General features: G+C 72.6%; 57 protein-coding genes. 25 read left to right on the top strand and 32 right to left on the bottom strand.

Translation table 11 applies throughout. The features are described from left to right. The first annotated feature begins 173 nt into the window (after window positions 1–173). Window positions 174–1,142 carry a nitronate monooxygenase family protein gene (locus LQ222_RS16460; protein ID WP_230167921.1) on the top strand — a complete coding sequence of 323 codons (969 nt, stop codon included), beginning with the start codon at window positions 174–176 and terminating at the stop codon, window positions 1,140–1,142. A gap of 18 nt (window positions 1,143–1,160) precedes the next feature. On the opposite strand, the gene LQ222_RS16455 is transcribed toward LQ222_RS16460, so the two are convergent. Beyond that, window positions 1,161–1,514, bottom strand: coding sequence for a helix-turn-helix domain-containing protein (locus LQ222_RS16455; RefSeq protein WP_230167920.1), 354 nt, complete (start codon window positions 1,512–1,514; stop codon window positions 1,161–1,163). Window positions 1,515–1,642: 128 nt separating this feature from the next. On the opposite strand from LQ222_RS16455, the gene LQ222_RS16450 reads away from it, so the two are divergent. Both LQ222_RS16450 and LQ222_RS16445 read left to right on the top strand, forming a co-directional pair. Next, window positions 1,643–2,233 carry a flavodoxin family protein gene (locus LQ222_RS16450; RefSeq protein WP_230167919.1) on the top strand — a complete coding sequence of 197 codons (591 nt, stop codon included), beginning with the start codon at window positions 1,643–1,645 and terminating at the stop codon, window positions 2,231–2,233. Between the two features lie 4 nt (window positions 2,234–2,237). Then, on the top strand, window positions 2,238–2,630 hold the full coding sequence (locus LQ222_RS16445) for a nuclear transport factor 2 family protein (protein WP_230167918.1): 393 nt from the start codon (window positions 2,238–2,240) through the stop codon (window positions 2,628–2,630). A gap of 84 nt (window positions 2,631–2,714) precedes the next feature. Here the strand turns inward: LQ222_RS16445 and LQ222_RS16440 are convergent, their stop codons facing one another. Together LQ222_RS16440 and LQ222_RS16435 are read right to left on the bottom strand one after the other, a co-directional pair. Further along, window positions 2,715–3,770 carry a glycosyltransferase family 1 protein gene (locus tag LQ222_RS16440; RefSeq protein WP_230167917.1) on the bottom strand — a complete coding sequence of 352 codons (1,056 nt, stop codon included), beginning with the start codon at window positions 3,768–3,770 and terminating at the stop codon, window positions 2,715–2,717. Window positions 3,771–3,776: 6 nt separating this feature from the next. Then, the gene (locus tag LQ222_RS16435; RefSeq protein ID WP_230167916.1) at window positions 3,777–4,580 is read right to left on the bottom strand and encodes a UDP-2,3-diacylglucosamine diphosphatase; all 804 of its coding nucleotides are present in this window, start codon (window positions 4,578–4,580) and stop codon (window positions 3,777–3,779) included. A gap of 228 nt (window positions 4,581–4,808) precedes the next feature. Here LQ222_RS16435 and LQ222_RS16430 point away from each other — a divergent pair, with 228 nt between their 5' ends. The 3 genes from LQ222_RS16430 (at window position 4,809) to LQ222_RS16420 (ending at window position 7,394) form a co-directional block, all read left to right on the top strand. Then, complete coding sequence (locus LQ222_RS16430) at window positions 4,809–5,678, top strand: diacylglycerol kinase family protein (protein WP_230167915.1); 870 nt, start codon at window positions 4,809–4,811, stop codon at window positions 5,676–5,678. 71 nt (window positions 5,679–5,749) lie between these two features. Further along, window positions 5,750–6,424 carry an RraA family protein gene (locus tag LQ222_RS16425; RefSeq protein ID WP_230167914.1) on the top strand — a complete coding sequence of 225 codons (675 nt, stop codon included), beginning with the start codon at window positions 5,750–5,752 and terminating at the stop codon, window positions 6,422–6,424. A gap of 40 nt (window positions 6,425–6,464) precedes the next feature. Further along, the gene (locus LQ222_RS16420; RefSeq protein WP_230167913.1) at window positions 6,465–7,394 is read left to right on the top strand and encodes an alpha/beta fold hydrolase; all 930 of its coding nucleotides are present in this window, start codon (window positions 6,465–6,467) and stop codon (window positions 7,392–7,394) included. Between the two features lie 76 nt (window positions 7,395–7,470). On the opposite strand, the gene LQ222_RS16415 is transcribed toward LQ222_RS16420, so the two are convergent. Continuing rightward, entirely contained in the window at window positions 7,471–8,418 is a 948-nt protein-coding gene (locus LQ222_RS16415) for a TIM44-like domain-containing protein (RefSeq protein ID WP_230167912.1), read from the bottom strand. A 155-nt stretch (window positions 8,419–8,573) separates the two neighbouring features. Here LQ222_RS16415 and LQ222_RS16410 point away from each other — a divergent pair, with 155 nt between their 5' ends. The 4 genes from LQ222_RS16410 to LQ222_RS16395 all read left to right on the top strand — a co-directional run bounded on the left by LQ222_RS16410 (window position 8,574) and on the right by LQ222_RS16395 (window position 12,716). Further along, window positions 8,574–9,788, top strand: coding sequence for a hypothetical protein (locus tag LQ222_RS16410; protein ID WP_230167911.1), 1,215 nt, complete (start codon window positions 8,574–8,576; stop codon window positions 9,786–9,788). Beyond that, window positions 9,785–10,954, top strand: a complete 1,170-nt coding sequence (locus LQ222_RS16405) for a hypothetical protein (protein ID WP_230167910.1) — start codon at window positions 9,785–9,787, stop codon at window positions 10,952–10,954. Before LQ222_RS16410 ends, LQ222_RS16405 begins: the two co-directional genes overlap by 4 nt. 200 nt (window positions 10,955–11,154) lie before the next feature. Continuing rightward, window positions 11,155–11,910 carry an ABC transporter ATP-binding protein gene (locus LQ222_RS16400; protein WP_230167909.1) on the top strand — a complete coding sequence of 252 codons (756 nt, stop codon included), beginning with the start codon at window positions 11,155–11,157 and terminating at the stop codon, window positions 11,908–11,910. Next, window positions 11,907–12,716 (top strand): ABC transporter permease, encoded by an 810-nt coding sequence (locus LQ222_RS16395; RefSeq protein ID WP_230167908.1) that lies wholly within the window; start codon window positions 11,907–11,909, stop codon window positions 12,714–12,716. Before LQ222_RS16400 ends, LQ222_RS16395 begins: the two co-directional genes overlap by 4 nt. On the opposite strand, the gene LQ222_RS16390 is transcribed toward LQ222_RS16395, so the two are convergent. Together LQ222_RS16390 and LQ222_RS16385 are read right to left on the bottom strand one after the other, a co-directional pair. Then, complete coding sequence (locus LQ222_RS16390; RefSeq protein ID WP_230167907.1) at window positions 12,700–13,200, bottom strand: GNAT family N-acetyltransferase; 501 nt, start codon at window positions 13,198–13,200, stop codon at window positions 12,700–12,702. The two genes, LQ222_RS16395 and LQ222_RS16390, sit on opposite strands and share 17 nt — an antisense overlap. Further along, complete coding sequence (locus LQ222_RS16385) at window positions 13,169–13,726, bottom strand: GNAT family N-acetyltransferase (protein WP_230167906.1); 558 nt, start codon at window positions 13,724–13,726, stop codon at window positions 13,169–13,171. The genes LQ222_RS16390 and LQ222_RS16385 overlap by 32 nt, the downstream gene beginning before the upstream one ends. A gap of 67 nt (window positions 13,727–13,793) precedes the next feature. Here LQ222_RS16385 and LQ222_RS16380 point away from each other — a divergent pair, with 67 nt between their 5' ends. The 6 genes from LQ222_RS16380 (at window position 13,794) to LQ222_RS16355 (ending at window position 20,457) form a co-directional block, all read left to right on the top strand. Further along, window positions 13,794–14,432 (top strand): histidine phosphatase family protein, encoded by a 639-nt coding sequence (locus LQ222_RS16380; RefSeq protein ID WP_230167905.1) that lies wholly within the window; start codon window positions 13,794–13,796, stop codon window positions 14,430–14,432. Further along, window positions 14,432–15,010: a hypothetical protein gene (locus tag LQ222_RS16375; protein WP_230167904.1), complete on the top strand. Its 579-nt coding sequence runs from the start codon at window positions 14,432–14,434 to the stop codon at window positions 15,008–15,010. Before LQ222_RS16380 ends, LQ222_RS16375 begins: the two co-directional genes overlap by 1 nt. Window positions 15,011–15,197: 187 nt before the next feature. Beyond that, window positions 15,198–16,022, top strand: coding sequence for a lipid-binding SYLF domain-containing protein (locus LQ222_RS16370; RefSeq protein ID WP_230167903.1), 825 nt, complete (start codon window positions 15,198–15,200; stop codon window positions 16,020–16,022). Between the two features lie 125 nt (window positions 16,023–16,147). After that, complete coding sequence (locus tag LQ222_RS16365) at window positions 16,148–17,170, top strand: SMP-30/gluconolactonase/LRE family protein (protein WP_230167902.1); 1,023 nt, start codon at window positions 16,148–16,150, stop codon at window positions 17,168–17,170. Window positions 17,171–17,228: 58 nt separating this feature from the next. Next, window positions 17,229–18,179, top strand: coding sequence for an SMP-30/gluconolactonase/LRE family protein (locus LQ222_RS16360; RefSeq protein ID WP_230167901.1), 951 nt, complete (start codon window positions 17,229–17,231; stop codon window positions 18,177–18,179). A 76-nt stretch (window positions 18,180–18,255) separates the two neighbouring features. Next, window positions 18,256–20,457 carry a DNA/RNA non-specific endonuclease gene (locus LQ222_RS16355; RefSeq protein WP_230167900.1) on the top strand — a complete coding sequence of 734 codons (2,202 nt, stop codon included), beginning with the start codon at window positions 18,256–18,258 and terminating at the stop codon, window positions 20,455–20,457. A 73-nt stretch (window positions 20,458–20,530) separates the two neighbouring features. On the opposite strand, the gene LQ222_RS16350 is transcribed toward LQ222_RS16355, so the two are convergent. Both LQ222_RS16350 and glpK read right to left on the bottom strand, forming a co-directional pair. After that, on the bottom strand, window positions 20,531–21,682 hold the full coding sequence (locus LQ222_RS16350; protein WP_230167899.1) for an aminotransferase class V-fold PLP-dependent enzyme: 1,152 nt from the start codon (window positions 21,680–21,682) through the stop codon (window positions 20,531–20,533). Beyond that, complete coding sequence (glpK, locus tag LQ222_RS16345) at window positions 21,679–23,172, bottom strand: glycerol kinase GlpK (RefSeq protein WP_230167898.1); 1,494 nt, start codon at window positions 23,170–23,172, stop codon at window positions 21,679–21,681. The genes LQ222_RS16350 and glpK overlap by 4 nt, the downstream gene beginning before the upstream one ends. 118 nt (window positions 23,173–23,290) lie before the next feature. Here glpK and LQ222_RS16340 point away from each other — a divergent pair, with 118 nt between their 5' ends. Next, window positions 23,291–23,839 carry a cytochrome P460 family protein gene (locus LQ222_RS16340; protein ID WP_230167897.1) on the top strand — a complete coding sequence of 183 codons (549 nt, stop codon included), beginning with the start codon at window positions 23,291–23,293 and terminating at the stop codon, window positions 23,837–23,839. A 13-nt stretch (window positions 23,840–23,852) separates the two neighbouring features. Continuing rightward, on the top strand, window positions 23,853–25,301 hold the full coding sequence (locus LQ222_RS16335) for an amidohydrolase family protein (protein WP_230167896.1): 1,449 nt from the start codon (window positions 23,853–23,855) through the stop codon (window positions 25,299–25,301). A 4-nt stretch (window positions 25,302–25,305) separates the two neighbouring features. Here LQ222_RS16335 and LQ222_RS16330 read toward each other — a convergent pair whose 3' ends face one another. From LQ222_RS16330 to LQ222_RS16320, 3 genes are read right to left on the bottom strand one after another with little or no spacing between them, the layout of a single operon-like run. Then, window positions 25,306–26,376 carry an ABC transporter ATP-binding protein gene (locus LQ222_RS16330; RefSeq protein ID WP_230167895.1) on the bottom strand — a complete coding sequence of 357 codons (1,071 nt, stop codon included), beginning with the start codon at window positions 26,374–26,376 and terminating at the stop codon, window positions 25,306–25,308. Between the two features lies 1 nt (window position 26,377). Beyond that, complete coding sequence (locus tag LQ222_RS16325; RefSeq protein ID WP_230167894.1) at window positions 26,378–28,099, bottom strand: iron ABC transporter permease; 1,722 nt, start codon at window positions 28,097–28,099, stop codon at window positions 26,378–26,380. 1 nt (window position 28,100) lies between these two features. Continuing rightward, window positions 28,101–29,150: an ABC transporter substrate-binding protein gene (locus tag LQ222_RS16320; RefSeq protein WP_230167893.1), complete on the bottom strand. Its 1,050-nt coding sequence runs from the start codon at window positions 29,148–29,150 to the stop codon at window positions 28,101–28,103. Between the two features lie 132 nt (window positions 29,151–29,282). Between LQ222_RS16320 and LQ222_RS16315 the strand changes: the two genes are divergently transcribed. Next, window positions 29,283–30,116 (top strand): sugar phosphate isomerase/epimerase, encoded by an 834-nt coding sequence (locus tag LQ222_RS16315; RefSeq protein WP_230167892.1) that lies wholly within the window; start codon window positions 29,283–29,285, stop codon window positions 30,114–30,116. Here the strand turns inward: LQ222_RS16315 and LQ222_RS16310 are convergent. From LQ222_RS16310 to LQ222_RS16295, 4 genes are read right to left on the bottom strand one after another with little or no spacing between them, the layout of a single operon-like run. Continuing rightward, complete coding sequence (locus tag LQ222_RS16310; RefSeq protein WP_230167891.1) at window positions 30,113–30,484, bottom strand: hypothetical protein; 372 nt, start codon at window positions 30,482–30,484, stop codon at window positions 30,113–30,115. The two genes, LQ222_RS16315 and LQ222_RS16310, sit on opposite strands and share 4 nt — an antisense overlap. 3 nt (window positions 30,485–30,487) lie before the next feature. Beyond that, window positions 30,488–31,390, bottom strand: coding sequence for an alpha/beta hydrolase (locus tag LQ222_RS16305; protein ID WP_230167890.1), 903 nt, complete (start codon window positions 31,388–31,390; stop codon window positions 30,488–30,490). Between the two features lie 46 nt (window positions 31,391–31,436). Further along, window positions 31,437–32,447, bottom strand: coding sequence for a zinc-binding alcohol dehydrogenase family protein (locus LQ222_RS16300; protein ID WP_230167889.1), 1,011 nt, complete (start codon window positions 32,445–32,447; stop codon window positions 31,437–31,439). Between the two features lie 37 nt (window positions 32,448–32,484). Then, the gene (locus LQ222_RS16295) at window positions 32,485–33,204 is read right to left on the bottom strand and encodes a M48 family metallopeptidase (protein ID WP_230167888.1); all 720 of its coding nucleotides are present in this window, start codon (window positions 33,202–33,204) and stop codon (window positions 32,485–32,487) included. Window positions 33,205–33,279: 75 nt separating this feature from the next. Between LQ222_RS16295 and LQ222_RS16290 the strand changes: the two genes are divergently transcribed. Next, window positions 33,280–34,164: a DMT family transporter gene (locus LQ222_RS16290; RefSeq protein ID WP_230167887.1), complete on the top strand. Its 885-nt coding sequence runs from the start codon at window positions 33,280–33,282 to the stop codon at window positions 34,162–34,164. Here LQ222_RS16290 and LQ222_RS16285 read toward each other — a convergent pair. From LQ222_RS16285 to LQ222_RS16260, 6 genes are all read right to left on the bottom strand, one after another. Continuing rightward, window positions 34,145–34,519 carry a cupin domain-containing protein gene (locus LQ222_RS16285; RefSeq protein ID WP_230167886.1) on the bottom strand — a complete coding sequence of 125 codons (375 nt, stop codon included), beginning with the start codon at window positions 34,517–34,519 and terminating at the stop codon, window positions 34,145–34,147. The two genes, LQ222_RS16290 and LQ222_RS16285, sit on opposite strands and share 20 nt — an antisense overlap. Continuing rightward, window positions 34,516–35,457 (bottom strand): dihydrodipicolinate synthase family protein, encoded by a 942-nt coding sequence (locus LQ222_RS16280; RefSeq protein WP_230167885.1) that lies wholly within the window; start codon window positions 35,455–35,457, stop codon window positions 34,516–34,518. The genes LQ222_RS16285 and LQ222_RS16280 overlap by 4 nt, the downstream gene beginning before the upstream one ends. After that, entirely contained in the window at window positions 35,454–35,942 is a 489-nt protein-coding gene (locus LQ222_RS16275) for a YcgN family cysteine cluster protein (RefSeq protein WP_230167884.1), read from the bottom strand. The genes LQ222_RS16280 and LQ222_RS16275 overlap by 4 nt, the downstream gene beginning before the upstream one ends. A 198-nt stretch (window positions 35,943–36,140) precedes the next feature. Beyond that, entirely contained in the window at window positions 36,141–37,763 is a 1,623-nt protein-coding gene (locus LQ222_RS16270; RefSeq protein ID WP_230167883.1) for a mechanosensitive ion channel family protein, read from the bottom strand. A gap of 65 nt (window positions 37,764–37,828) precedes the next feature. Beyond that, the gene (locus LQ222_RS16265; protein WP_230167882.1) at window positions 37,829–39,178 is read right to left on the bottom strand and encodes an MATE family efflux transporter; all 1,350 of its coding nucleotides are present in this window, start codon (window positions 39,176–39,178) and stop codon (window positions 37,829–37,831) included. Then, a complete protein-coding gene (locus LQ222_RS16260) occupies window positions 39,171–39,656 on the bottom strand; it encodes a helix-turn-helix domain-containing protein (protein WP_230167881.1) in 486 nt (161 codons plus the stop codon). The genes LQ222_RS16265 and LQ222_RS16260 overlap by 8 nt, the downstream gene beginning before the upstream one ends. 185 nt (window positions 39,657–39,841) lie before the next feature. Between LQ222_RS16260 and LQ222_RS16255 the strand changes: the two genes are divergently transcribed. Next, the gene (locus LQ222_RS16255) at window positions 39,842–40,324 is read left to right on the top strand and encodes a GcrA family cell cycle regulator (RefSeq protein WP_230167880.1); all 483 of its coding nucleotides are present in this window, start codon (window positions 39,842–39,844) and stop codon (window positions 40,322–40,324) included. A 198-nt stretch (window positions 40,325–40,522) separates the two neighbouring features. On the opposite strand, the gene LQ222_RS16250 is transcribed toward LQ222_RS16255, so the two are convergent. Genes LQ222_RS16250 through LQ222_RS16225 form a run of 6 tightly spaced genes read right to left on the bottom strand, consistent with a single transcriptional unit; the run spans window position 40,523 to window position 45,403 of the window. Beyond that, on the bottom strand, window positions 40,523–41,095 hold the full coding sequence (locus LQ222_RS16250) for a DUF2585 family protein (protein WP_230167879.1): 573 nt from the start codon (window positions 41,093–41,095) through the stop codon (window positions 40,523–40,525). Continuing rightward, window positions 41,092–42,225, bottom strand: coding sequence for a benzoate/H(+) symporter BenE family transporter (locus tag LQ222_RS16245; RefSeq protein WP_230167878.1), 1,134 nt, complete (start codon window positions 42,223–42,225; stop codon window positions 41,092–41,094). Before LQ222_RS16245 ends, LQ222_RS16250 begins: the two co-directional genes overlap by 4 nt. Beyond that, on the bottom strand, window positions 42,225–42,593 hold the full coding sequence (locus LQ222_RS16240; RefSeq protein ID WP_230167877.1) for a helix-turn-helix domain-containing protein: 369 nt from the start codon (window positions 42,591–42,593) through the stop codon (window positions 42,225–42,227). Before LQ222_RS16240 ends, LQ222_RS16245 begins: the two co-directional genes overlap by 1 nt. Continuing rightward, entirely contained in the window at window positions 42,590–43,120 is a 531-nt protein-coding gene (locus LQ222_RS16235) for a Smr/MutS family protein (protein WP_230167876.1), read from the bottom strand. The genes LQ222_RS16240 and LQ222_RS16235 overlap by 4 nt, the downstream gene beginning before the upstream one ends. Further along, window positions 43,117–43,974, bottom strand: a complete 858-nt coding sequence (locus LQ222_RS16230) for a lactate utilization protein (RefSeq protein WP_230167875.1) — start codon at window positions 43,972–43,974, stop codon at window positions 43,117–43,119. The genes LQ222_RS16235 and LQ222_RS16230 overlap by 4 nt, the downstream gene beginning before the upstream one ends. Window positions 43,975–43,978: 4 nt before the next feature. After that, complete coding sequence (locus LQ222_RS16225) at window positions 43,979–45,403, bottom strand: LutB/LldF family L-lactate oxidation iron-sulfur protein (protein WP_230167874.1); 1,425 nt, start codon at window positions 45,401–45,403, stop codon at window positions 43,979–43,981. A gap of 223 nt (window positions 45,404–45,626) precedes the next feature. Here LQ222_RS16225 and LQ222_RS16220 point away from each other — a divergent pair, with 223 nt between their 5' ends. After that, window positions 45,627–46,136, top strand: a complete 510-nt coding sequence (locus LQ222_RS16220) for a fasciclin domain-containing protein (RefSeq protein ID WP_230167873.1) — start codon at window positions 45,627–45,629, stop codon at window positions 46,134–46,136. A 213-nt stretch (window positions 46,137–46,349) separates the two neighbouring features. On the opposite strand, the gene LQ222_RS16215 is transcribed toward LQ222_RS16220, so the two are convergent. From LQ222_RS16215 to LQ222_RS16205, 3 genes are all read right to left on the bottom strand, one after another. Continuing rightward, complete coding sequence (locus LQ222_RS16215) at window positions 46,350–47,078, bottom strand: 2OG-Fe dioxygenase family protein (protein WP_230167872.1); 729 nt, start codon at window positions 47,076–47,078, stop codon at window positions 46,350–46,352. Then, complete coding sequence (locus LQ222_RS16210; protein WP_230167871.1) at window positions 47,075–47,929, bottom strand: (Fe-S)-binding protein; 855 nt, start codon at window positions 47,927–47,929, stop codon at window positions 47,075–47,077. Before LQ222_RS16210 ends, LQ222_RS16215 begins: the two co-directional genes overlap by 4 nt. Window positions 47,930–48,308: 379 nt before the next feature. Further along, window positions 48,309–49,160 (bottom strand): SirB1 family protein, encoded by an 852-nt coding sequence (locus tag LQ222_RS16205; protein WP_230167870.1) that lies wholly within the window; start codon window positions 49,158–49,160, stop codon window positions 48,309–48,311. Between the two features lie 185 nt (window positions 49,161–49,345). Between LQ222_RS16205 and LQ222_RS16200 the strand changes: the two genes are divergently transcribed. Next, the gene (locus LQ222_RS16200; protein ID WP_230167869.1) at window positions 49,346–50,044 is read left to right on the top strand and encodes a hypothetical protein; all 699 of its coding nucleotides are present in this window, start codon (window positions 49,346–49,348) and stop codon (window positions 50,042–50,044) included. A gap of 170 nt (window positions 50,045–50,214) precedes the next feature. Here the strand turns inward: LQ222_RS16200 and hemW are convergent, their stop codons facing one another. Next, window positions 50,215–51,378 (bottom strand): radical SAM family heme chaperone HemW, encoded by a 1,164-nt coding sequence (hemW, locus tag LQ222_RS16195; RefSeq protein ID WP_230167868.1) that lies wholly within the window; start codon window positions 51,376–51,378, stop codon window positions 50,215–50,217. Window positions 51,379–51,528: 150 nt separating this feature from the next. Here hemW and LQ222_RS16190 point away from each other — a divergent pair, with 150 nt between their 5' ends. Then, window positions 51,529–51,918 (top strand): MAPEG family protein, encoded by a 390-nt coding sequence (locus tag LQ222_RS16190; RefSeq protein ID WP_230167867.1) that lies wholly within the window; start codon window positions 51,529–51,531, stop codon window positions 51,916–51,918. 357 nt (window positions 51,919–52,275) lie between these two features. Here the strand turns inward: LQ222_RS16190 and LQ222_RS16185 are convergent, their stop codons facing one another. Further along, window positions 52,276–52,710 carry a DoxX family protein gene (locus LQ222_RS16185; protein ID WP_230167866.1) on the bottom strand — a complete coding sequence of 145 codons (435 nt, stop codon included), beginning with the start codon at window positions 52,708–52,710 and terminating at the stop codon, window positions 52,276–52,278. 110 nt (window positions 52,711–52,820) lie between these two features. On the opposite strand from LQ222_RS16185, the gene LQ222_RS16180 reads away from it, so the two are divergent. Further along, window positions 52,821–53,792: a LysR family transcriptional regulator gene (locus LQ222_RS16180; RefSeq protein WP_230167865.1), complete on the top strand. Its 972-nt coding sequence runs from the start codon at window positions 52,821–52,823 to the stop codon at window positions 53,790–53,792. Window positions 53,793–54,013: the final 221 nt, after the last annotated feature.

Genomic DNA, 54,013 nt, shown 5'->3' with positions numbered 1-54,013 from the left:
GCCCGCTCCGCACCCCGGGTTACCGGCGGGATACCGCATTTCGCCACGGGCGAACCGCGCGGGCGTTCAAGCGACGCCGCGCGGGTCGTAGGCTCGTCCCATCCGCATGACAGGATGGGAGAGAACTCCATGACACCAACCGAACCACGACACCTGCCCGGGGCACGCCGCTGATGGCCGCGCTCCTCGACACCGCGCTGACGCGGCTGCTCGGCATCACGCATCCGGTGCTGCTGGCGCCGATGGGCTCGGCGGCCGGCGGGCGGCTGGCCGCGGCGGTCACCCGCGCCGGCGGGCTCGGCCTGGTCGGGTCGGGCTATGCCGATGCCGCCGCCATCCGGCGCGAACGCGCCGAGGCCGGCAATACCCGTGTCGGCGTCGGCCTGGTGACCTGGGCGCTGCCGGACGGCCCCGATGCGCTGGACGAAGCCCTGGCCGGCCGCCCGGCCGTCGTCATGCTGTCCTTCGGTGACCCGGTGCCCTGGCTGCCGCAGGTGAAGGCGGCGGGGTGCCTGGCGATGTGCCAGGTGCAGTCGGTCGGCCAGGCGGTGGCTGCGGTGCAGGCCGGCGCCGACATCGTCATCGCGCAGGGCCGCGACGCCGGCGGGCATGGCGGTACGCTGCGCGGCACCATGTCGTTGGTCCCCGCCGTGGTGGACGCGGTGGGCAGCGTGCCGGTGGTCGCGGCCGGGGGCATCGCCGATGGGCGCGGGCTCGCGGCGGCGCTCAGCCTCGGGGCGGCGGGGGTGCTGATGGGCACGCGCTTCGCGGTCTCGGCCGAATCGCTCTGGACCGGTGCGATGAAGCAGCGCGTGGTCGGCGCCGGCGGCGACGAGACGCGCCAGACCCGCGTCTTCGACGTGGTGCGCGGGCTGGGCTGGCCCGCCGAATTCCCCGGCCGCGCGCTGCGCAACGGCTTCGCCGACCGCTGGCATGGGCGCGAGGCAGAACTCGCGGCGGCACGCCCGCAAGAGGAACCAGCCTATATGGGCACGCAGCCCGACGATTTCGCCACGCGCGTCATCTGGGCCGGCGAGGGCATCGACATGATCGCCGACATCCCGACCGCCGCCGAGATCATGGACCGCCTGGTCGCCGAGGCCGCCGCCACGCTGCGCCGCGGCGCCGCTCTGCTGCGCTGACACGGGGCGCGCGTCGCCTCACGCGGCGGCGGCGCGTGCCTTCAGCCGATGGCCGACGGCGACGATCGCCTCGATCGCCGGCAGCAATTCGCGACCCAATTCGCTCAGCGTGTATTCCACGCTGGGCGGCGATGTCGCCATGGCGTGACGCTGCACCACGCCGGCGTCTTCCAGCTCGCGCAGCCGGCGCGTCAGCACGCGCGCCGAGACCGGCGCGAGGTCGCCCTTCAACTCGCTGAAGCGCCGCGGCCCCGCGCCGAGATACCACACCACATTCGCCGTCCAGGCGCCGCCGATCACCGCCATGCAGGCACTCAGCGGGCAGGTGTCGGGCGGCTGCGGCGCGCGGTTCTTCCTGACCTTCAGCGGCATCGGACAATCTCCCCGGTATCCGGGCGGATACCGCATTGCGCGGGCGCGGGCTTCATCGCCGCGGCGCGCGCCATCATCTGCCTCCGCAGCACGCCGGCGCCGTCGCGCCGCGCAGAGAGGACATCCGGATGGCACGCATCGCAATCATCTACCACAGCGGCTTCGGCCACACGAAGGCGCAGGCGGAGGCCGTGCTGCACGGCGCGGCCGGCGTGCCCGGCACCGAGGCCACGCTGATCGAGGCCGAGCGCCACGCCGCCGCCTGGGCCACGCTCGACGCCGCCGATGCGATCATTTTCGGCACGCCGACCTACATGGCCGGGCCTTCCGCGCCCTTCAAGGCGTTCCTGGACGCCACCTCGGACCGCTGGGCCAGGCAGGCCTGGAAGGACAAGATCGCGGCGGGCTTCACCAATTCCGCCGGCATGAACGGCGACAAGCTCGCGACACTGCAGGCGCTGTCGTTGTTCGCCATGCAGCACGGCATGGTCTGGGTCGGCCTGGGGCTGCTGCCGGGCAACCACACCAGCACGGGATCGCCCGCCGACCTCAATCGCCTGGCGGGATTCCTCGGCGCCATGGCGCAGTCGCATGCGGACCTGCCGGCGGAGCTCGCGCCGCCGGAATCGGACCGTGCGACGGCGGCGCATCTGGGTCGCCGCGTCGCGGAAGCGGCATGCCGATGGCGCCAGGGCACTGGCATCCTGGCGGCGGCATAGCGCCATGACGCACGCCCATGACGCCGCCGCCATTGCCGCCATCGCGCAGGCGCTCGGCCTGTATTTCGACGGGCTGTACCACAGCGACACGCGCCGCCTCGCGCGCGTGTTCCACTCCGATGCGCGCTATGTCTGCGCGTCCGAAGCGCCGGTGGTGAATCTCGGCATGGCCGAATACTTCCCGATCGTCGACGCACGCCCCTCGCCCGCCAGCCGCGGGGAGGCGCGGCGCGACCGCATCGTCTCGATCGCGCTGGCCGGGCCGCACACGGCCATCGCGCGCGTGGAATGCGCGATCGGCGCGAAAGCCTTCACCGACCTGCTGAGCTTCATCCGCGCCGATGGCGAATGGCGCATCATCGCCAAGGTCTTCCACTTCGACCGGATCGACGCGTGACGCAGCAGGCCACGACCGGGCGACGACGCGCGCAGGACCAGGCAGCGCGAGGCGTCGAAGCGGCCAGGGCGAAGAGTCGCGGCGCTACGCCGCGACCGGCACCAGCGCGGCCCTGAACTGCGCCGCGCAGGCCTCCCACGACCACGCCTCGGCATGCGTCCGGCAGGCGGCCCGGTCGGCCTCCAGCGCCTTCAGGCAGGCGGCGCGCAAATCCTCGTCCAGCGCGCCGATCCGCGGGTCGGTCACCACATCCCGTGGCCCCGTCACCGGAAACGCCGCGACCGGCGTGCCCGACGCCAAGGCCTCCAGCAGCACCAGTCCGAAGGTGTCGGTGCGCGACGGAAACACGAACACATCCGCCCCGGCATAGGACCGCGCCAGCATCCCGTTGTCGCGATAGCCGGTGAAATGCACGCCGGGGAACTTCGCCATCAGCCCCGCCCGCGCCGGCCCATCCCCCACCACCACCTTGGTGCCCGGCAGGTCGAGCGACAGGAACGCGTCGATCCCCTTCTCGACCGCGACGCGCCCGGCATACAGGAAGACCGGCCGCGCCAGGCCCTCCCAAGGGTCCCGGGGTTCCGGGCGGAACCGCGCCAGGTCCACCCCGCGCGTCCAGGCGCGCACCTTGGTGAAGCCGCGCGCGGCCAGTTCCTCGCGCAGCGACCGCGTGGCGGCGAAGGTGCCCGCGCCGGCATTGTGGAAGCGCCGCATCACCGCCCAGGACCACGAAACCGGGATGCGCGTGCGCGCATGCAGGTAGTCCGGGAAGCGCGTGTGGAAGGCGGTGGTGAAGGGCCAGCCGCGCTTCACGCACAGCGCGCGCATCGCCCAGCCCAGCGGCCCTTCCGTCGCGATATGCACCACCTGCGGGGCGAAGGCATCGACCAGCCTGCGCAACCGCCGGCCGGGCGCGATCGCCAGCCTGATCTCCGCATAGCCGGGCGTCGGGATGTTCACGAAGCGGTCGGGGCCGATCACCTCCACCGTGTCGCCGCCCGCGCGCAGGTGGTCCACCACGATCGACATGGTTCGCACCACGCCATTCACCTGCGGGAACCAGGCGTCCGAGACCACCAGGATGCGCAGCGGCGCGACGCGCACGCCGATGCTGTCCGCCGCAACAGGCGCGTCGTCCATGCCGCGTCAGGCCGCCGGGATGGCGGCGCGCTTCGGCGCGCGCGCATAGGACAGCCGGTTCTCGGCCACCCAGTCCACCAGCGCGAACCGCCCATCGGCGTGTTCGACCAGCGCGGTGCAGCTCTCCACCCAGTCGCCGTCGTTCATGTAGAGCACGCCGGCCACCTCGCGCATCTCGGCATGGTGGATGTGGCCGCAGATCACGCCGTCCAGGCCGCGGCGCTTCGCCTCGGTGGCCAGCGCGGTCTCGAAGCGGTCGATCGCCTTCACCGCTTCCTTGACCTGGCGTTTCAGCCACTGCGACAGCGACCAATACGGGTAGCCCAGCCGCCGGCGCGCCGCGTTGAACCAGCGGTTCACGAACAGCGCCCAGTCGTACGCCCAGTCGCCCAGATGCGCGATCACCTTGGCGTAGCGGATCACGCCGTCGAACTCGTCGCCATGGATGACCAGGAAACGGCGGCCGTCGGCGGCGACGTGCTCGGCCTCGCGCACCAGCTTCACGCCGGCGAACTCCAGGCCGAGCCAGTCGCGGAAGATCTCGTCGTGGTTGCCGGGGATGTAGATGACCTCGGTGCCGTGGCGCGCCATCCGCAGGATCAGGCGGATCGCCTCGTCGTGGTCGGCATCCCAGTACCAGGATTTCCGCAGCCGCCATCCATCGATGATGTCACCCACCAGATAGAGCTTCTCGCACTCCACCTTGCGCAGGAAATCCACCAGGAAGTCGCCGCGCGCCCCCTTGGTGCCGAGGTGCACATCCGACAGGAAGATGGTGCGGTAGCGGCGGCGCGCCGTGGTCTCGTGCATCCGAACATCGCTCCCGGACGGCGCCTTTGCGCGCGGGGCTCCGCGCGACTCCGGCGGCGTGCTGCAGATGCGCGGGGCGATACCGCGCGGCTGCGCGCCCGCGTGTGAATCCTGCATGAAGCATGTGGCGCAAGCGCCTGCGGCACCGGCATGTCATCATCACGCAACGCCGCCGTCGCCGAATCGCCACCATCGCGCTGCCAGAAGCCCTGCCCGATGCCACCGCGCATGCTCATCGTCTTCAACCCAGCCGCCGGGGCGCGCCGTCGCCGCCGGCTGCTGGCCGCGCTTGACCTGCTGCGCGGCCTCGCGCTGCGGCCCGAGGTCGCGGAGACCACGCATCGCGGCCATGCCGTCGGCATCGCGCGCATGGCGGCGCAGGACGGCGTCGGCGTCGTGGTCGCCGCTGGCGGGGATGGCACCATTGCCGAGGTCGCGGCCGGGCTGTCGGGATCGGACAGCGCGCTCGGCGTGCTACCGCTCGGCACCGCCAATGTGCTGGCGCTGGAGCTCGGCCTGCCGCGCAGCCCGGCGGGTGCCGCGGCGGTGCTGGCCATGGGCCGCACCGCGCTGCTGCATCCGGGCCTCGCGCACCATGCCGACGGGCGTGAATTGCTGTTCGTGCAGATGCTGGGCGCGGGCTTCGACGCCGCCGTGGTGCACCACCTGCCCGCGGGCCTGAAGCGCGCCATCGGCAAGGGGGCCTATGTGGCGCAGACGCTGCGCGAGATGCCGCGCTACCCCTTCGCGCCGATCCGCTGCGTGATCGACGGCCAGGCGCTGGATGCGGCCAGCATCATCGTCAGCAAGGGGCGGCTCTATGCCGGGCGCTTTCTGCTGGCGCCCGGCGCGGACCCGCGGGCGGAAGGCTTCCATGTCGTGCTGTTCCGCGATGCCGGGGTGCTGGCGGCGATGCGCTACGGCGCGGCGCTGCCGCTTGGGCTGTTGTCGCGGCTGGGCAGCGTGGAGATCCGCCGCGCATCGCATGTGATGCTGGACGGACCGGGCATTCCCGCGCAGGCGGATGGCGATGCGGCCGGCTGCCTGCCGGTCACGATCGGCGCCGCGCCGAAGCCGATGCGGATCGTGGTGCCCTGAGCGGACCCTATGCCGCGCCGCGCGGCCATGCTCGATTGCGGCACCCTTCCAGTCGCCAGGATGTCCATCGCATGACCATCGGCTTCCGCATCGCCCCCGTCACGCAGCGCGTGGCACCCGACCTGTGTGCCCGCGCGCTGAAGCTGCCGGCGGCGAATATCGGCGACGTGATGAACCGCATCCAGACCATGCGCGGCGGGATGCGCCCCTTCGGCGGCAAGCGCGTCATCGCCGGCCCGGCCTTCACCGTGAAGGCGCGATCGGGCGACAACCTGCTGCTGCACCGCGCCTGCGACATGGCCGCACCTGGCGACATCATCGTGGGCGACGGCGCGGGTGACCTCTCCATCGCGCTGATGGGCGAACTCATGATCGGCCACGCCCAGAAGCGCGGCGTGCAGGGCATCGTGCTGGATGGCGCGGTGCGCGATGTCGATGCGCTGGCGGCGATGGATATCGGCGTATGGGCCTGCGGCGCCACGCCGTCCGGCCCCTACAAGGACGGCCCCGGCGAGATCGGCCACCCGATCGCCTGCGGCGGCCAGGTGGTGATGCCGGGCGACCTGGTCGTGGCGGATGCCGATGGCGTGGTGGTGGTGCCGCGCGCCCATGCGGAACAGGTGATCGCCGCCGCCGAGGCGCACAACGCCAAGGAACAGAAGGCCCAGGCGGCGATCGACGCGGGCACCTACGACCGCGCCTGGGTGCTGGACGCGCTGCGCGCCAAGGGCTGCGAGGGCGCGTGACGCGCCGCGCCCCGCGCGATGCCCCGGCCGTGGCCTGCCGATGATCCGCCGCCTGCTGCGCTGGACCGGCGCCGGCCTCCTGCTGCTGCTGATCGGCGCCGCGATGTGGCTCTACACGCCTGACGAGGACCCCGCCCGACTGCGCGCCGTCCATGCCGGCCCGCCCTCGGCCTTCCTGGATGTGGCGGGGCTGCGGCTGCATCTCCGCGACACCGGCCCGCGCGAGGGCCCCGCCGTGCTGCTGCTGCACGGCTTCGGGTCCAGCCTGCACAGCTGGGACCCCTGGGCGGGCCTGCTGGCCGACCGCTTCCGCGTGGTGCGCGTGGACCTGCCCGGCTTCGCGCTGACCGGCCCCGACCCGACCGGCGACTATTCCGATGCGCGCGCCGCGGTGGTGCTGGCGGCGCTGCTGGACCGGCTCGGCATCGCGCAGGCCGATGTGGTGGGCAATTCGATGGGCGGGCGCATCGCCTGGCGCTTCGCGCTGGCCGAACCGGCGCGGGTACGCCGCCTGGTGCTGGTGTCACCCGATGGCTTCGCCAGCCCTGGCCGCCCCTATGGCGCGCCGGAGCCGGTGCCGCCGGTGGTCCACCTGCTGCCCTGGATGATGCCGCGCGCGGTGGTGCGCGCGACGCTCGCCCCCGCCTATGCCGACCCGTCGCGCATGACCGAGGCCGATGTCGACCGCGCCCACGACCTGCTGCGCGCGCCGGGCGTCCGCCCGGCGATCCTGGCGCGCATGGCCCAGCATGTGCTGGAGGACCCGCGCCCGCTGCTGCCGCGCCTGGCGCAGCCCGTGCTGCTGCTGTGGGGCGACCAGGATCGGCTGATCCCGGCCAGTCACGCCCAGGACTGGCTGGCGGTGCTGCCGCGGGCGGAGCTCGTGGTGCTGCCCGGCCTCGGGCATGTCCCGCAGGAGGAAGCGCCAGAGGTGTCGCTGCGCCCTGTGCGGGCCTTCCTGGACCGCTGACCCGGCGCCCGGCGCGCATGAAAAAGGCCTCCCGCCGGCGCGGGAGGCCCTTCGCATCACGCGCGCGTCGCGTGGGTCAGGCGGTGGCGGCCTGCTGGATCGCCGAGACCATCCAGCGCCCGCCCGGCCCCTTGCGCACGAAGGTCCAGAGCTCGGTCGCCTCGGTCCGCTTGGTGGTGCTGCCTTCGACGACCTCGTTCGTGGCGTTGTCGAAGGTCGCGTCCAGCATCGAGAAGCGCATCGCGACGGTGGCGTAGTCCTCGCCATCCTCGCTCCAGGCCTCGGCCAGGTCGCCCTGGTCCAACCGCACGTCGCGCGTCTCGTTGCGCCAGTTGCGGGCTTCCAGGTCGCGCAGGTCCTGCGCGAAATAGGACACCATCTCGGGCGTCGCGACCGTGCGCAGCGCGGTCAGGTCGCGCTTCGACCAGGCCGCGTTGAGCTCGACCAGCGCCTGCTCGAAGCCCTTGTAGTCGGCCGGGCCGATCGCCACCGGCACGGCCGGCGCGGCAGCCTTCATGCCGCCCGCGCCGCCGAACTGCTTGGCCTCGGGCTGCGGCTGGAAGGCATGCGCCTGCGGGCCGGCCGCCATGGCCGGCTGCTGGCGGCGGCGGAAGAAGCGCACCACCAGCATCACCACGATGCCGATCAGCGCGACCTGCAGCAGCATGCCCAGGATGGCGCCGAAGCCGGCACCGCCGCCGAACAGGCCGAAGCCCAGCAGGCCGCCGATCAGCCCGCCCATCAGCAGCGCGCCGCCGAACGACCCGAAGAACCCGCGCGAGGCCGGCGCCGCGCCAGGCGCCATGCCCGGGCGCGTCACGGCCGGGCTGCCCGGCTGCGTCGCGGTGCGGTCCATGCGCTGCGCGCCGCTGGGCGCGGTCTGGGTGGCGGGCGGCGCGGAATAGGTGCGGCTGCCGCGGCTGCCCGAGGATCCGCCGCCGCCGGGCCGTGCCTCGGCCAGGATGGGCGTCAGCACCAGGGCCAGCGCGGCCAGCGCGGTCAGGAAGGAAGCGGTTCGGCGCATCTTGGTTGGCGTCTCCGGCAAGGGTTCGTTGGGTGACATATACGATGTCCGGGTCGGATTTCGATGGGGTGAATCGCAAACCCTTCCTTCACCGCCCCGCCGCATGCTGCGAGATGCGCGCGGGATCACCCGACGCGCCCTCGCAGGATGCAGGGATGCGATCGCTGGTCTTCTCCACCGCCGATGCCGCGGCCGGGCCGCAACCGCGTGCCGTGCCGGCAGGCCTGGGCGCCGAGGCGATCCGCCGGGCCCAGCGCGGCCAGCCCGGCCGGGTGGCGCTGCGCCTTCCCGCGCCCGGCACCGATGCGCGCCGCCGCGTCGCCCTCGCGCTGCTCGAGGATGCCGGCCGCGCCCGCGGCGGCGCCATCCTGGAGACCGCGACCGGCGACCTGGTGCTGACCGAAGCCGACCCGCCCGACGCCAGCCGCGCCGAGGCCGCGTTGCTGCGGCTGTTCGGCGCCGCGCCCGAACGGATCGACCTGCCCGATGCCATGGCGGTGCTGCTCGCGCTGCCCGCGCCGGTCCCCGCCGCCCCCCGCCCGCTGCCGGCCCCGGCCCCCGCCGGGATCGAGGCCCTGGCCGATGCCGCGCCGCTGCCCGCGCTGCTGCACCGCGGCGGCGTGCTGCACATCGCCGCCGGGCAGCCGCGGCGGCTCGCCTTCCTGCGGTTGCGCCTGCCGCCGGCCGCGCTGGCCCCCCATCTGGGCGCCGCCGCCGAGGATCCCGACCTGCTGCACCACGCCGCCGACCGCCTGCGCGCCCGCCTACCGGGCCTGCTGGCCGACCCCACGGGGCGCGAGGCGCTGCTCGGCCTGGCCGCGCCGGTGCCCCTGCTGCTCGACCTGCCCGCCGCGCTGCTGCCTGACCCGCCCGCCGCCGAGGGCGATCCGCCCGGCACGCCGGCGCTGGTTGCGGCGCTCTCGCTGCGCGAGGCGCTGGCGGAGGGCCTGCCGGCGCGGCGCCAGGCGCTGCACCATGCCGGCTGGGGCCTCGCGACGCGCGGGATCGACGCGGCGTCGCTCGCGCTGGTCGCGCCGGAGGCCCTGCCGACCGACCTGCTTGTGCTGGCGTGGTCGCCGGCCCTCGCCGGCCGCACCGCCACCGCCGCGCTGCGCCGCATCGACCCCGCCCGCCTGGTGCTCGACGGCGCCGATGGCCAGGAGGCGCTGGAATGGGGCCTGGCGCTCGGCATCGCGCGCTTCGCCGGCCCCTGGATCGACACCGTGATGGCGGCCACCCGCATGGCCGGCTGCGCGCAGGCCGCCGGCTGCACGCGTGCGCAGTGCACCGCGCGCGCCGCCGCCGCCGCCGCCGAGGGCCGCGCAGGCTGCCGCGAACCGGCGCTGCTCGGCGCGCTGGTGCCGCCATGATCCTCGCCGAGGTCCCGGTGATCGGAGCGCTCGGCGCGCCACCCGGCGCGGCGGGGGCGGTCAGCCTGGCGGCGCTGGTGCGCGAGACCGTCGCCGCCGGCGTCGAGCGCCGAGTGCTGGTGTTCCGCCCGTCCCGCCTGTCGGCGCAGCACCGCCGCCCGGCGCAGCTCGCCCTGCTGCGCGAGGGCTGGGAAGGGCTGCGCCGCACCTCCCGCACCCGCGTCTTCGACCTGCCGCGCGCCGGCCTGGCGGCGGTGGAGGGCCTGCCCGGCCATCATCTGGCGGCCGCGCACCAGGCCATCGCCGGCATGCTCGACCCGCAGGAGGCCGGCGCGGTGGAGTTGCTGCGCCTGCCCGACCAGGCCGCGGCGGTGCTCTCGGCGGTCGAGGAGGCGCTCGGCCTCGATGCCGCGATGCGCGCCGCGCCGGCGCCGCTGCCCGGCCGCGCGCCGGAGGGTGCGGCGATCGGCCAGGCCGAGCGCGCGCTGCTCTCGGCCGACGTCACCGCCTTCCTGCGCCGCCGCCGCGTCTGCCGCCTGGTGCCTGGCGGCGGGGCGCCCGATCCGGTCTGGGAAGACCGCCGCGTGGCGCTGGAGGATGTCTGCGCCGCGCTGCTGCCGGGCTGCGACCTCGCGCGCACGCCGTGGCTGGCGCGCCGCTTCCGCCGCAGCATCGATGCGCGCCTGCTGGCCGGGCTGTGCCATGCCGAGGAACTGCGCGGGCTGGGGCCGCTGTCGCTGACGCTCGGCGTGGATGCGGTGACCTCGCCCGAATTCCTGCGGCTGGACGCGATGTGGCCGGCGGCGCTGCGCGGCGCGCTGACCGTCGCGATCGGCGCCGAGGAAGCCGCCGCCGACCCCGCCGGCTTCGCCTTCGCGCGCGAGGTGCTGCTGCTGCGCGGCCATCGCCCGATGCTGGATGCGCCGGTGGCCGGCGCGCTGCTGGCGCTGCCGCCGGCGCGCGCCGGCACGCGGCTGGTGCGGCTGCGCTGGTCGGAAGGGCTGCCCGCGCTCGGCACGCCGGGCGCCGAGGCGCTGCGCGCCGCCCTGCCGCCCGACGCCGAGGCGGTGGTGCTGGCGGGCGTCGACCGCCCGGCGGCGATCGCCTGGGGCTGGGAAATGGGCATCACGCTGTTCCAGGGGCGGCTGATCGAAAGCCGAAGATGATGTCGTGGACCCTCGGGCGGCGGGCGGCGGCCATGCGGCCGCCTTGCCAGCGCGCCATGCACAGACGCGCCGGCGGCGGCTGATGGTCGGGGCGCGGTCGCGCCGTGCGCTTGCGGATCGCGCGGGCGCGATCGGCCGAACGACGTTTCTGTCCGCCAACCGAGGGTCGCAAACGCGCCTTCGCCGTTTATATGGACGGCATGGAATCGCCGGCGCTGTTGGTTGAGGGATTGTCGAAGACCTACACGCCCGGCACCCCGCCGGCGGTCGACGACCTGTCCTTCACCCTGCCCATGGGCCGCACCTGGGGGCTGCTGGGGGGCAATGGCGCGGGCAAATCCACCACCATCGCCATGCTGCTGGGGTTGCTGGTGCCCAGCGCGGGGCGCGTGGTGGCGCTGGGCCACGACATGGCGCGCGACCGCTTCGCGGCGCTGGCGCGGATGAATTTTTCCTCCCCCTACATCGCGCTGCCGCATCGGCTGACGGTGCTGGAGAACCTGCGCGTCTACGCCCACCTGTACGGCGTGCCCGATGCCACGCGGCGCATCGCCGAGCTGGTCGAGGATTTCGCGCTGGGCGATTTCGCGACGCGCCATGCCGGCCAGCTCAGCGCCGGGCAGAAGACGCGCGTGGCACTGGCCAAGGCGCTGGTGAACCGCCCTGCGCTGCTGCTGCTGGATGAACCGACCGCGAGCCTCGATCCCGATACCGGCGACTGGGTGCGCGGCACGCTGGAACGCTATTCCGCGGCCACCGGCGCCGCGATCCTGCTGGCCAGCCACAACATGGCCGAGGTCGAGCGCCTGTGTTGCAACGTGCTGATGCTCAAGGGCGGGCGCGTGGTCGATGAGGGCAGCCCCGCCGCGCTGCTGGCGAAATACGGGCGCGACGACCTGGAGCAGGTGTTCCTCGACATCGCGCGCGGGCGTGCGCGGGCGGAGAGCGCGGCATGACCGCGCAGGGCGGCACGGCGCGCCGCATCTGGGGGCTGATGTACCGGCACCTGGCGTTGTACCGCCGGTCCTGGCCGCGCGTGCTGGAGCTGATGTACTGGCCGGTGCTGCAGATGGTGGTCTGGGGCTTCATCACCGCCTATCTGGCGGGCGTGCAGGGCAACACGGCGTCGGTGGCGGCCGGCGTGCTGCTGGGCGGCGTGCTGCTGTGGGAGATCACGCTGCGCAGCCAGATGGGCTTCGCGATCTCCTTCCTCGAGGAGATCTGGTCGCGCAACCTCGGCCACATCTTCGTCTCGCCGCTGCGCCCGTGGGAGCTGGTGGCGGGACTTGCGGCCATGAGCCTGCTGCGGACCCTGGCCGCGGTGGTGCCGGCGATGGTGCTGGCCTTCTTCCTGTATGGCTTCGGTGTGTGGAAGCTGGGGCCGGTGCTGGTGGCCTTCGTGGCGGCGCTGATGGCGATGGGCTGGTCGGTGGCGCTGGCGGTCACCGCGCTGATCCTGCGCCACGGCGCGGGGGCCGAGGCGCTGGCCTGGGGCGTGATGTTCGGCATCGCGCCCTTCGCCGCTGTGTTCTACCCGGTGGCGATCCTGCCGGCCTGGCTGCAGCCCTTGGCGCTGTGCATCCCGGCGACGCATGTCTTCGAAGGGATGCGCGCGGTGCTGGTGGATGGGCGCATCGCCTGGGACCACCTGGCCTGGGCCGTGCTGCTGGACGGTGTGTGGCTGGCGGCGGCGGCGTGGATCTTCCTGCGGCAATTCCACCAGGCGCGGGTGCGCGGGGCGCTGCTCAATATCGGCGAGTGACGGCAAGGCCTTCATCCACACCACCCGATACGCGCGACAGCTGGCGTTCCATCACGATCGTCCGTTCCTCGCCGTGGTGGCTCTCGCGCACGGTGACAAATCCCAGCCTCGCGTAGAACGCTTCGGCGGTGACGGAGGACGGGACGGTCAGCATCGCAACGCCCGTTTCCATCGCGGCCCGCTCGACCTGTGTCATCAGCGAGCGGCCAATGCCGCGCCCCTGGCACGCGGGATCGACGAAGACGGTTCGGACCACGCTGCCATCGAGGCTGGCGGTGCCGAGGATGGCGTCGCCCTTCGCTGCGACGAAGACGAGCCGGCGTTCCAGGAGATCGAGAACGGCGGCAGGGGAGAAACTTCGCGCGACGCGCGCGATGATCGCCTCGGAATAATCCCTGGCGTTCGTCTCCCTCAGCGCGGCGATGATGACGAGGCTGATGCCTTCGGCGTCCTCACGCCGTGCCAGGCGGATCGGGGTGTACAAGCCGGGAACCTTTTCGTTGCAGGCCGCTTTGATCCTGCGATTCGAGGCCGAGCACCAGCCGCCGCTCCGTCACGCTGCGCCCCCATTGTTGCGCCGTCACCTCGCGGTCCAGCACGAAGCCGGCGGCCTCATACAGATGCGCGGCGGCATCCAGGCCCGCCAGCGTCCACAGATGGACCTCCGGCATGGCGATGCGCCGCGCCTGGGCGATGGCCTCCGCCAGCCAGCGCCGCCCCAGCCCCCGGCCGCGCAGCGCCGGGTCCATGATGAACCAGCGCAGATGCGCGCTGGCCGGGTCCTCCCCGCAATCCAGCGCGATCGACCCCAGCACGCGGCCCTCGCCGACCGCGCAGCGGAACAGGTCGCGCGCGGGGTCCAGGCGCAGCAGGAAGTCGCCGAGCTCGCGCGCCACCTTCGCCTCGAAATAGGCGCCGAAGCCGTGGCTCACGGCATACTGCCGCGCGTGCAGCGCGGCGATGTCGCCGATCGCGCCGGGGGTCCAGCCGTCGTGGCAGGTGATGTCCATGGCGCGATCATCCCGCCCGCCCGCGCATCTGGCCAGCGACCTGGTTCCGCCGTAGAGGGCACGGACCATGACCCCCACCCGCTTCTTCCTGGTCCGCCACGCGCTGGTCGAACCTTCCGCCCGCGCCGTCCTGTACGGCTCGATGGATGTCGCGCTGTGCGACCTGGCGCTGCGCCAGGAAGCCGCCGCCTATCGCTGGCTGGCGCATCGCCTGCCGCAGCCGGCGCGCTGGTGCGTCACCAACCTCTCGCGCACCCGCTTCACCGCCGCGGCCATCTTCGCCGCCGGCTACCCGGAGGCGGCGCTGGACGCCGAGCCGGACCTCGCCGAACAGCACCTCGGCGAATGGCAGGGCATCCCGCACGAGGCGCTGCCGGCGCTGCTGTCGCGCCCCGCCCACCCCTTCTGGCCCCATGGCGGCGAGGAACACCCCCCCGGCGGCGAGAGCTTCCGCCAGGTGCAGGCGCGCGTCGCCGGCGTGCTGGAACGCATGGCCACGCTGCTGGAGGGCCAGGACGTGGTGATCATCGCCCATGGCGGGTCGATCCGCGCCGCGCTGGCCCATGCGATGGGCCTCACGCCCGACCAGGCGCTGGTCTTCTCCATCAAGAACCTCTCGCTGACCCGCATCGAGAAGCACGGCCCCGACTGGCGCGTGGCCGCGGTGAACGAGGAACCCTGGACGCCCCCGGCGCCGGCATCCTGATGCGCCGCCGCGCGATCCTGCTGGCCGTGCTGCTCGGCGCCGTGCCCGCCGCGGCGCAGGAACTGGCGATGCATCGCGCGCCGGGCGGCGGCTTCACCTTGCGGGCGCCGGCCGATTGGCAGGCCGTGCCGGCCCAGGCCGGCCATGTCGACCTCGTGCTGCGCACGCCGCAGGGCCATCCCCACGGCCCGGCCGATTGCAGCGCCGCGCATCGCGCCGAGCCCGCGCTGCGCGCGCTGACGCAGCAGCAGCTCGACGCCGCCGCCGCGACCACCCCGATGACCGAGGCGGAGGCGCGCGAGAGCCTGGGCAGCGACGGCCCGCAGGCGATCATCCTGGACCGCCGCATCATGCGGATCGGCGGGCTGCCGGCGCAGGCCTTCGGCTACGAGGTGATGACCCCGGTCGATGGCGGACGCATCGGCGCGCGGGGCGAGGTCGTGATGGTGCACCGCCCGCAGGGCGTCACGGCGCTGAACTGCACCGCGCTCGGCCGCGACCTGGCCGGCGCGCGCCGGACGTTCGCGGCATGGCGGCCGGCGATCGAGGGTATCCTGGGCAGCCTCGCCTTCGACTGACCCGGCGTTCACGACAATGCCATCTCGGACCCCGTGTCCGGCCGCGCAGCCCGGTCGGGCGCGGTTTCCCGGCGGCACCACCGCCTGCGCGGTGGGCGCGCGCGCAGCTTCGCCGGATCAGATGATTCCATCCGATCAGGATCTGCTCTAGAACAACGTTCACTCAAAGGCTTGGGAGGCTCGCCTCATGCGCCGTCTTGCCCTTTTCGCGTTCGCTGCCCTCGGCCTGGCCTGCGGTCCCGGCGATGCCCGCGCCCAGGCGGAGGAGCAGGCGCTGGTCGATCGCGCCACGCTCTCGCTCACCGAGGTCTTCGACATCGGCGACCTCAGCTCCGATGCGCGATCGCTGCTCGGCCGCGCGCGTGCCGCCATGATCTGCCCGCGCGTCATTCGCGGCGGCTTCGTCATCGCCGGGCAGGGCGGCGACTGCGTGCTGGTGGCGCGCGACGGCGGCGGGTCGTGGTCCTCGCCGGCCTTCTACACCATGGGCGGCGGGTCCATCGGCTTCCAGATCGGCATCCAGGATGCCCAGGTCGTCATGCTGATCATGAACGACAAGGCGCTGGATGCGGTGCTCGACAGCCAGTTCCGCGTCGGCGCGGATGCCGGCGTGGCGCTCGGCACGCTGGGGCGCGGCATCGCCGGGTCGACCACCGCGGCGGTGGGCGCGGATATCGTGACCATCGCCCGCGCGCGCGGGCTGTTCGCCGGCGTGTCGCTGGACGGCAACGTGCTCTCGGCGCGCAGCGCGGCCATGCGGGCCTATTTCGGCCGCGACGTCTCGGCCCGCCAGGTCGTGGTGGGCATGGAGGCGCACAATCCCGCCGCCGACCCGCTGCGCGCCGCGCTGATGCGCCTGGCGGCGGCGGCGCCGGCCGCGACCCCGGCGCCGGCCGCCGCACCCCAGGGCTCCGCCCCGCCGGCGGCGGTGATCACGCCCGGCCCCGGCCCGGCCACCACCCCGCGCGTGCAGACCGAGAGCCTGCCCAACCCGCCGCGCGGCACGCGGTAGGCGCGCCGCCCGGTCCTTCCAGCGGCGGCGGCCAGCGCGCGCGAATGGCGTTCCGCGGCCGCATCAGCGTGATAGCCTCCCGCCGCGGTCCCGCCAGAGGGCCGCGCAAGGAAGGAACCGCCCCCATGCCCATCCAACGCCGCGCCCTGCTGGGCGCCGCCGGCAGCGCGATCGCGCTTGCCGCCACGCCCGCGCTTGCCCAGTGGCAGCCGAGCGAGCGCTACCCCGACCCAGCCGTGCAGGTGCTCGACCCGTCCTTTGCCCGCTATCGCCTGGTGCTGGCCGGGGTCGAGCGGCTGTACACCGGCGCGCGCTGGTCCGAAGGCCCGGTCTGGATGGGCGACCAGCGCGCGCTGATCTGGTCCGACATCCCGAACAACCGCATGCTGCGCTGGCATGAAACCACCGGGCGCACCGACGTGTTCCGCGGCCCGTCGAACAATTCCAACGGCAATACGCGCGACCGCCAGGGGCGGCTGATCACCTGCGAACACCTCACGCGGCGCGTCACGCGCACCGAGCCCGACGGGTCGATCACCGTCATCGCCGATCGCTTCGACGGCAAGCGGCTGAACAGCCCGAACGACGTGGTGGTGAAGCGCGACGGGTCGATCTGGTTCACCGACCCGCCCTTCGGCATCCTGGGTTTCTACGAGGGCGAGACCGCGACGCCCGAACTGCCCACCAACCTGTATCGCGTCGATGGCCAGACCGGCGCGATCCAGGTGATGACCGGCGATGTCGGCCGCCCGAATGGCCTGGCCTTCAGCCCTGACGAGCGCATCCTGTACGTGGTGGAAGCCGCCGCCACGCCGCGCGTGATCCGCGCCTTCGACGTGACCGGGGAGGGCGCGCAGACGCGCATCGCCAACAGCCGCACCTTCTTCCAGTGCCGCGACGGCGAGACGCCGGACGGCTTCCGCGTGGACGTGGACGGCAACCTGTGGTGCGGCTGGGGCATGGGCACGGCGGAGCTCGACGGCGTGCGCATCATCAACGCGGCGGGCGCGTCCATCGGCCATATCCGCCTGCCGGAACGCTGCGCCAACGTCGCCTTCGGCGGGCGCCACCGCAACCGGCTGTTCATGACGGCGTCGCACGCGCTGTACAGCCTGTACGTCAACACGCAGGGCGTCGCCGGCGGTTGAGCGCGGCGTCGCGGCGGGCCATGCTCGCGGCCCGCCGCGAACACCGAGGAAACCCACCATGACCGATGACCCGCGCTGGCAGCCGAGCCTGCGCTACCCCGACCCGTGCATCGTGGCGCTCGACCCGTCCTTCAAGCGGTATCACCTGGCGCTGTCGGCGGTGGAACGCCTGCATCACGGCACCCGCTGGGGCGAGGGGCCGGTCTGGCTCGGTGATGCGCGCTGCCTGCTGTGGTCCGACATCCCGAACAACCGCGTGCTGAAATGGGATGAGGAAACCGGCGCGGTCTCCGCCTGGCGCAAGCCGTCGAACAACGCGAACGGCCACACGCGCGACCGCCAGGGCCGCATCATCGCCTGCGAGCACGGCGGGCGGCGCGTGGTGCGCTTCGAATACGACGGCGCCATCACCGTGCTGGCCAGCCACTACAACGGCAAGCGGCTGAACAGCCCGAACGACGTGGTGGTGAAGTCCGACGGCTCGGTGTGGTTCACCGACCCGCCCTTCGGCCTGATGGCCTTCTACGAGGGCGAGAAGCAGGCGCCGGAACTGCCGCACACCAACATCTATCGCATCGATGGCGCGACCGGCGACATCACGCTGGTGGCCGACGACGTCGACCACCCCAACGGCCTGGCCTTCAGCCCGGACGAACGCATCCTGTATGTCATCGAGAGCCGCAGCGAACCGCGCAACATCCTGGCCTACGACGTGGCCGGCGCGACGCTGTCGAACCGCCGTGTCTTCGTCGCGTGCCAGCCCGGCGAGACACCGGACGGCTTCCGCGTGGATATCGACGGCAATCTGTGGTGCGGCTGGGGCATGACGCCGGCATTCGACGGCGTGCGGATCATCAACGCCGCCGGCGCGCCGATCGGCCATGTCCATCTGCCGGAACGCTGCGCCAACGTCGCCTTCGGCGGGCGGCACCGCAACCGGCTGTTCATGGCCGCGGCGCAGTCGCTCTACAGCCTGTACGTCAACACGCAGGGCGTCGCGGGGGGGTAGCCCGACACCAAAGAGTCATTGGACGGCACGACATCGCCGCGCGGTAGCATCCGTTGGTCCTGCAACGGAGGCTGTCGTGGCCGACCTCGACCTGATGCGCGATCGCCTGCGCATGGTGCGACGCCAGGCACTGGCGGAGTGGGACGGGCGCGCCGCCGAACGCGAGACCAACAAGGAGACCGTCCGCCGCGACGGCGTGGGCGCGGCGGATTCGCAACCGCGCCAGCAACTGTTCGACGCAAGGCAATCGGCCCTCGCGACCGCGCGCCGGCTGCACCGGGAAGGTCGCCTGCCACTCGGCATCGAGCGACGCCTGGGCGCGACCCTCGACCTCGATATCTTCGCCCCGAGCGAGGCGGCGCGCATCGCCGGCCGCCCGGTGGCGCGCATCGTGCGCGGGTTCAGGCCCGGCATGGTCCCCGAGGGCCTGGCCTCCGGCTTCCTGGTCGCCGACAACCTGCTGCTGACGAACTGGCACGTCTTCCCCGACGGCGCCGAGGCCAGGGGCCTCGGCGCGAATTTCGGCCATGAGGACACGCAGGCGGGCCTGGCCGCCGGCGTGGTCTTCCAGCTCGACCCGGAGGCCTTCTTCCTGGCGGATGAGCGCCTCGACTACGCCTTGGTGGGCGTCGCGGCGGTGGCGACCGACCGCAGCACGCGGCTCGTGGATGTCGGCACCGTGCGGCTGATCGAAGCGACGCCCAAGGCGCTGATCGGCCAGCCCATCCACATCATCCAGCATCCGGAGGGCGGGCCGAAGCGCTATGCCTTCCGTGGCGATACACGCCTGGTGGACATCACCGCGGACGGCTTCCTCCATTATGAGACGGATACCGGGGAAGGGTCCTCCGGCTCGCCGGCCTTCAGCGCGAACTGGGAATTGGTGGCGCTGCACCGGGCCGCCATTCCGGCGCGCCGCGACGGCCGCGTGCTGGCGCGCGACGGCGTGACCTTCTGGACCGAGGAAATGGGCGACGCCGAGGTCAAGTGGATCGCCAATGTCGGCGCCCGCGTCAGCGCCATCGTCGATAGCCTGCGCGGGCAGCGCCGCCACGCCGGGGCGGCGGCCGCCGCCGTGATCGACCGGCTGCTCGCGACCACCGAAGACCCGGTCGAGGATGTGAAGCAGGCGATTCCCGACGCCGCGCCGGTCGCCGGCGCCCAGATGGAGAGCAGGATGACAGCCAAGGGACAATCGCCGCTGATCGCCTTCACCTTCAGCGGGCCGGTCACCATGAACTTCGCGGTCGCCGCCGCGCCGGCCATGGTGGCCGAGGCGGCGGCGCCCCTGTCGGCCGAGGCGGCCGGCGCCGCCGCGCCGGAGAAGGCCATCCGCTTCGACCGGGACTACGGCGACACCAACAGGACGGGCTTCGATACCGACTTCCTGGAGGCATCCGGCGGCCTGCAGGTGCCGTTGCCGACCGTGGCCCACCAGCGGCGCGCCGAGATGCTGGCGCGGGCCGATGGAACGCCGTGGATCCTGCACTATCACCACTTCTCCCTCGAGATGAACCTGACACGGCGGATGCAGATGTGGTCCGCGGTGAACGTCGACTACGATCCCGACCGCAAGACGAAGCGTGAGGGTGGGCGCAAGGGCTTCGGCACCGACAAATGGATCGCCGATCCGCGGATCCCCGCCCTCGCGCAGATCTTCGACGCGGAATTCTACAAGCCCGCCGGCAATATCGACCGCGGCCATGTCGTCCGGCGCGAGGACAATGCCTGGGGCGAGTCCGAGACGGAGATCGAATTCGCCAATTCCGACACGTTCCACTGGACCAACTGCACGCCGCAGCACGAGGCGTTCAACCAGGCCAATCCGGGCCGCAACGACGCGACCTATCGCGGTCGCAGCGGCATCTGGGGCGCCTTCGAGGAGCACGTGCAGGCGCAATTGCTGAAGCAGCGCAGCCGCGCCTGCATCCTCGCCGGCCCGGTGCTCGACAACGACAACGACCCGAGCGCGGATTTCGGGTCGGGCGACATCCAGTATCCCCTGCTGTTCTGGAAGGTCGTGTGCCTTCCCGCCGCGCGGGACGACGGCGCGCCGGGGCTCGAGGTGCATGGCTTCGTGCTGAGCCAGAAGGCGGTGGTCAGGGAATTCGGCATCGAGGCCTTCGACCCCGGCCGGTTCGCGTCATTCGGCCTGCCGCTGGAGGCGATCACCGAACTGACCGGCGTGGTGTTCGACAGCACCCTGCACGTGGCGGATGCGTTCCAGCACCTGGACCAGGCCGAGCGCGACCAGCGGCTGCGGCGGTTGCGACGCTGAGCAGCACGGCGCGCCGCCCTGCGGCGACCGTTCGAGAGGGCCGGTGCCGGGCGGCGCCGTGTCGAGAGGTCACTCAGCGTCGCGCCGCCGCGCCGCAGCACGCCGTGAGCGCCGCCGCCAGCTCCGCCAGGTCGGCATCGTCCAGCGCGATCGGGTTCACCGCCAGCACGCCGCGGCGGATGCGCGATGCATCCACATGCACCGCCGGGTCGCGCGCGCGCAGCGCGGCATCGGCGCGTTCGGCCGCCGCGCGGTCGGCGAAGCGCAGTTCCAGCAGCGGCAGGCCGGGCTTGGCGCCATCGGGCACCAGCACCGCGCCCGGCACGTCCAGGGCGCCCAGCCGCGCCATCCAGCGCGCGGTGGGAACCTCCGCGACGAAGCGGCGCAGCGCCGCGACCAGCCCGGCCACCTCCTCCTTGCCCACCTTCGCCACCCGGCCGATGCCGTGATGCGGCAGGAAACGCAGCTGGTTCAGCGGCGCGAATTCCGGCGGCGCGACGAATTGCGCCTCCGGCAGGTCAAGGTCGAGCATCTGCGCCAGCGCGCTGCTCACCAGGTCGGCCCGCCCGCACAGGATGCCCGATGCCTGCGGCCCGCCGATCGCCTTGCCGCCCGAGAAGCACACCAGGTCCGCACCGTCCGCGATGAAGCGCCGCAGGTTCGACGCCGGCGGCAATTGCGCCGCGGCATCCACCAGCACGGGGATGCCGCGCGCATGGGCCACGCGCACCAGGTCGGGCAGCGGCGGTTCGGCGTGCTCGCCGGCCAGGTGGAACACCGCGGCGGTGCGCGGGGTGATGGCGTCGGCGATCTCGCCCGCGCTGGCATCGCGCACGCCCGGCCCGGACAGCCGGTCGGGAATGCCGACCTCGATGATGCGCCCGCCGGCGACGCGCAGCGCGCGGTCGTACATGTTGCGCTGGCTGCGGCTGACGATGAATTCGTCGGGCAGCCCGTCGGTATCGGGCAGGCGGTTCATCGCCGCGGGATCGAGCCGTGCGATGCAGGCCGCCGCCCCCAGCATCAGCGCCGCGGCCGCGCCCGCGGTGACGATGCCGGCCTCCGCACCCGTGGCGTCCACGATGGCGCGCGAGGCCGCCGCCTGGACATCCGGCATCTCGAAGCAGGACCGCGCGGCTTCGGCCATCGCCGCGATCACCTCGGGCGCCATCATGCCGCCGGACAGGCGCGTGTTGGTGCCATAGGCGTTGATGATGCGCTTCACGACGACAGCGTCCGTCGCACGGCATCCTGCCACAGCGCGTGGCGGCGCGCGGCCTCGGCGCGCGGCATGGCCGGCGTGAAGCGGCGTTCGAGCCGCCAATGGCTGGCACCGCTCACGCCCGGCGCCGCGAGCAGCCCCGCCTGCAGCCCCGCGAGATACGCCGCCCCCAGCGCGGTGGTCTCGCGCACCACCGGCCGGTCGACCGGCGCGCCCAGCAGGTCGGCCAGGAACTGCATGGTCCAGTCGGATGCCACCATGCCGCCATCGACCCGCAGCACGGTGTCGCCGGCCGCGGGCCAGTCGGCCAGCATGGCATCCACCAGGTCGCGCGTCTGGAACGCCACGGATTCCAGCGCGGCGCGACAGATCTCCGCCCGCCCGCTGCCACGCGTGAGGCCATGGATCGCCGCGCGCGCATCCGCATCCCAATGCGGCGCCCCCAGGCCGGTGAAGGCCGGCACCATGACCACGTGCTGCGCCGGGTCCGCCTGCGCCGCCAGCACGCCCGCTTCCGCCGCGTCGCGAATGATGCCGAGCCCGTCGCGCAGCCATTGCACCGCCGCGCCGGCGACAAAGATCGCCCCTTCCAGCGCATAGGTCCGCACGCCGCCCAGCTGGTAGGCGATGGTGGTCAGCAGCCGGTTGCGCGAGGCGACCTGGTCGGCGCCGGTGTTCAGCATGGCGAAGCAGCCGGTGCCGTAGGTGGACTTCACCATGCCCGGCGCGAAGCAGCCCTGGCCGATGGTGGCGGCGTGCTGGTCGCCGGCCATGCCGCGCACCGGGATGGGTGCGCCCAGCAGCGCCGCGTCCGTCACGCCGAATTCGGCGGCGCAGTCGCGCACCTCCGGCAGCACGGCGCGCGGGATGCGGAAGATGCGCAGCAGCTCGTCGTCCCAGGCGCCGTGTCGGATGTCGAACAGCATGGTGCGCGCGGCGTTGGTCGCATCCGTCGCATGCACGCGCCCGCCGGTCAGCCGCCAGAGCAGGAAGCTGTCCACCGTGCCGAAGGCGAGCGACCCGCGCTCCGCCGCCGCCCGCGCGCCCGCGACATTGTCCAGCAGCCAGGCCAGCTTGGTGGCGGAGAAATACGGGTCCGCCAGCAATCCGCTGCGGTCGGTCAGAAGGAGTTCGAGGCCCTCGGCGCGCAGGCGCGCGCAATGGTCGGCGGTGCGGCGGTCCTGCCAGACGATGGCGCGGTGCAGGCACCGGCCGGTGGCGCGGTCCCACAGCAGGGTGGTCTCGCGCTGGTTGGTGATGCCGATGCCCGCGACGCGGGACGCGGCCGCGCCGGCCTTCGCCAGCGCACCGCGCAGGGTGGCGACGGCGCCGCGCCAGATGTCCTCCGGTTCGTGCTCGACCCAGCCGGGGCTCGGGAAGTGCTGCGGCAATTCCTCCTGCGCCATCGCGAGCGGCGCCAGCGCGGCATCGAAGGCGATCGTCCGCGTGCTTGTCGTGCCCTGGTCGAGGGCGAGCAGGATATCGGCGGTCATGGCGTGGCGGTCCTCTCCCGGGCGGCAGGATAGGCGCGGCCGGCGCGCCGGTCAGCCTGCCCCTTGCGCTGCGCGCGCGGACAAGGCGGGATGGTGCCGACACCAGGGAGAACGGTCCATGACACGTCCCGCATTGCTCGCCGCCGTCGCGCTGGCGGCCGCCCTCGGCTCCGCCGCGCTGGCGCAGACCCGCCCCTACGCGCCCGGTCCGCACAACATCGAATTGCCGGCCGACTGGCAGGCGCGCTTCATCCGCTACACCACGGTGGACCGGCCGGACCGCAAGATCATCCGCAACATGTACGTGAACCCGGAGGCCTTCGCAGCGCTCGCCGCCGGGCAGCCGCTGCCCTATGGCACGCTGGCCATCATGGCCGACCAGCGCGCCCGAGTGGATGCGGCGGGCAACGTGCTGCGGGATGGCAATGGCCGGCTGATCCCCGAACCCGCCTTCATCGCCATCGCCGCGCAGCAGAAGGAACGCGGCTGGGGCGAGGGCTACGGCCCCGAGCAGCGCAACGGCGAATGGGAATATGCGCGCTTCAACCCCGCCAACGGCACGCGCGTGGAGGGCCCGCTGAACGCCTGCTTCACCTGCCACCTGCAGGCGCGCGCGCAGCAGGATTTCAGCTTCTCCACCTGGGACTACGCCAACCGTCCGCGCTGAGGGAAACCACGCCATGACCACGCCGATGCTGATCCGCGACGCTGCCTGGGCGGTGGTGTGGGATGCACCCGCGAAGCAACACGCCTATGCGCGCGGCATGGATGTCCTGGTCGAGGGCGGGCGCATCGCCGCCATCGCGCGCCACGATCCCGACGCCGCGCCGCCGCCGGGCGCCGAGGTCGTTGATGGCCGTCGCCTGCTGGTGATGCCGGGCCTGGTCAACATCCACACGCATCCCACGACCGAACCGGCCTCGCGCGGCGTGCGCGAGGATCACGGCGTGCCGGAACAGCAGATGACCGGGCTGTTCGAACGGCTGCAGGCCTTCCGTATCGACCAGGCCGGCCAGGCGGCGGCGATGCGCCTGGCCTATGCCGAACTCATGTCGGCTGGCGTGACCAGCGTGGTCGATCTCTCGCCGCCATTTCCCGACTGGCTGCCCATCATGCGCGAGAGCGGCCTGCGCGTCTGGGCCGGCCCTGGCTTCGCCGCCGCGCAGTGGGGCATGTCCGCGCCGCAGACCGTGACCTACCTGTGGAACCGCGAGAACGCCCGCACCCAGTTCGACGCCGCCAAGCGCCTGATGAAGGAAGCCGAGTCCGACCCCTCCGGCCGCCTGCACGGCATCGTCTTCCCCGCCCAGATCGACACGGTCGAGGAAGACATGCTGCGCGAGGCGATCGCCTACGCCGGCGAGACCGGCCGCGGCTTCACCACCCACATTGCACAAGCCGTCGTGGAGGTGCGCGAGATGATCCGCCGCCACGGCACCACGCCGATCCAATGGGCGGAATCGATCGGGCTGCTGACGCCGCGCAGTATCCTGGGCCATGCGATCTTCGTGGACGAGCACACGTCGATCGGCTGGCACACCGCGAAGGATATCGGCCTGGTGGCCGACAGCGGTGCCACCGTCGCGCATTGCCCGACGCCCTTCGCGCGCTATGGCGAACACCTGAAGCATTTCGGCAAGTACCGCGCGCGCGGCGTGAACATGGGCTTCGGCACCGATTGCGCGCCGCACAACCTGATCGAGGAAATGCGCCTGGCGATCATCCTGGCGCGCAATGCGGTGCGCGACGTGGCGGCGGCGGATACCGGCAGCGTGTTCCATGCCGCGACCGCCGGCGGCGCGGCGGCGCTGGGGCGGCCGGACCTCGGGCGGCTGGAGAAGGGCGCGGCGGCGGATGTCGTGCTGGTGGACCTGTCGCATCCGCTGATGAACCCGCCACGCGACCCGCTGCGCGCGCTGCTGTTCCACGCCGCCGACCGCGCGGTCAAGCGCGTGCTGGTCGGGGGCGAGACGGTCTTCGCGGATGGCCGACCGACCCGGCTGAACGTTGCCGAGGCCGCAGGAATCCTCGCCGAGAGCCAGGCGAAGATGCTGCGCGACGCCCGCGGGCGGGATTATCGCGGCCGCAGCGGCGACGAGATCGCGCCGTTGGCGCTGCCGATGCATTGACCGTTCATTCGACCACCGCAACCTGGCGCGGGTCGATCCGCAGCCAGACTTTCGCGCCGACGTCATGCGCCTCCAGCGGCGGCGCGGCGGCGCGCAGGCGCAGGCCGGTGCCCTCGGGGGCGAGCACGTAGTCCCAGGCCTCGCCGAGATAGGTGCGCTCGGCGATGGTGGCGCGCAGCAGCAGCGCATCGTCTGCTGGCGGCTGCGCCACCAGGATCGCCATGGCCTGCGGCCGCAGCGACACCAGCACCGCGCCGGTGACGCCCGGCGCAATGCCGGCGCGCGCGGCGGGTCCGAGGTTCACGCCATCGAGCAGCAGGTCGTCGCCCTCGATGCGCGCTTCCAGCAGGTTGGTGCGGCCGACGAAGCCGGCGACGAAGCGCGTGCGCGGCCTGGTGTAGAGAAGGTGCGGTGCGTCCACCTGCTCGATGCGCCCCTGGTTCATCACCGCGATGCGGTCCGATGTCGCCATCGCCTCCGCCTGGTCGTGCGTGACATAGACGGTGGTGATGCGGAATTCGTCGTGCAGGCGGCGGATCTCGAAGCGCATTTCCTCGCGCAGGTTGGCGTCGAGGTTCGACAGCGGTTCGTCGAGCAACAGGACGGACGGCTTCACCACGATGGCGCGCGCCAATGCCACGCGCTGCTGCTGCCCGCCGGAGAGTTCCGCCGGGTAGCGATGCGCCAGCTTGTCGAGCTGCACCACCGCCAGCATCTCGGCCACGCGGCGCTTCACCTCCTCGCGCGGCAGCTTCCGCAGCTCCAGGCCGAAGGCGACATTCTGCGCCACCGTCATGTTCGGCCAGATGGCGTAGGACTGGAAGATCATCGACATGCCGCGGCGTTCGGGCGGCACCACGGCGCCGGGGGCCGAGAGCACGCCGCCATCGACGCTGATGGTGCCGCCGGTCGGGTCGACGAAGCCGGCGATCATGCGCAGCGTGGTGGTCTTGCCGCAGCCCGACGGGCCGAGCAGGGAGACGAACTCGCCTTCCTCCAGCGTCAGGTCCACGCGATCGACGACGGTGAGCTTGCCATAGGCCTTGGTCAGGCCGGTGAGCGTGAGGCGCGGCACGCTATTCCCTCCGCAGCATGAAGTCGCGGCCGACCAGCTTCATGCCGATGCCGACGATGACCATGGTGATGACCAACAGGATGCCGCCCATGGCGGACACCACCTCGAAATTGCCTTGCTCGCTGAGGTCATACAGCAGCACGGACATGGTGCGCGTGCGCGGCCCGACCAGGAAGATCGCGGCCGACAATTCGCGCGAGGCGACGATGAACACCACCAGCCAGCCGCCGAGCAGCGAGGTCTTCAGCAGCGGCGCCGTGATGCGCCGGATCGCGTGCAGCCGGCCGGAGCCGAGGATGCGCGCCGCTTCCTCCATCTCCGGGTGGACTGCGCGGATCGCCGCCTGCGAGTTGGCGTAGGCGATCGGCAGGAAGCGCGCCGCGAAGGCGAGGATGATGAGCTGCGCCGAACCGTACAGCGACAGCGGCGGCCCGGCATAGGCGGCGTAGAAGCCGATCGCCATGACGATGCCGGGGATGACGAAGGGCGCCATGGCCAGGAAGCCCAGCGCATCGGCGAAGCGCATCAGCTTGCGGATGACGATATAGGCCACCAGCAGCGCGATCACGCCGGCGATGGTGGCCGAGGCCGCCGAGAACCACACGGTGTTCAGCGTCGCCTGCGGCGCGACATCGTGTTCGAACAGCAGGAAGCGGTAGTTGCGCAGCGTCAGGTTATCGAGCGAGAAGCCGCGCCCCCAGGCCTTGGCGAAGGAGGCCTGCAGCAGCACCGTCAGCGGCTTGATCACCGCCAGCAGCCCGACCAGCAGGCACCAGCCGAACAGCACCCAGCGCCAGGGGCCGAGCTTGACCTGGCGGCGCTCGCCGCCCTTGCCGGTCTGCGAGACGAAGCCCTTGCGCGATAGCATCAGCCGCTGCACGCCGATCATCGCGATGGTGATGAGCAGCAGCGGAATCGCATAGGCGGCCGCGACCTCGACCCGCACCGGGTCCTCGAAGAACTGCCACAGCTGCGTGGTGACCACGTTGATGCGGGCGGGAATGCCGATGATCGCGGGCGTGCCGAACAGCGCGATGGTCTCGAGGAAGATCAGGATGAAGCCGCCCAGGATGGACGGCCAGACCAGCGGCAGCGTGACGCGCCGCATGGTGGTCCAGGTGCCGCCGCCCAGGATGTTGGCGGCGTCCTCCATCTCGGACGAAATCAGGTCCAGCGCCGACTTCACGAAGATGAACACCAGCGGGAAGGAATGCAGCGCGATCACGAAGGCCATGCCGGTGAAGGTGTAGACATTCACCAGCGGGTCGGTCGCCCCGGTCAGCGCGCGCCAGGTCACGTTGATCCAGCCGGAATTCGGCCCGGCCAACAGGATCCAGCCGATCGCACCCAGGTAGGGCGGCATGATGAAGGCGGCCAGCACCATGGCCCAGGTGAAGCCCTTGAAGGGCATGTCGGTGCGCGACACCGCCCAGGCCATGGGCACCGCGATGACGGTGGAGATCAGCGCCGACAGCAGCCCGAGCAGCAGCGAGTTCCGCAGCGCATCGATATACCGCTGCCGGCCATAGGCGGTGAGGTAGTTCTCGAAGGTGAACTCGCCGGTGTCCTGCATCTCGAAGGAGATGAGCAGCATCTTCACCAGCGGCGCGGCCACCAGCACCAGCAGGGCCGCGATCAGCGCGACCCACAGCAGCATGATCGGTTCCAGCAGGCGCAGGCGCGCCGGCCGCGTGGCGGCGGCCGGCAGGGCGGTGTCGGTCACGTCAGACGCCGAAGATCTCGCGCCACTGCTCGCGCACTTCCGGCACGCCGCGCTCGGCCTGTTCCATGGTCGGCGCCAGCATCGTCACCTGGTCGAGCGGGCGCGCGCCCTCGGGCGGCGGCACGTCGGGGCGGATGCTCTCGTTGAACAGCATCCGCACGGCGGTCGACAGCGCCGGGCCGGTCTGGAATTCCTGGAACAGCTTGGCCGCATTCGGGTGCGGCGCATTGGTCGGGATGCCCGAGGGCGAGAGTGCGGCGACCACGCCTTCCGTCGGGTAGATCAGCTTCAGCGGATTGCCGCGCGACGCGGCGAACAGCGTGGAGGCCGACGGCACCGCGACGCCGACCGAGCGTTCGCCCGCCGTCATCATCGTCACGGGGTCGATCGACGAACGGCCCACCTGCGGCTTGTTGCGCTCGAACCGGCGGAGGTAGTCGGCGCCGAACATGGTGCGCATCTGCAGCGCCCACAGCCCAATGGCGCCGCTGAAGCCCGGATGCCCGACCGCCAGCTTGTCCTTCCACTTCGGATCGAGCACGTCGGTCCAGGATTTCGGCGCCTCGGCTTCCGACACCAGGTTGGTGTTGTGGCCCATCAGGTAGATGCCGAGGAAGGACGACTGGAAGAAGTTGTCCGGGTCAGGCGTGCGCAGGATGGGCAGCAGACCGTCGGCATTCACCGGCCGGAAGCGCACCAGCCGGTTCTGCCGCTTGAGCTGGATGTAATGCCCGCCATTGGTCGACGAAAACACGTCGCACTGCCCGACACCCGCGCGGAAATCCTGCGACAGGCGCTGGAAGGCCACCTGGGAGGTGCTGCGCACCACGTTGCAGCGCACGCCCGGATAGCGTTCGTTGAAGGCGCGCCCGGCGGCTTCCGACGCATCGGCGCTGTACTGGCCGGTGTACCAGGTGATCTCGCCCTCGCGCTTGGCGGCTTCGTACAACTCGCGTTCCTGCGGGTGCATCGGGGCCTGGGCATGGGCGGTGGCCGCTGCCGCGGACCACGTCGCGAGCGCCAGCAGCTGTCGCCTGTCGATCAGGAACATCCGGCTTCCTCCCACCTGCGATGGTGCCGGCCGCCTTTGGCGGTCACGGCTGAACAGTCGTTCTTGGACACCTTGACGTTGCCATCGCCCCCCCACGATGTAAACCGGGCGTCAAGGGCAACGGAGGAAGGCATGTCATTGATCGACCGCATCGGCGTGGATGTCGGGCGCAAGCTGAAGCTCGAGGACGCGATCGAATGGGCGGCGCGCAACCAGGTGCGCCACATCGACATCCAGCTCGATACCGGGGCGAATGCCGTCACGCTGTTCGACGATGCGCGCTGCCGCGACATTCGCGCGCGCGCCAAGGCGAATGGCGTGCATGTCGCGCTGCATACGCTGTCGGCGGTGAATGTCGCAGAATACTCGCCCTTCCTGAGCGAGGCCGTGGACGCCTATCTGCGCGCCTATATCGAGGTCGCGCCGAAGCTCGACGCGCAATGGATCGTCGTGCATGCCGGCTACCACTTCACCGCCGACGTGGCCCAGCGCATGGAGGCCGGGCGCGACCGCCTGGCCCGCATGGTGAAGCACGCCGAGGCGCACGGCGCGCTACTGCTGCTCGAGAACCTCAACCGCGAACCCGACAACGCCGAGGTCCACTACCTGGCGTGTTCCATCGATGAATGGCGCTACTGCTACGACGCCATCCACTCGCCATCCTTCGCGCTGTCCTTCACCGCCAACCACGCGCACCTGCTGCCACCCGGCGTGCAGGGCTTCGTCGATGCCATCCCGCTCGATCGCGTGAAGGAAGTTCGCCTGGCCGATTGCTGGCGCAACGGCTTCGAGGAACACCTGGTCCCGGGCCAGGGCGACTTCGACTTCGGCGCCATGTTCGCGCTGCTGGAATCGCGCGGCTACCGCGGCGCCTATACCAACGCCTTCGGCAGCCTCGACGACATGCAGGCCGCACGCGCGTACCTGGTCGACAAAGCGCGCGCCGCCGGCGTTGCGACCGGCTAGATCTTCCCCACCAGGTCGCCGAAGCCCCAGATCAGCGTGCCGATCACAAGCAGGGCGAAGCCCGCCTTCTCCAGCACCTGGCGGTCGATATCCTTCTGCAGCTGCTTGAAGGACGCCAGGCGCGCTGTACGTTCGGTGCCGTCCGCGCGCTCCATGTCGTGCAGCAGCGCCAGCAGGTCGTTGCGCGCGATCAGGATTTTTCGCGATGCCAACAGCAGGCCGAGCGCGGTCAGGATCGCCCCCGACCGCGCCAGCCACGTCCAGTCCTCCGTCGCGGCGGACAGCCACACGGCGCCGGCCACGGTCGCGACCGACACTGCCCAGAACCCCACCACGATCCGCCGCAGCGATGCGATGCCCTGCGGCATGCCTCAACCCCCTTGTACGTCCGGGTTCAAGCCGCCCACGCGCTGCACGAAACCGGCGATGTCGCCCAGCACCGGCGGCGCCACGACGCGCAGCGGGGCCAGCAGCGACCCGATGATGTCGATATGCCCGACATCGGCATAGGTCACCACCTGCACCGGATACCCAGCCGCGCGCCGGCGCGCGGCCAGACGCTCGCTCTGCTCCGGCAACACCGTACGATCCGCCAGCCCGTGCAGCAGCAGGATCGGCGGGCCGGGGCGATCGGCGAAGGTGATTGGCTGCGTCTCGACGCGGTCGGTGCCGCCGAACAGGTCGGCCATGAAGCCGCCGCGCCGCAGCGGCAGGAAGTCATAAGGCCCGGCAATGCCGACCACGCCCGCCGGCGGCGCCACCATCCAGCGCGGGTCCAGCGCCAGCAGCATCGCGATATGCGCCCCCGCCGAATGCCCCGCAAGCACGCGCGGCCCACGCGGCAGATCAGGCGCGGACCCAGCCCAGCCCATGGCCAATGCGCAATCCTCGACGAAGGCCGGGAAGCGCACCTCCGGGTACAGGCGATAGTTCGGCACGGCAGTGGCGATGCCACGCGATGCGAAGGCCTCGCCCAGGAAGCCGTAGGTGTCCTTCGACCCGTTGCGCCAGCCGCCGCCATGCAGGAACACCACCAGCGGCGCATCCGCCGCCGCGGCGTCCGGCGCATAGACATCGACGCGATGACGCGGCAGCGGGCCATAGGCGATGTCGCGGCGCACCGAATACCCGCCGGTCGGCGTCAGCGCGGCGGCGATGCGCTCGGCCGAACAGCCCGGCAACGCCAGCGCGCCGCCGGCCGCCAGCAGCGCGCGCCTGGTGCCGCCGCCGCTTGCCTCGGCGCGCTGCATCGTCTCCGGGCCGTGGGGCTGCACGACCATCCTGACCGGATCGAATGAGCCCAGCTGATCGGGATCGGCTCTAGATCCCTTCAAGCACCACCTTGCCGATCATCGTGCCGCTCTCGACCAGCGCATGCGCCTCGCGCAGCTTCGCGGCGGTCATGGGGCCGAGGTTGCGCGTCATGGTGTGGCGGATGCGCCCATGATCCACCAGCTCGGCCACCGCATCCAGCAGCCGGTGCTGCTCGATCATGTCGGGCGTCCCGAACATCGGGCGCGTGAACATCAGCTCCCAGTGCAGCGAGGCGGATTTCGGCATCAGCGCGCGCGCATCGATCGGGGCCTGGGATTCGATCAGAACGATGCGCCCCTGCGGCGCGACGGCATCGACGATCTGCCCCCAGTTGCGCGCGGTGGTATTGGTGGAAAACACATGGCGCGCCCCCTTCAGCCCGAGCGTCTTCATCTGCGCGCCGATATCGCCGGTGTGGTCGACCACGTGATGCGCGCCGAGGTCGCGGCACCACGCGACCGTCTCGGGGCGCGATGCGGTGGCGACGATGGTCAGCCCCGTGCGCTGCTTCGCCAGCTGGATCACCATGGACCCGACGCCGCCGGCGCCGCCCACCACCAGCAGCACGTCGCCGGTGCCGCCGCCCTCGGCGATGCCCAGCCGGTCGAACAGCCCTTCCCAGGCGGTGATGGTGGTCAGCGGCATCGCCGCCGCCTCGGCGAAGGACAGGCTGGCGGGCTTGCGGCCCACGATGCGTTCATCGACCAGCTGCAGCTGCGCGTTGCTGCCGGCGCGTGTCACGACGCCGGCGTAGAACACCTCGTCGCCCGGCTGGAACAGCGTGCAGGATGGGCCGACCGCGCGCACCACCCCGGCGGCATCGAAGCCCAGGATGCGCGGGCCGCCCTGCGGCTCCTCGCTGCGCCGGCGCTTGGTATCGACGGGATTGACCGATACCGCGCGCACCTCCACCAGCATGTCGTGCCCCTCGGGCGCCGCGGGGTCGGGGATGTCGAGGTCGAGCAGCGCCTCCGGATGGTCGGCCGGGTGGCACTTCGTGAAGCCGATCGCCTTCATGCGGATCCTCCGTCAGGACCGCAGATATAGGGCGGCGTCAGCCGATGCGCAGCAGGGCGGGGCCGTTCTCGCGCAGCCATTCCTGCGCGGCCTCGCGGTTCGGGCTCAGGTGCTCCACATGCGCCCAGAAGCGGTGCGAGTGGTTCAGCTCGCGAAGATGCGCCACTTCATGCGCCACCACGTAGTCCAGCACCGCATCCGGCGCCATCACCAGGCGCCAGGAAAATGCCAGCGTGCCATCCGGCGCGCAGGATCCCCAGCGGCTGTTGGTGTCCTTCAGGCGGATCGCGGCGATCTTCACGCCGAGCGTCGCGGCGTGGCCCTCGGCCAGCACGGCAATGCGGCGCTTGGCCTCGGCGCGCAGGAAGTCGCGCACGCGCCGCGCCAGGAATTCCGGCGCGCCGGTCACCACGATGGTCGCGCCATCCAGGAAGGCGCCGCCGCGCGCCGTGGGGTCGTGGCGGATCACGTGCGGGCGGCCGCCGAGCGGAATCTCGACACCGGGTTCGAAGGCCAGCGTCGGCGCCAGCGCTGCGAGGCGCTGCATCACCCAGGCGGCATGGGTGGTCAGCAGCGCCATGCCGGCGCGCCTGCCGCTGCGCATCGGCAGGGTCACCACCACCTCGCCTGCGCGGGCATCGATGCGCAGGCTGACGCGCCGTGCGCGCGCGGACCGGCACCAGCGCACCGGGCAATCGACAGGCGGGCCGAGCACGCCCGGGCGCAGCACGACGGTTTCCGAATCGGAGGCATCCATGAACCCAACATGGCGCAGCGATGGTGAAGGGTTCAACCGCTTGACAGCTTCGCGCGCGCGATGACGTGTGGCGCGATGCATCCTGCGCTGCCGCCGCTGCTGCTGCTGGGTTCGATCTGGGGCGCCACGCCGGCCTTCGTGAAGCAGCTGGGCGCGATCGGCTGGCCGCCGCTGCTGATCGCGACCTGCGCGGGCGCCGGCAGCGCGCTGGTCCTGCTGGCGGCGTGCCGGCTGCGCGGCATCGTGGTGCCGACGACGCCGGCGCATCTGCGGCACTATGCGGTGTCGGGGCTGTTCGGCCTGGCGCTGGCCAACCTGGTCGGCTTCACCGCCCTGCAACATGTGCCGGCGGGGTTCTTCTCGCTGCTGGTGCCGCTGTCGCCGATGCTGACGGTGCTGGGCGCGGCGCTGCTCGGGCTGGAACCCATGACGCGGCGGCGCGTCGCGGGCACCGCGCTCGGCCTGGCGGGCGTGCTGCTGGCCATGAGCCCGGGTGCCGCGCTGCCCGATCCGCGCGTGCTGCCCTGGGCGCTGCTCGCGGCGCTGACACCGGTCTGCTACGCGGCGTCGAATCTGCTGGCGGTGCGGCTCGCGCCCCGCGGGACGCCGCCGCTGGCGCTGGCCACCGGCACGCTGGTGGCGGGCACGGTGCAGGTCGCGGTGTTCGCCGCGCTGGTGGGGCAGGTGCACCTGCCGCCCACCGACGGGCTGGCGGTCAGCGCGTTGCAGGGCGCGGTGACGGCGCTGGCCTTCATCATCTACTTCCGCTCGCTCGGCGCGCATGGCGGCGTCATCACGTCGCAGACCGGCTATGTGGTGACGCTGACCGGGCTCGCCTGGGGCTGGGCGCTGTTCGGGGAAAGGCCGGGCTGGCTGACCATCCCGGCGGCGGCGCTGGTGTTTGCGGGGCTGGCGCTGGTGACGCTGCCGGGCAGGCGCATCACCCGATCAGGTGCTTGAGCTCCGTCTCCACGAAGGCGAACGCCGTGTCCCCTGCATTGACCACGTTGTGCTCGATGCCCGCCGCGCGCGCATACGCCACGCCGGCCTTGATCGACGCTGACGCCGTCTGCCCGCCGGGCAGTTCCAGCAGCATCTCGCCGTCATTCACCGGCACCACGACATAGGCCATGCCGTGGCGATGCCAGCCGGTCTCGCTACCCGGCGGGAAATCCCACCGGGTCACGCGGACATGGTCGTCATCCACCTGCACGGTGGCGATGGCGGGTTCGCGGCAGCGCAGGGGCTCGCTCGCCTGCGGCGGCCGATTCAGACCTCCGCGCCCTTCGGCGCTCCGGTCGTCGGACGCCGTCATTCCGCAGCGGCCTTCGCAGCGGTCATGCCCGGCAGCGGGATTGCGCCCGCCGCGGTCCACGCCGCCCACACCTTCTCGCCCTGCTCCGCGCTCAGCGGCAGATGCGGCGGGCGGATCGCGCGCCAGCCGGCATCGCCGGTGCTGCGCGCGATCACCTCGCGCAGCCCCGGGATCAGCGGCACCGAGGTCGCCGCACGGCGCGTCGCGGTCAGCACCGCCTGCGCGGCATCGGCCTCCGCACCCGTGCGCTTGGCGTAGACGATCCCGCCCCAATGGCTGTTCGCGTTGGACGCCGCGGTGATGCAGCCCGCGCCGCCTTCCGCCAGGATCTGCTGCAGGAATTCGTCGCTGCCCGAATAGACCTCGAACCCATCCTTCGCGAATTCGCGCACCATCGCGGCCATGTTCGCGTAGTCGCCCGACGAATCCTTCACGCCCTTGATCACGCCCGGATACGCCTTCAGCAGGCGGCCGATCAGATCCAGGCTGAACGGCACCGCCGATTGCTGCGGGAAGTGATACAGGTAGATCGCGACACCGCCGCCCACGCGCTGCACCACCTCGCTGAACCAGGCGAACAGCCCGTCATCCGTCGGCGCCTTGTAGTAGAAGGGCGGCAGCATCAGCACGCCGGGGCAGCCGGCATCGCGCGCGTGCTTCGTCAGCTCCACGGAATCGGTCAACGAGGCGCAGCCCGTCCCGGGCATCATCTTCGCCGCGGGAATGCCGCGGGAGATCAGCCCTTCCAGGATCTGCTTGCGCTCGTGCAGGCCGAAGGAATTCGCCTCCCCGGTGGTGCCCAGCACGCCCAGGCCGTTGCACCCATTTGCCAGCAGCCAGCGCGCATGCGCCGACATGCGGTCGAGGTCCGGCGCCAGGTCCGGCCCCATCGCGCTCAGCACCGCGGCATTCACGCCGCCATAGATCGCGTTCTTCATCCTGCTGTCCTCGCCTTGGGTGGTGTGCGTGCCCGTGCCGGCCAGCGGCCGGGCCAGGTCACGACATGGTCCTGGAAATCGCCCGCCGCGCGTTCCGCCACCACGCGCCCGCGCACCGAAACCCCGGCCTCGTGCACCGTCTCGGCGCGACCGGAGACCAGCGGGTGCCACCAGGGCAGGTCCTGCCCGTCGCGCACCAGGCGGTACGCGCAGGTCGGCGGCAGCCAGTCGATGCCGGCGATGCGCGCGGGGGTCAGCTTCACGCAATCCGGCACGCGGCGCTTGCGGTTCGCGTAGTCCTTGCAGCGACAGGTATCGCCATCGAGCAGCCGGCACGCGACATTGGTGAAGGCGAGCCGGTCGGTGTCCTCGTCGCGCAGCTTGTGCAGGCAGCAGCGGCCGCAGCCGTCGCACAGGCTCTCCCATTCGGCGCGCGTCATCGCGTCGAGCGTCTTGGCGCGCCAGAAGGGCGGGTCGGTGGTCACGCGGCCATATAGCGCCGGGCCCGGGCCGGGCGAAAGGCGCGGCGCGGGGACGCGTGCGCGACGCCGCCCGCCCCGGGGCTTCCCGGGCACCGTTTCAGACCGCCGGCCGCGGCCCGCAACGCCGCCCGCCTGCGCCCTGCGGGGGACCGATCGGCCGGGCGGGCATGCGGGCCGGTGCCGCCATGTTCAAGCGGCTTCTCAAACCGCCGCGGTCGCCGCCGGGGCGCGCAGCTGTGCCAGGATGCGCAGCAGCAGCGCCTCCTGCACCTCCAGGAAGCTGTCCTGGTCGGGGGCCAGGACATGGGCGAAGACCTGGATCTCGATCGCCGTCGGCGTCAGCGCCACCAGGCGCACGCGCGGCAGGCCCGGCTCGCGGCCGACCATCGGGTGGTCCGCCAGCAGGGCGCGCAGCGCCGCCAGCATGCGCGACACCTCGGCATCGTCCGCAGCCGGCGGCAGCGCCACGCGATGGTCGAAGACAAAGCGGCTGCGCACCGACAGATTGGTCACATGCGCCTTGGCGATGTCGGCATTCGGTACCGTGGTCAGCGTGCCGTCCGACCCGCGGATGCGCGTCGATCGCGGGCCGATCGATTCGACCCGGCCATTGGCCGCCTGGAAGCGGATGGCGTCGCCCACCCGGAACGGCCGGTCCGCGAAGATGGACACGCCGCCGAACAGGTTCTCGACCGTGGACTGCGACGCCAGCGCCACCGCGATGCCGCCCACGCCCAGCCCCGCCACCAGGCCCAGCGCCGGGATGCCGATCTCGTTGGCGCCATAGGCCAGCACGGTGGCGGCGGCGATCAGCCCGACGATGCGCGCCAGCAGCCGCAGCAGGTGCGCGTCGTAGTTGTCGTCCGGCACGCGGGGCGATGCGATGATCGCCTCCGCCACCAGGCGGCAGGCCAGGATCGCCGCCCAGGCGCCGGCGCCATGCAGCAGCAGGATGGCGCTCAGCGTCTCGAGGTCCGACAGCGGGCCGCTCAGGTTGACCTCGCCGTCAATGAGGACATGCGCGAACCCGACCGACAGCGCCAGGACCAGCGGCACGGTCAGCCAGCGCAGCACACGGCGCAGCGGGGCCGCCTGGCGCGCCCAGCGCCGCACGTACCCGCCCCAGGCCAGCGGCACCAGCAGCGACACCAGCATGATGATCGCCGAGGCGACGACCTTCCACACCGGCGTCTCGAGCAGCGTGCGCCGCAGCGGCGCCGGCAGCCGGGCGATCAGATCAGGCGCGAAGATCGGCCCGGCCATCTGGATCTGCGCCTCGCGCCAATTCGTCATGCTGGCGGGGCGCAGCGGCCGCTGGTCCATCACCTGGGCGTGGAATTCGCCCAGCCGCGCGATGCTGGCGCGCGAGACGCGATACTCAGGCGGCGCATCGGCGCCGCCGATCCGATCGATGCGGATCTCGGTGCCGGGCAGCGTCCAGCGCGCGGGCAGCGGCCCGGCCCGGTCCGGCGCGCCGGGCATGTCCCCGGGCGCGATCTCGGGCAGGCGCAGCAGGATGTCGGCCAGCTCCGCCAGCGCGCGCGCACCGACCTTGCGATGCACCGCGACCGGCACGTCGCCGAGGTCGAGCAGCTGGTCCGAGGCGCGATGCACCGCGTCGCGCAGCATCAGGCCGGTCGCGTGGTTCGGATCCGCGCGATAGGCGGCGAACAGCCCGGCCAGGCGATGCGTCTCGGCATGGAAGGACTGCATGGTCGCATAGGGGCTCGACGTATCGAGCGCGGGCAGCAGGCGCAGCTGCGCGGCCGCCGGCCAGGCGGCGCAGACCAGCATGAGCAGCAGGCAGCCAAGGCGGAACCGCATGGACGCGAACCTGTACCGGGTCCCCCGCCTGTAGCCGCAGGCCGAGGGCGCCGTCCATGCCGCGATCAGCGCGGCGCCGCCGGCGCGCCCGGCCAGACCCCCGGCCGCACCGCCGCGGCGCAGACCGCGCCATAGGTGGTGATGCCGAGCGCCACCGCGACGAACTGCCCGGTCAGCCCGAAGCCCATCGCATCCCCCAGCAGCCAGCCGCCGCCGACCGCGAGCGCGATGCGCGACAGCCCCGCCGCCACCGGCCAGCTCATGCGGCCCGCGCCCATCGCCGCGAAATACAGCGCCATGCCGATGCCGAAGCCGGGCATCGCCCAGGCGATGATGGACAGCGCCTGCGTCGCGATGGCGCGCACCGCGGGGTCGCTGGTGAAGGCGGCCGCGGTGGCGGCGGGAAAGATCCCGACCGGGATGGCGATGGCGCTGGTCACCCCCAGCGCCAGCGCCCCGCCGGTCCAGGCGATGCGCCGCGCCTCCGCCCAATCCCCCGCGCCGACCGACCGCCCGACCAGCGCGGTCAGCGCCGAACCCACGCCAAAGGCCAGCGGGATCATCAGGAACTCGATCCGCGCCGAGATGCCATAGCCCGCCACCGCCGCCGCGCCGTGATGGGCAATGCGCGCGGTGACCAGGATGGTCGCCAGGTTCGCGATGGTCGCCATCGCGCAGGCGACCAGCCCGACCGACAGGATGCGGTGGAACAGCGCGCCTTGCAGCGGGGCGCGCAGGTTCGGCGTGAAGCCCGCGCCGCCCGCCATCACCGCCGCGGCCATCACCGCCGCCGCGCCCGTCATGGTCAGCGCGAAGGCCAGCCCCGCCCCGGCCAGCCCCATGCCGATCGGTTCCATCAGCACCCAGGCCAGCGGCGGAAACGCCAGCCAGGCGCCGATCACCCCGCGCGCCGCCAGCGCATGCCGCCCGCCGCCGCGCAGGATCGACGCCAGCGTATTGGTCAGCCAGGCCGGCAGCGCGCCGGCGCCGAACAGCCAGGCGGAATAGGCAGCCCCCGCGGCCGCCGCCTCCGGACCGCCAATGAGCCCGAGCAGCGTGCGCGGGAAGATCGCCAGCGGGACGATGAACAGCGCCGCCCCCGCGCAGGCGATGACCAGCGCATGGGTGGCCAGCGCGGCCGCTTCCTCGCGCTTGTCGGCACCCAGCGCGCGGGCGATGGCGGAGACCACGCCGCCGCCCATCGCCCCTGCCGACATCTGGCCCAGCAGCAGCGCGAAAGGCAGCACCACCGCCCAGCCGGCCAGCGCCGGCGTGCCCTGCCGCGCCGCCAGCCAGGGTTCGATCAGCAGGGCCACGACCTGGGTGCCCGCCAGCAGCGTGGTCGGCGCCGCCAGCGCCAGGATGCGCCGCACGCGCGAGGGCGCCGGCGCGGCCAGCACGGTCCCGTCAGCCATGCGGCACCTCGGTCCCGAAGCGGCGGCGCGTGGCCTCGTTGGCGCCGGGGCCGGGCAGGATGCGGACATCCTCGGGCGCGATCGGGGTGCCGTCCGGCCGGCGCGGTTCCGGTGCGAGCACCGGTGCGCCGGTGGCGCGGTCGATCATGATGGTGGACGGACCCTCCGGCCCCGACAGGTGCCGCGCGCCCCAGTCGCGGATCGCGAGATACAGCGGGAAGGCGTCGCGCCCGCGCTCGGTCAGCCGATAGGCGTGGCGACCGCCATCGGGCACGCGCTCCATCAGCCCATGGCGCACCAGCGCGCCGAGCCTGGCCGACAGGATGTTGGGCGCGATGCCGAGGTTGCGTTCGAAGGCATCGAAGCGGGTGGTGCCGGCGAAGGCCTCGCGCAGCAGCAGGATGGTCCAGCGCTCGCCCAGGATCGCCATGGCGCGGGCGACGGGGCAGCGCATGCGGGCGAAGTCGATGCGGGGCATGGCGGTCCTGCGCAGTGGACCATCATCAGGCGCCAAATGCTTGCATTATGCAAGCGAGCTCTTGCGACGCGCCGTCCACAGGCTTGTCCACATAAATCTGCACCTGACGTGCATCGCAGAACTTGTGTGCCGATGCCTGGTTGGCCTACCGTATGTTGTGTCGGGGGACATCGGGGGACCGCGCTATGGATTGGACGACCGAGGCGATCGAGCGCCTGAAGGCGCTGTGGGCCGAAGGCCATTCGACGGCCGAGATCGGCCGGCGCATGGGCATCTCGAAGAACGCGGTGGTCGGCAAGGCGCATCGCCTGAGCCTGCCCGCGCGCCCAAGCCCGATCCGCCGCGACGCCCTGCCGCGCCCGGCGCCGGTGCCGCGCGCGCCGCGCCCGGTCCATGTGCCGATGCAGCGCCTGGTGCAACCCCCGGTGCTGCGCCAGGCGCCACCGGCCGCGCCGCCGCAGCAGTCGAGCGCCCCGCAGGTCGTGCGGTCCTTCCCCACGGCCCGCCCGCGCATCGGCGCGCGCGCCTGCTGCTGGCCGATCGGCGAACCGGGCACCCAGGGATTCCGCTTCTGCGGCGGCGACCCGATGGCCGGCAAGCCGTACTGCGCCGAGCACGCCGCGCTGGCGTATGTGAAGCCGAGGGATCGGCGCGAGGACGCGGCCTGATTTTTTGACGCTCAAGCGGCGGGCGCGGCCCATCCGGGCCGCTTGCCTGCGCGCCATGCACTGGTGCGCTGGCGGCTGCTGACGGGTTGGGCGCGGTCGCGCCGTGCACTCCCGGATCGTGCGGGCGCACGATCCGTTTTTTGCCCTCAGGCGCCGGGCGCCCGCTCCGCGGGCGAGAAGCCGCGTCATGCGGCGCCGTCAGCGGCTCGGCACGCCCTGCATCTGCCACTCCCGCACCGCCTCGATCGGCCACACCAGCATCATCACGTTCAGCAGCAGGTTGTCGCGGATGACCCAGGCGGCCAGCGCCTCCATCCCGATCACGATCAGCACCGACGCCACCACCGGCAGCCGCGCCGCCAGGAAGAAGCCCACCAGCATCGCCACCCCGTCACCGAAGGAATTGACGATGCTGTCGCCGTGGTAGTCGAGCGACGCCGTCACCTCGCGATACCGGTCGATGATGAGGGAGGTGTTCTCCACCACCTCCCACGCACCTTCCAGCAGCAGCGCCACCACGGCGCGCCACGCCACGCTCCATCCCGGCGCGACCCAGCGCAGCGCGGCGTAGAAGATGAAGCCATGCGCCAGGTGCGACAGCGTGTACCAGTCGGTCAGGTGCTGCGAATTGCCTGACGACCACACATCGCCATGCCACAGCGAGACATACCCGCAGGCACACATCCACAACCGCCCGATGGCAAACTGGATCAGCGCCACGCCGGCCAGGATCGCCGCCATCGCGGCCCAGGGCACCCATCGCGCCGTCATGCCCGCCACCGCGCCAGAATCATCATCGCCCCCCCGGCCAGCAGCCCCCAGAACGCGCCGCCGATCCCCATGAAGGACAGGCCGGATGCGGTGACCACGAAGCACACCAGCGCCGCCTCGCGCGCCTGCGGCGCCTGCACCGCGCCCAGCATCGCCCCGCCCAGCGGGCCCAGCAACGCCAGCCCCGCCACCGCCTGGATCAGCACCGGCGGCGCCGCCGCCACGAAGGCCGTCACCACCCCCGCCAACAAGCCGAACACGATGTATGTCGCGCCGGCCACCACGGCCGCCACCCAGCGCCGCGCCGGGTCCGGCCCCGCGCCCTCGCCCGCGCACAACGCCGCGGTGATCGCCGCCAGGTTCACCGCCAGCGCCCCGAACGGCGCGGCGACCACGCTGAAGACGCCCGTCGTGGCGAACAGCGGCCCCGGATCGGGCCGATATCCATTGACCGACAGCACCGCGAGCCCCGGGATGTTCTGCGACGCCATGGTCACGATGAACAACGGCAGCGCCATGCCGGTGACCGCGGCGAGCGAGAAGCTCGGCACCACCAGCTCCAGCTGCGGCTGCCAGCCGCCCGTGGGCAGCGGCGCGCTCGCGGCGATCACGCCGATCGCCACCGCCACCGCCGCCGGCACCGCCAGCAGCCGGTTGATGCGCGCCACCACCGCCCAGGCCAGCACGATCGCCAGCCCCGCCACCGGCTGTTCCGCCACCGCGCGCACCGGCGCCAGGCACAGCGTGAACAACAGCCCCGCCAGCATCGCATTCGCCAGCGGCGCCGGTATCGCCGCCACCGCGCGCCCCAGCGGCTTCCACAGCCCCGCCGCCGTCAGCAACACGCCACAGATCAGGAAGGCGCCGACCGCCTCGGCGAAGCCGCCCGCCGGCATCGCGGTGCCGGCCAGCAGCGCCGCGCCGGGCGTGGACCAGGCCACGCTGATGGGCAGCCTGAGGCGCGCCGACAGCAGGATGCCCGCCAGCCCCATCGCCACCGACAGCGCCATCAGCCCCGATGCCGCCTGCGCCGGATTGGCCCCCACCGCCACCAGCCCCTGCAGCACCACCGCGAAGGAGGATGCGAAGCCGACGAACCCCGCCAGCAACCCCGCCGAGACCGCCTGCATCAGCGCCTTCCCTTGGGCAGCGTGTCGAGCACCGCGCCGATCCGCGCGGCGGCCTCGGGCGTGATCTGCCGGATGTCGCGCGCCAGGCGATTGGCGAGGTCCGTCACCTCCGGCGCGAGGCCCGAGGTGTCCAGCACCGCGCGCGGATGCGAATGCCGGGCGAGGCGGTTGAGATCCTCCGCATCGTCCCAGATCAGGCCGAAATACTCGTTCACCTGGTGCACCAGCCCGGCCGAGGGCTTGCCGCGCCGGCCGTGTTCCAGCGCCGACAGATACGCCGCCGAGACCTGCAACGCCGCCGCCAGGTCCTTCAGCGTGACGCCGCGCTGGGTGCGGAGTTCGCGCAGCCGCGCGCCGAAGGGCGTCATCGCCGCCGGCGCAGCAGCAGGTGGACCGCGCCGGTATTGGCGCTGTGCGGATGCGCCGCGCCCAGCAGGATGCGCCGCAGGTCCGGCGCGTTCAGCCAATGCGGCAATTCGCGCCGCAGCACGCCGCCTTCCTCCGAGGAGCCACGCCCGGTGATGACGGCCACGCAGCGCAGGCCGTCGGCAAAGGCATCGGCCAGGAAGGCGCGCACCGCGCCATGGGCCTCCTGCGCGCGGCGGCCATGCAGGTCGATGCTGCGCTCGGGGCGGATGCGCCCGCGCCGCAGGTCGCGCCAGCGGCGGTCATCGAGGCCCGAGGGCGGCGTGTTCACCGCGATGTCGGGCGGCGACCAGCGCGGCGCGGGCGCGGGGGCGGACGCCAGCGGCGCGGTGGCGATCGCGACCGGCGCGGGCGGGGCCGGCGGGGCGGGCGGGAGCTCGCGGCCAGGCAGCGGCGCGACCTCGGCGGCATAGGCGCGCCACAGGGCGCGGTCGGCCTCGGTCAGGCCACGCAGGCGGCGGCGGGTCATGCCTCCGGCGGCGCCGTGGAGCCGGTCCGGGCCTTGCCGCGCTTCGGTGTCGGGGCCTTCGTCGCGGCGGCGGGGGCGGCCTGCGCCGGCGCGGCGGCGGGGGCCTGGGCCGGCGGGTCGGCGGCGTCGTCATCCAGCAGCACGATATGCAGCCGGCGCGGACCATGCGCGCCGAGCTCCAGCGTCTGTTCGATGTCCGCGCTGCGCGACGGGCCGGTCACCAGCATGACGTTGCGCGGCATGAACGGGCGCCCATCGGCAACGTTTCGCGTTGTCGATGGGGTCCCGATGCCGCCGGTGGTGGCATCGGTGCCTTCGCGCCGCAGCGTGTCCCAGGCTTCCTCGTAGGCGCCCATGATGCGGCTGGTGCGCAGCACGACGACCTCGGTCTCGGCCAGCAGGTTCAGCGTGGTCGGGCGCGTGGCGTCGGAGGGCAGCATCAGCGTGCCGGTCTCGGCGATGGCGGCGTAGCCGTGCTGGACCGAGACGGCGTCGGTCGCCTCCGCGCGGCGCGCTTCGAATTCCAGCAGCGGCTTGTCGGCCCAAGGCAGCGCCGCGAGCTCCGGGTGTGGTGCGAGCACGAAGCGCGGCGCGAGGTTCTGCGCGGCCAGGTAGTCGGCGATGGCGCCGGGGATCTCGGCGGCATCGGCCACGCGCGCGACGGTGCCGAATTCCTTCTCGACGTTGCGGATGAACAGCGCGATCTGCTCGGGCCGCGGCACGCGCGACCGCGCCGGGATCAGGTGGCGCGGGTGCGTCGCGAGCCGCCCGTCCAGCATGGCGCGCTGGTCGGCCGGCAGCGGGCCGCGCTTCAGCCCGCGGCGGATGGCGCCGAGGATGGCGTCCTTGCTCATGGCCTCACCGCTTCCGTTGCTGCTGCGCGTAGCGCGCCATGAAGGTGCCGCCCTCGGGCACCGGCAGGTCGCGCCCTTCGGTCCAGCCGCCGGCCAGCGGCAGCGAGCGGAACGAACCCTTGCGGCCGCCGAGCAGCTTCAGCGCGCCGACCGCCAGGCGCGTCGCGATCCGATACGCCTGCGGCCGCTTGGCGAACCAGGCCCAGAGGCCGAGGTTGCGCCGCACCGTCGCCGGCGTCAGGTGGCGTTCGAATTCGCGTTCCCGCCAATGCCGCATCAGATTGGGCAGCGGGATCTTCACGGGGCACACGCTTTCGCACTTGCCGCAGAAGGTGGAGGCGTTGGGCAGCAGCGCCGCCTTGTCGATGCCCACCAGCGAGGGCGTCAGCACGCTGCCCATCGGCCCCGGATAGACCCAGCCATAGGCATGCCCGCCGGTCGCGCCATAGACCGGGCAGTGGTTCATGCAGGCGGCGCAGCGGATGCAGCGCAGCATGTCCTGGAACTCGGAGCCGATCATGTTGGACCGGCCATTGTCGATCAGCACGACGTGGTATTCCTCCGGCCCATCCAGGTCGCCGGGCCGGCGCGCGCCGGTGCTGAAGGTGGTGTAGACCGAGAAATCCTGGCCCGTCGCGGAGCGCGCCAGCAGGCGCAGCAGCGAGGTCGCATCCTCCAGCGTCGGCACCACCTTCTCGATGCTGGCCAGCGCGATGTGCACGCGCGGCAGGGTCTGCGTCAGGTCGCCATTGCCCTCGTTCGTGACGATCACCGAGGAACCGGTTTCCGCGATCAGGAAATTCGCGCCGGTGATGCCGACATCGGCGGCGAGGAAGCGCGAGCGCAGCTTGGTGCGCGCCTCGGCCAGGATGTCGCGGCGTTCGTTGAACACGCGATTGGGGTCGAGGTCGGTGTGCATGCGCCGGAAATCGGCTTCCCAATCCTCGCGGTTCAGGTGGAAGGCGGGCGCGATGATGTGGGACGGGTGCTCGCGCCGCAGCTGGATGATGTATTCGCCGAGGTCGGTCTCGACCGGCTCGATGCCGTGCTTCTCCAGGTGGTCGTTGACGGCGATCTCCTCGCTGATCATCGACTTGCCCTTGGTGACGGTGCGCGCGCCGGCGCGCTGGCAGATGCCCAGCACCGCCGCGCGCGCCTCATCGGCCGTCGAGCACCAATGCACCGTGCCGCCGGCGCGTTCCACATTCGCGGCGTAGGTCTCGAGGTAGAAATCCAGGTTCGCGAGCGTGTGGTTCTTGATGTCGCGGCCGATGTCGCGCAGCGCCTCGAACTCCGGCAGGCGGGCGACAGCCTCGGCCCGGCGCTGCAGGAAGGCGCCCTTGGCCTTGCCGAGCGCCTTCTGCAGGCCGGCATCGGCCAGCGCGCGGGCGGCATTCTGCTTGAAGGCGGGGGAGGTGACCTGGACCACGGCGGCAATTCCTGCGGGACGGGCGCAATGTAGCGCGAAAGCCCGGCCCTGACAGGGCGGCCGCCCGCCCGCCGTGGCCGATCCCCGCGCCCAGGCGGCGCGGGCGCATGCCCCGGCCGCCGCGGGGCTTGCCCTCTGCCGCCCGGAGCGCGAAAAGGCCGCGGCCCCCGTGGGCAGACCGATTCGCGCCCCTTGGTTGGCGCCCTTGCAAGGAGAAGCGCCGGTGATCACGCGTCGTTCCCTATTCGCCGCCGGCGGCGGAGCCCTGGCCCTGGCCGGCTGCGCGACGGAGCAGGTGACCGCCGACGGCCGCTTCCCGGTCATGAGCGTGCTGGGCATCCTGTCCGACGTGTCGGATTTCCGCTCGGCACTGCGGTCCGCCGGCCTGGCCGACATGCTGAGTGGTGCCGAGACCTTCACCGTCTTCGCACCGACCAACCTGGCCTGGGGCGCGGCCCCGGCGGAATTCCGCAACGGCGGCGCGGCATCGCTGCGCAACCTGATCGCCGGCGGGCGCCTGCGCCTGCCGGACATCCAGGCGCGCGGCGGCCGCGTGCGGATGCTCAGCGGCATCGACCTGCGCATCGTCGGCGGCACGCCGGCCGAACCGCGCATCCAGGCGGCGCGGGCGAATGCGGCGCCGTCGGGCGCCTCGGCCTCGATCGTGCGGCCGAACATCCTGTGCAGCAACGGCGTGATCCACGTCGTGCAGGGCGTGCTGATCCCGGCCTGATCGCGCCCCGATCCCGGTTTCGCCGGGATCGGGCTGCGCTTTTGTTGATCCCTCAGGCGGTGGGCGGGCCGCGTCCGCGGCCCTTGCCTGCGCGCCGGGTGCTGGCGGTCCCGGCGCGGCTGATGGGTTGGGCGCGGTCGCGCTGTGCGCTCCCGGATCGCGCGGAGCGCGATCCGAGTCTTTGTGATGACCCTCGGGCGGCGGGCGGGCCGATCAGCCCGGCGCGCCGCCGCGCTTCCAGGTCAGTACCAGCACGTCGCGGCAGGACGGCAGCGCATCGTCCACCGGCGCCACGGGCGTCACGCCGTGGCGCACGCGCGGGTCGTCCAGCAGCGCGGTGTCCAGCGGGTCGCGCAGGACGAACTGCGCCAGGCGACGGCCGTCATCATCCTCGATCACCGTCTCGCCGCCGCTGAGGTTGGTGCGCGCGATCATCGTGATCAGCACCACATCCACGCCGTCATGATGCACGCCTTCGGGCGTCGGAAAGCCGGGGGCGCCGGCGGCGGCCTCGATGCGGAACTGGTGCGCCTCGACGAACCAGGGCTGCGCGCCGTGCAGCGAATCCGCCAACGCGCGGCCAAGGTCGAGCATCGCCACCAGCGGCGCACAACTCGCCACCGCATCCTCCATCGGTGCGAACCAGCGATCCACGCCGCCATTCAGCGTATTGTGCACCACTGCCTGGAAATGCGGACGGTGCGCGCCGCGCAGATGGCCCGGCACGCCCGGCTCGGCGGTGAAGTTCGCGATGCGCCGGCGCCGATACCGCCCGCCGTCGCGCATGAAGGCGTCGGTCTCCAGCCGGTTCCAGGAGGCAAAGAACGGCGCCAGCGCATCCGCCTGGCCGCCCGGCCCCATCAGGCCCACCATCTGCGCGCCCGTGACACGGGCGAAGCCGCGCCCGGCAACATCGGCCAGCGGTCCCGCGGGCAGCGTCATGGCGTCCGGCCCCCCTGGGACGGCGGCGTGGCATCCCGCGCGCCGATCGGCGGTGCCACGTCCCGCGCGCCTATCGGCGGTGCCACGTCCCGCGCGCCTATCGGCGCGACCTCCTGCGTCATGCCGGCCAGCACCTCGGCGATGTGGCGCACCTGCACCGCGCTGCCCTCGCGCGTCAGGCGGCCGGCCATGTTCAGCAGGCAGCCCATGTCGCCGGCCAGCAGCGTGCCGGCGCCGGTCGCCGCGATGTCGCGGCACTTGTCCGTCACCATGCGGGTCGAGATGTCCGGATACTTCACGCAGAAGGTGCCGCCGAAGCCGCAGCAGATCTCGGGATCGGCCATCTCCGCCAGAGTCAGGCCCTGCACGCCGGCCAGCAGCGCGCGCGGCTGCGCCTTCACGCCCATCTCGCGCAGGCCGGCGCAGGAATCGTGGTAGGTGACGGTGCCGTCGAAGCGCGCATCGACCGTCGCGACGCCCCGCACGTCGCGCAGGAAGGACACCAGCTCGTGCGTGCGGCCCGCCAGCTCCTGGGCCTTCGCGCGGGCTTGCGGATCGTCCTCGAACAGGGTCGGGAGGTGATGGGCCAGCATGCCCGCGCAGGACCCGGACGGTGCGACGACATGGTCGTAGCCGGCGAAGGCATCGATGATTCCGCGCGCGAGGTCGCGTGCCGTCGCGCGGTCCCCGGCATTGAAGGCGGGCTGGCCGCAGCAGGTCTGGACCGGCGGCACCTCGACCACGCAGCCGGCCTGTTCCAGCAGGCGGATCGCCGCGAAACCCACGCTGGGTCGATAGAGGTCGACCAGGCAGGTGACGAACAGCGCGACGCGCGGCTTGGGCGTGGACATGCGCGCAGAATAGGCATCGTCCCCGCTGCCCGCACAGCCCCGCTGTCCCGCGCCGCGCGCCGCCCTGCCATTCCGCGTCCGAAGCACCGGGCCGGCGGCCCCGCTAACACGGATCGTGCGACGCACGATCCGGGAGCGCACGGCGCGACCGCGCCCAACCCGCCCGCCGCGCCGGGCCCGCCAGTCCGCGGCGCGAAGGCAAGGGCCGCGGACGCGGCCCGCCCGCCGCCTGAGGGTCATGCAAACACTTCGGATCGTGCGCAGCGCGATCCGGGAGCGCGACTGCGCGACCGCGCCCAACCCGCCCGCCGCGCCGGGCCTGCCAGTCCGCGGCGCGAAGGCAAGGGCCGCGGACGCGGCCCGCCCGCCGCCTGAGGGATCAATTCAATCTCTGCCGCAGTTCCTCGACCAGGCTGCGGATGCGCAGCGCGGCCTCGCCCTCCGGCACCAGCACCAGGAAGCGGTCGAGACAGCCCAACGCGGCGCCGATCCGGTCCAGGCGCTGGTTCATCAGCCCTGCCTCGCGCCACAGCGCCGCGGCATCGGGCGCCAGGCGCAGCATGTCCTCGGTGCAGGCCAGCGCGCCTTCCAGCGCGCCGGCCCGCAGGCGCCGCAGCTTGATGTTGTTCTGCAGGCGTAGCAGCACGTCGCGCTTGCCCATGGGCCGCAGCAGCCCGGGGCGCAGCTCGGCCGCCTCGCCCTCGACCCGCTTCAGCAGGCTGCGCAGGGCGGGCGCTTCCAGCGCGGTGCCGCCGGCGAAGACATCGACCAGCGCCTGGCCGCGCGTGCCTTCCACCGCCAGCAGGAAATGCCCCGGGAAATCGACGCCATGCGCCGCCCAGCCGGCGGCCTCCGCGGCGTGCAGCCACAGGATGCCCAGCGCCACCGGCAATCCGCGCCGGCGTTCCAGCACGCGGATCAGGTTGGCATTCGCCGGGTCGTCATAGGTCTGGGTGTCGCCGGCCAGGCCGAATTCGCCGTGCAGCACGGCCAGCAGGCGTTCGCGCCGCGCCTGCGGGTCGCCGGCATCGGCGGCGTGGTCGGCTGCGGCGGCGCCGACCGCGGCGCGGGCGATCGCGGTCAGCGTCGCGGCGGCGTCGCGCCAGTCGGCGTCGGGCGCATCCACCCGGGCGAATTGCAGCGCGGTGGCGGCCAGGTCGATCTCGGCGTCGGGCAATTGGCCGGCGGCCTCGAGGGCGGCGCGGGCCTCGGCCCCTGTGGCGGACGGCATGGCGACAGTGTTGCGGCGCCGAGCGGCGACATCAAGGCGGTCGGTTGCCATGGCGCGCGACAGCCGGACCGCGCGTCTCGTGAATCGAAAGAAATCTTGTTTTCGAGAGTTTCACGATTTATTAATCAATTCGAAGCGCCGCGCACGATCTCACGCCACGCCACGCGCCCAGTCGGAGAAACGCCATGCGTCACCCCATCCACGGCCTGCGCAGGACCGTCCCTGCCGCCGGCGCCTTGCTCGGCCTGCTGGCGCTGGCGGGCTGCGGCAGCGCCCTGTCCGACAGCTCGGCGCTGGGCGGGGAGGCCCGTCCGGCCGCCTACCCCGGCCGCATCACGCTCAATTCCCAGCCGGCCGGCGCGCGGTGCATCCTCACCAATACCGCCGATGGCAGCCGCATCGGGGAGGTCACCACGCCTGCCCAGGTGCCGCTGGCCCGCGGCACCGCCATCATCGAGGCCGCGTGCAGCGCGCCGGGTCACCTGGAGACCACCCTCGCGCTCCGCCCCGTGCGCGACTTCGCGGAAGGGATCCACCATCCGCAGCCGGTCGGCACCGGCGCCATCCAGAATGCCGCGGTGGTGCGCAGCGGCAGCACGCGCCGCTACAACGACACCACGGTGATGCTGCCGCCGCAGTCCTTCCCGTCGGCCGAGGCGCGCGACGCCTGGTTCACCGACCGCGCCAGTGCCATCCGCGCCGCGGCGGCGCCCAGCATCGCGCGCGCGCAGCGGGCGTCGAACGCCACCATCGACACGCCGCAGGTGCTGCAAGGCTACCTCGCGGCGGACCTGGCGGCGCTCGACCGGCAGAAGGCGGCGGCCATCGTCGCGGCGCCGGCCGCCGAGGCCGCGCCGGAGGCGCCCGCCCGGCGCCGCCGGTAGAGCCGATCCCGATCCGGTGGAGTCCACCTGGTCGGGTAAGGATGCTCGCAAAAGCACTGGCCTAGAGACGGCAACGCGAGCCAAGGCGCGCGTGGCCGGCGCTCGCGAACCGAGGACCGGGGAGGGCACCTCCCGCGCATGCACGCCCGGGGCGCTTGGCGCAAGACGCCCTACCGCAGCAGGACCGGCAGCAGGGCGTCGAGCCGCACGATGCCCTCGGGCGTGGCGCGCAGGCGGCCCTCGGGGGTCCAGGCCAGGTAGTCCTCGTCCAGCAGCGCGGCGAGCATCGCGGGATCCACCGCGGCGGCGAAAGCCAGGCCGGACCGGGCGGCGATCCGCGCGGGGTCCACGCCCTCGGCCAGGCGCAGGCCCATCAGCAGCGCCTCCCGCGCACGGTCCTGCGGGGGCAGTACCTCCTCCTCGGTCGCCGCATGGCCGTGCTGTTCGACGCGCCGGGCCCATTCCTCCGGCGCGCGGTGCCGGCGCGTGGCCACCATGCGGCCGTCCAGCAGCAGCCGCTGATGCGCCCCGGCGCCGATGCCGAGGTAGTCGCCATACCGCCAATAGGCCAGGTTGTGCCGGCTTTCCGCGCCGGGCCTGGCGTAGTTGCTGACCTCGTAGGGCAGCAGGCCGAAGCGCGCGGCTTCCTCGGCGGTGGCATGGTACAGGCGGGCGGCGTCGTCGCCCTCGGGCAGCGCGAAATCGCCGCGCGCATGCAGCGTGGCGAATTGCGTGCCGGGCTCGATGGTCAGCTGGTAGAGCGAGAGATGATCCGCCGCCAGCGCCAGCGCACGGCGCAGCTCGGCCCGCCAGGCGGCCTCGGCCTGGCCGGGGCGGGCGTAGATCAGGTCGAAGGACAGGCGCGGGAAGATCGCACGCGCGGCCTCCAGCGCGGCGATCGCCTCGCGCGCATCGTGCTTGCGGCCGAGGAAGCGCAGCGCCTCCCCCTCCAGCGACTGCACACCCAGGCTGGCGCGGTTCACCCCGGCGTCGCGAAAGGCGGCCAGGCGCCCGATCTCGACGCTGGTGGGGTTGGCTTCCAGCGTGACCTCGATTTCCGGCGCGGCATCGAACAGCGCCCGCGCATCGGCGATCAGCGCCGCCACCGTGTCGGGCGACATCAGCGATGGCGTGCCGCCGCCGAAGAAGATGCTCGCGAGCGGACGGCGGCCGACCCGCGCGGCCTCATGCGCCAGTTCGCGCCGCAGCGCGTCACGGAAGCGGGCCTCGTCCACGCTGTCGCGCACATGGGAATTGAAGTCGCAATAGGGGCATTTCGCCGCGCAGAAGGGCCAGTGGATATACAGGGCGAGGGGCTCGGTCACCGGCGGCATATGGTCCGCCCGCGCGGTCCTGTCGAATGGCACGGGGCGGGCGGGGGCGCATGCGGGCGGCGCGGCGCGCATCGCGTCGGGATGCGATCGGGCCTTCCGTTCCTGCCGGCGCCGCCGCATAGCCTGGATGTCCTTCGAACAGGAAAGCCGATGCCCCGGATCGCCGCGCTCCATGCCGCCCTTCTTCTGGCTGTGTTCCTGGTGCTGACCCTGCGCGTGCTGCGCGCGCGCTTCAGCACGCGGATCGTGCTCGGGACCGGCGGCGATCGCGCGCTGGAACGCGCGGCGCGCGTCCATGCGAACTTCGCCGAATACGTGCCGATCTTCCTGGCGGCGCTGCTGGCCGCGGAGCTTTGCGGGGCGCCGGGCTGGGCGCTGCACGCCACCGGCGCGGCGATGCTGGCCGGGCGCGTGCTGCACGCGGTGGGGATGTCGCGCGAGCCGGACATCGTGCCGTTGCGCGCGGCGGGGATGGTGCTGACGCTGTTCGCGCTGGCCCTGGCCGCCGTGCTGGCGCTGGGCGCCGCGATCGGGCTGTGACGGGCAGGGGAGCGGCCGGCGCCGGGCTCCGGGACGCGCCGGGCGGCGCAGTCTCGAACGACTCCTGAACGGGCCGCCGGCCCGGCGTCGGCGCGCCTGTGCGCGTCAGGGCGACAGCGTTCCATGGCGGGCGATCCGCCGCCTTGCCCGCCCGCGGCGCCGCACCGGCCGAGGCCTTGCGGGGGTCGCGACCGAGAGCCCCACCCCTTCGAACCGCATCCATCACGCGGATGAAGTTGCGCCCAGGCAGCAGGCCCGGACGCGATGCAGCGAGCCGCTGCGATCGGGCACGATCCCGTGGCGTTGCACCGCACCGCCACGGGAGACGAGGGAATTGCTTCCCCCGCCGCTGCTTCGCTACGCGCTGGCGGTGCCGGCCTGGCGACGTGCCAGGCGGCCCAGCTCCAGCGCATGCGCCCCGGCGCCCAGCCCCGCCTGCACCAGCAGCGCCGCCGTCCAGAAGGCAGGGAATTCCCAGCCGCCGCGCGGGTTGCCGAACATCCAGCCATTGGGCAGGTGCTGGATCGTGGCGCCGACCAGGATCGGGATCGACAGCAGGCTCACGGTCCGCACGCCCACGCCGGCGATCAGCGCGAGGCCCGCGCCGATCTCGGCGAAGGTGACGATCGCGCCGAAGATCGGCGGATAGCCCAGCGAACCGAAGAACCCCATCGTGCCCGCCAGCCCGAAGGTGCCGAGCTTCAGCAGCCCGCCATGGGCCAGGAACAGCAGCCCCATGCTGACGCGCAGCAGCAGGGCGGCATAGGGGGTGGTGGTCTTCACGTCGGTCATCGTCGTGGTCCTTGTGTGCGCCCCGGTGGGGCGGCGATGGCGCGGACAATGCCTCCGGCGGCCCCGCTGCTTCCAACGCCGCTTCGGAACGTCCATCATCACCGGCAGGAATGGCTGATCTCTCGACCCTCGACCTCAACCTGCTGCGGGTGTTCGACGCGGTGGCGCGCGAGCGGCACGTCACGCGCGCCGCGCAGCGGCTGAACCTGTCGCAGCCGGCGGTCTCCAACGCGCTGGCCCGGCTGCGCGCGGCGCTCGACGACGAATTGTTCCTGCGCCGCCCCGGCGGGGTCGAACCCACCGCACTCGCGCTCGCCCTCGCCGGTCCGGTCGCCGAGGTGCTCGACCGGCTGCGCGAGACGCTGGCCGTCAACGCCCCCTTCGACCCGGCCACGAGCGACCGCGTCTTCACCGTGGCGTGCAGCGAATATGCCGAGGCGGTGCTGGCCCCCCGCCTGCTGGAACGCATGGCGCGCGAGGCGCCGGGCTGCCTGCTCGCGATCAGCCACGCCGACCGCACCAACTGGCAGGCGCTGCTGGACCGCGGGGAGGCCGCGCTGGCGATCGGCGTGCTGCCCGAACCGCCGGCGATCTACACGCGCATCCGGCTGCTGCCGGAAGGCTTCCTGACGCTGATGCGGCCGGGCCATCCGCTGGCCACCGGCGTGCTGACCGAGGACCGGCTGATCGGCTACCCGCACCTGCTGCATTCACCCAACGGATCGCGCGACGGCGCGCTGGACGTCGCACTCGCCAGCCGCGGCAAGCGGCGCCGGCTGGGGGCGGTGGTCGCCCACCTGTCCGCAGTGCCCGAGATCCTGGCGCGCACCGACATGGTGATGACGCTGTCAGGCCGCCTGGCGCAACGGCTGGCCGAGGCCCACGGCCTGGCCCTGCGCGAATCGCCCATCGAGATGCGCCACACCCGCCTGTCGCTGATCTTCCACCGCCGCTTCGAAAGCGACGCCGGCCACGCCTGGCTGCGCCGGCTGATGCTGGCGGTGGCGCGGGAAGTGCCGGCCATGGAGGGCGTGGACGGGGGAGGCGCTGCCTCCCCCGAACCCCCTCCGCCAAGGGCTTAAGGCCCTTGGATCCCGCAACTTCAATCGGGGGATTTGGGGAGGGGCATGGCGTGCCTGTCGCGATGGCGGTGCCGTCGATGCCCCTCCCCGAATCCCCCGATCAGGTATTGGTGTCCAGAGCGACCGTCTTGCGGGTCAAGCGTTTTGCCATGGACGTTGCGCCTTGATGATCGCGTTGAGGATGGTGAGCAGGCGGCGCAGGCAGGCGATGAGGGCGACTT

This window comes from Roseomonas sp. CECT 9278 (genome assembly GCF_918698155.1).
In the GTDB taxonomy this organism is placed as follows: domain Bacteria; phylum Pseudomonadota; class Alphaproteobacteria; order Acetobacterales; family Acetobacteraceae; genus Neoroseomonas.
Note: the sequence above shows the minus strand (reverse complement) of the source record. Positions and strands in the feature narration are given on the sequence as shown.

Coding starts and splice junctions, on each gene's coding strand:
- LQ222_RS16460 (WP_230167921.1), top strand. CDS start 174: ATGGCCGCGCTCCTCGACACCGCGCTGACGCGGCTGCTCGGCATCACG.
- LQ222_RS16455 (WP_230167920.1), bottom strand. CDS start 1,514: ATGCCGCTGAAGGTCAGGAAGAACCGCGCGCCGCAGCCGCCCGACACC.
- LQ222_RS16450 (WP_230167919.1), top strand. CDS start 1,643: ATGGCACGCATCGCAATCATCTACCACAGCGGCTTCGGCCACACGAAG.
- LQ222_RS16445 (WP_230167918.1), top strand. CDS start 2,238: ATGACGCACGCCCATGACGCCGCCGCCATTGCCGCCATCGCGCAGGCG.
- LQ222_RS16440 (WP_230167917.1), bottom strand. CDS start 3,770: ATGGACGACGCGCCTGTTGCGGCGGACAGCATCGGCGTGCGCGTCGCG.
- LQ222_RS16435 (WP_230167916.1), bottom strand. CDS start 4,580: ATGCACGAGACCACGGCGCGCCGCCGCTACCGCACCATCTTCCTGTCG.
- LQ222_RS16430 (WP_230167915.1), top strand. CDS start 4,809: ATGCTCATCGTCTTCAACCCAGCCGCCGGGGCGCGCCGTCGCCGCCGG.
- LQ222_RS16425 (WP_230167914.1), top strand. CDS start 5,750: ATGACCATCGGCTTCCGCATCGCCCCCGTCACGCAGCGCGTGGCACCC.
- LQ222_RS16420 (WP_230167913.1), top strand. CDS start 6,465: ATGATCCGCCGCCTGCTGCGCTGGACCGGCGCCGGCCTCCTGCTGCTG.
- LQ222_RS16415 (WP_230167912.1), bottom strand. CDS start 8,418: ATGCGCCGAACCGCTTCCTTCCTGACCGCGCTGGCCGCGCTGGCCCTG.
- LQ222_RS16410 (WP_230167911.1), top strand. CDS start 8,574: ATGCGATCGCTGGTCTTCTCCACCGCCGATGCCGCGGCCGGGCCGCAA.
- LQ222_RS16405 (WP_230167910.1), top strand. CDS start 9,785: ATGATCCTCGCCGAGGTCCCGGTGATCGGAGCGCTCGGCGCGCCACCC.
- LQ222_RS16400 (WP_230167909.1), top strand. CDS start 11,155: ATGGAATCGCCGGCGCTGTTGGTTGAGGGATTGTCGAAGACCTACACG.
- LQ222_RS16395 (WP_230167908.1), top strand. CDS start 11,907: ATGACCGCGCAGGGCGGCACGGCGCGCCGCATCTGGGGGCTGATGTAC.
- LQ222_RS16385 (WP_230167906.1), bottom strand. CDS start 13,726: ATGGACATCACCTGCCACGACGGCTGGACCCCCGGCGCGATCGGCGAC.
- LQ222_RS16380 (WP_230167905.1), top strand. CDS start 13,794: ATGACCCCCACCCGCTTCTTCCTGGTCCGCCACGCGCTGGTCGAACCT.
- LQ222_RS16375 (WP_230167904.1), top strand. CDS start 14,432: ATGCGCCGCCGCGCGATCCTGCTGGCCGTGCTGCTCGGCGCCGTGCCC.
- LQ222_RS16370 (WP_230167903.1), top strand. CDS start 15,198: ATGCGCCGTCTTGCCCTTTTCGCGTTCGCTGCCCTCGGCCTGGCCTGC.
- LQ222_RS16365 (WP_230167902.1), top strand. CDS start 16,148: ATGCCCATCCAACGCCGCGCCCTGCTGGGCGCCGCCGGCAGCGCGATC.
- LQ222_RS16360 (WP_230167901.1), top strand. CDS start 17,229: ATGACCGATGACCCGCGCTGGCAGCCGAGCCTGCGCTACCCCGACCCG.
- glpK (WP_230167898.1), bottom strand. CDS start 23,172: ATGACCGCCGATATCCTGCTCGCCCTCGACCAGGGCACGACAAGCACG.
- LQ222_RS16340 (WP_230167897.1), top strand. CDS start 23,291: ATGACACGTCCCGCATTGCTCGCCGCCGTCGCGCTGGCGGCCGCCCTC.
- LQ222_RS16335 (WP_230167896.1), top strand. CDS start 23,853: ATGACCACGCCGATGCTGATCCGCGACGCTGCCTGGGCGGTGGTGTGG.
- LQ222_RS16320 (WP_230167893.1), bottom strand. CDS start 29,150: ATGTTCCTGATCGACAGGCGACAGCTGCTGGCGCTCGCGACGTGGTCC.
- LQ222_RS16315 (WP_230167892.1), top strand. CDS start 29,283: ATGTCATTGATCGACCGCATCGGCGTGGATGTCGGGCGCAAGCTGAAG.
- LQ222_RS16310 (WP_230167891.1), bottom strand. CDS start 30,484: ATGCCGCAGGGCATCGCATCGCTGCGGCGGATCGTGGTGGGGTTCTGG.
- LQ222_RS16300 (WP_230167889.1), bottom strand. CDS start 32,447: ATGAAGGCGATCGGCTTCACGAAGTGCCACCCGGCCGACCATCCGGAG.
- LQ222_RS16295 (WP_230167888.1), bottom strand. CDS start 33,204: ATGGATGCCTCCGATTCGGAAACCGTCGTGCTGCGCCCGGGCGTGCTC.
- LQ222_RS16290 (WP_230167887.1), top strand. CDS start 33,280: ATGCATCCTGCGCTGCCGCCGCTGCTGCTGCTGGGTTCGATCTGGGGC.
- LQ222_RS16285 (WP_230167886.1), bottom strand. CDS start 34,519: ATGACGGCGTCCGACGACCGGAGCGCCGAAGGGCGCGGAGGTCTGAAT.
- LQ222_RS16280 (WP_230167885.1), bottom strand. CDS start 35,457: ATGAAGAACGCGATCTATGGCGGCGTGAATGCCGCGGTGCTGAGCGCG.
- LQ222_RS16270 (WP_230167883.1), bottom strand. CDS start 37,763: ATGCGGTTCCGCCTTGGCTGCCTGCTGCTCATGCTGGTCTGCGCCGCC.
- LQ222_RS16265 (WP_230167882.1), bottom strand. CDS start 39,178: ATGGCTGACGGGACCGTGCTGGCCGCGCCGGCGCCCTCGCGCGTGCGG.
- LQ222_RS16260 (WP_230167881.1), bottom strand. CDS start 39,656: ATGCCCCGCATCGACTTCGCCCGCATGCGCTGCCCCGTCGCCCGCGCC.
- LQ222_RS16255 (WP_230167880.1), top strand. CDS start 39,842: ATGGATTGGACGACCGAGGCGATCGAGCGCCTGAAGGCGCTGTGGGCC.
- LQ222_RS16250 (WP_230167879.1), bottom strand. CDS start 41,095: ATGACGGCGCGATGGGTGCCCTGGGCCGCGATGGCGGCGATCCTGGCC.
- LQ222_RS16245 (WP_230167878.1), bottom strand. CDS start 42,225: ATGCAGGCGGTCTCGGCGGGGTTGCTGGCGGGGTTCGTCGGCTTCGCA.
- LQ222_RS16240 (WP_230167877.1), bottom strand. CDS start 42,593: ATGACGCCCTTCGGCGCGCGGCTGCGCGAACTCCGCACCCAGCGCGGC.
- LQ222_RS16235 (WP_230167876.1), bottom strand. CDS start 43,120: ATGACCCGCCGCCGCCTGCGTGGCCTGACCGAGGCCGACCGCGCCCTG.
- LQ222_RS16230 (WP_230167875.1), bottom strand. CDS start 43,974: ATGAGCAAGGACGCCATCCTCGGCGCCATCCGCCGCGGGCTGAAGCGC.
- LQ222_RS16215 (WP_230167872.1), bottom strand. CDS start 47,078: ATGACGCTGCCCGCGGGACCGCTGGCCGATGTTGCCGGGCGCGGCTTC.
- LQ222_RS16210 (WP_230167871.1), bottom strand. CDS start 47,929: ATGTCCACGCCCAAGCCGCGCGTCGCGCTGTTCGTCACCTGCCTGGTC.
- LQ222_RS16205 (WP_230167870.1), bottom strand. CDS start 49,160: ATGCCGTCCGCCACAGGGGCCGAGGCCCGCGCCGCCCTCGAGGCCGCC.
- LQ222_RS16200 (WP_230167869.1), top strand. CDS start 49,346: ATGCGTCACCCCATCCACGGCCTGCGCAGGACCGTCCCTGCCGCCGGC.
- hemW (WP_230167868.1), bottom strand. CDS start 51,378: ATGCCGCCGGTGACCGAGCCCCTCGCCCTGTATATCCACTGGCCCTTC.
- LQ222_RS16190 (WP_230167867.1), top strand. CDS start 51,529: ATGCCCCGGATCGCCGCGCTCCATGCCGCCCTTCTTCTGGCTGTGTTC.
- LQ222_RS16185 (WP_230167866.1), bottom strand. CDS start 52,710: ATGACCGACGTGAAGACCACCACCCCCTATGCCGCCCTGCTGCTGCGC.
- LQ222_RS16180 (WP_230167865.1), top strand. CDS start 52,821: ATGGCTGATCTCTCGACCCTCGACCTCAACCTGCTGCGGGTGTTCGAC.